We start from the raw sequence: 53,638 nt of genomic DNA on the forward strand, positions 1-53,638 counted from the left end.
GGTTGAGCGAAACAAGCGGCACTCAAACCACAAAGCCAGCCGAAAGAAAACACCCCTCACGTAAACTCGACCGCTCCACCCCAGAGAAAGCCCCCCATGTTCGGCATCGCTGACTACGGCGCCTTCGTCGCCGCCATCGTCCTGTTCCTCGCTATCCCCGGCCCGGGCAACCTCGCCCTTATCACCTCCACCGGCAAAGGCGGCATCCGGGGCGGCATGGCGGCCACCTTCGGCGTCATCGCCGGCGACCAGGTCCTGATGTGGCTGGCCGTGGCCGGCGTGGCCGCGCTGCTCGCCGCCTACCCCACGGCCTTCAGCTTCGTGCAATGGGCCGGCGCCGCCTACCTCGCCTGGCTGGGCTGGAAAATGCTCACTGCCAAACCCGGCGACGCGCCCGTGCTCAACATCCGCCCCAGCCAGTTCTTCCAGCAGGCCGTCACCATCACCCTGCTCAACCCCAAGGCCATCGTCTTCTACATGGCCTTCTTCCCGCTTTTCGTCGACCCGACGCGCCACCAGGGGCTCATCACCTTCGGTGCCATGGCCGCGACCATCGCCTTCCTGACCTTCCTCTACGGCCTGACGGTCGTGCTGCTGACCCACTTCCTGGCCGAGCGCATGCGCGCCAACCCGCGCATCACCCAGACGCTGAACAAGCTCGCCGGCGTCTTCCTCATCGGTTTCGGCGTCAAGCTGGCCATCTCCAAATAAGCACCGAGGTCCGAACAGATGGCGAAGATCTTTTGCGTGGCCAACCAGAAGGGCGGGGTCGGCAAGACCACCACCACCGTCAACCTCGCGGCTGGTCTGGCCAAGGTAGGGCAGCGCGTGCTGATGGTCGACCTCGATCCGCAGGGCAACGCCACCATGGGTTCGGGCGTGGACAAGCGCAGCATGGCGCTGTCGGTCTACGACGTGCTGCTGGAGTCGGCCTCGGTAGCCGAAGCGGCCATCCATTCCGAAAAATGCAGCTACCACGTGCTCGGCGCCAACCGCGAACTGGCCGGTGCCGAGGTCGAACTGGTCGAGCTGGAACGCCGCGACCAGCGCCTGAAAACCGCCCTGGCCGCCGTGGACGCCGACTACGACTTCGTGCTCATCGACTGCCCACCCTCGCTGTCCATGCTCACGCTCAACGGCCTGTGCTCAGCGCACGGCGTCATCGTGCCCATGCAGTGCGAGTACTTCGCGCTCGAAGGCCTGACCGACCTGGTCAACACCATCAAGCAGGTGCACGCCAATCTCAACCCCGACCTGCAGATCATCGGCCTGCTGCGCGTCATGTACGACCCGCGCATCACCCTGCAACAACAGGTCAGCGACCAGCTCAAGGCCCACTTCGGCGACAAGGTGTTCGACACCGTGATCCCGCGCAACGTGCGCCTGGCCGAGGCGCCCAGCTACGGCCTGCCCGGCGTGGTGTTCGACCCGTCGGCCCGCGGCAGCCAGGCCTTCATCACCTTTGCCAACGAGATGGTCGAGCGCATCCGCAAGATGTGATGTGAGCGCCGGCTTTCGCTGAACCCCATATGAAACCAGAGAATGTCCTGATCCTGCCCGGTTGGCAGAACAGCGGCCCCGAACACTGGCAGAGCCGCTGGGAGGCCCTGCACGGCTACCGCCGCGTGGACCAGCACGACTGGATGACGCCCAGACGCGGCGACTGGATCGCCCGGCTAGAGGACGTGGTCCTGGGTTGTGACGGCCCGGTGCTGCTGGTCGCACACAGCTTGGGCTGCATCCTCACGGCCGCCTGGGCCGAGGTCTCGCGCAGCACCGACCGCGTGCAAGGTGCGCTGCTGGTCGCGCCCGGCGACCCGGAGCGCGACGAGCTGCGTCCCCTGCTGCCCAGCTGGGCGCCCATCGTGCGCCAGCGCCTGCCGTTCCCTAGCATCCTGGTCGGCAGCCGCGACGACCCCTATTGCAGCTTCAACAAGGCGCAGTCCCTGGCCGGGAGCTGGGGCTCGCGTTTCATCGACTACGGCGAGCGCGGCCACATCAACGCGGAGTCCGGGTTGGGCGACTGGCCGGAGGGCGTGACCATGCTCCGCGAGTTGGCGCCTTTGCAAGGTCCTCAATGAGGCTGCTGCGCAGTCCGAAAAACAGCCCGGTGTCTCCGGTGGCTGAAGCAAGGCGGGACACAGGGTGGCTGGCGCGCACGAAGGTGGCTGTCCAGGGGCGTGTGCTCCTGGTGGTCGAGGCCGCGGGCGCCTTGGCGTCGGTGGTGGGTGTGCCGCTCGCCGCCCTGACCGGCAAGCTGTACCTGGCCGCGCTGGTCGCCCTGTTCGGGTTGGGTTGTTGTCTTCGGTTTGTGCGCTTGCGGCAGAGATTGCGCCAAACCCGCCAGGAAGCGGTTGCGGTCCCTCCGTCTGCGCCGGTGTGGCTGACGCCCGTGGTGGGGCTGTTGTCTGCGGTCGAGGTCGCGGTCCTGGTGGAGGCCACGCGGCTACCGGTGCGCGCAGACCAGACGGGGTTTGACACCGCCCACTGGTGGTGGGTCCTGGCGGGATTCGTGGTGCTGTTCTGGTTGCAACGAGGCTGGCTGGGCGAGCGCCTGACCAGTAGGACGGCCACGCACGGCTGAACCACCGGACGTCATTTCAAGAACAAACAGAAAGAAGGAACCAGACCATGGTCACCAAAAAACCCAAGGGCCTTGGCCGCGGACTCGAAGCCCTGCTCGGACCCAAGGTCGCCGACGCGCCCGCTGCGGCCCCCGCCGCTGAAGGCACGCCCAGCCGCCTGGCGCTGGACCAGCTGGTCGCCGGCGTCTACCAGCCGCGCACGCGCATGGACGAGGGCGCGCTCTACGAGCTGGCCGAGTCGATCAAGGCGCAGGGCATCATGCAGCCCATCCTGGTGCGCCAGCTGGCCGACGGGCCGAATGCCGGCAAGTACGAAATCATCGCGGGCGAGCGGCGCTTCCGCGCCTCGAAGCTGGCGGGTCTGGCCGAGGTGCCGGTGCTGGTGCGCGACGTGCCCGACGAGTCCGCCGCGGCGATGGCACTGATCGAGAACATCCAGCGCGAGGACCTGAACCCGCTGGAAGAGGCGCAGGGCCTGCAGCGGCTGGTGAAGGAATTCGGCCTGACGCACGAACAGGCCGCGCAGGCTGTGGGGCGCTCGCGCTCGGCCGCGTCCAACCTGTTGCGCCTGTTGCAGCTGGCCGAGCCGGTGCAGACCATGCTGATGGCCGGCGACATCGACATGGGCCATGCGCGCGCGCTGCTGTCGCTGGAGAAGGCGGCGCAGATCACGGCGGGCAACCAGATCGCGGCGAAGAAGCTGTCGGTGCGCGAGGCCGAGAACCTGGTCAAGAAGATCGGCGCCGAGTTCAACCTGGTGCCGCAGCAGCCCAAGAAGGAAAAGTCGCGCGACATCCGCCGGGTCGAGGAAGAGCTGTCCGACCTGCTGACCGCCGAGGTCGAGGTGCGCATCAAGAAGCGCGTCAAGCGCCACGGCCGCGTCGAGGAGATGGGCGAACTGGCGATCCAGTTCGGCTCGCTGGACGAGCTCAACGGTCTGATCGACAGGCTGCGCAACGAGCGCTGACTCCGGCAGGTTTCGTTTTTGTGGCGTTCTTACCACCCATGGAACATGAGGCTCCCGGGGCTGGAAAACGCCGCATTCAGGGCATGTGGCTACACTCGTGACCCTCGATTCAGAGGCATGCCGCGAGACCACACGCCTTGTGGCCCGCCGCTGGCGAGGACGACCTCGTCGGCGTTTCTCTCCCACGGGACGACCCGCAGTCTGGTACGCCTGTACCAGGGAGCCGCTCCATGACTTGGTTCTTTCTGGTTGTTGCCGGCCTTTTTGAAATTGGCTGGGCAATTGGATTGAAGTACACCGAAGGATTCACGCGATTCTGGCCAACGGCAGGAACGATCGGCGCGATGGTTGTCAGCGTCGCATTGCTCGGCCTTGCGATGCGCACCCTGCCTGTCGGCACCGCCTATGCGGTGTGGACGGGCATCGGGGCCGTGGGCACGGTCGTTTTGGGAATGCTCCTCTTCAACGAACCAGCCACCTTCGGCAGGCTGGCATGCGTGGGCCTCATCCTCGCGGGCATCGTGGGGCTGAAGCTGACGACGTAGAGCGTCGTGCACCGAGAGGCCACGGCTGCGACGGGCCTTCCCCCCTGGAAAAAGAAACGCCCCAGTCGTTGACTGGGGCGGACCTGTCGGCTCTCACCGGAGAGCCTCTATCTGGTTGCGTCGCGCGGAGGAGGGGAGATCAGTTCCCCACCTTCAGCTGGCCGCCCTTGCCCAGACCGCCCTTGACTTCCTGTGCCTTGTAGTTGCGCAGGGCGATGACCATCTGGTTGTAGGAGTCGGTGAACGCGGCCACCGTGGCCTTGCCGGCCGGCGAGCGCGAGAAGCCGCCGAGCGAACCGGCCGCGCTGGGGCCGAACGCGCTCAGGGCCGCGCCGTAGTTGGTGGCGGTGGCGTTGCCTTCGGAGATCGCGATCTGCACGCCCGAGCGGATGTCGAACATGGTCAGCGTCACGACCGAGGCCTTGCTTTCCAGACCACCGGCGATGGCGGCCAGGTTGCGGTTGCGGCCACCCAGCAGGCCACCCAGCGCGCCGACCACCTGGCCGGTCGACTCGTTGTCGATGATGATCGCGGGTTCGAGGTAGTAGTCGGCCGCGACGCGCTGGCCCTTCTGCTGCTGCGAACCGGCGCGGAACTCACCCGAGTTGCGCTGCTTGTCGGTGATGGCGGAGATCTTGCTCTCGGTCTTGTTGTTGCCGATCGAGGTGATCACGAAGCAGTTGGACTGGGCCACAGCCAGGCGGATCAGCGGCTCGATGGTGGTGACCTGGGTGGCGGCACCGAAGCTGCCCCACCATTCTTTGCCGCGGCCGTCGTCGACCGCCAGGGTGCCCAGCGGCGAAGCGCAGCGCTCCAGCGATTCGTTGGCGCCGACGCTGGTGCCGCCGGCGGCGGCGCCGGTGGCGGCGGTCGGGCTGGAGCCGGTGGTCACGCGGCCGCCGCCCGCGCCGCCGCAGGCGGTGAGCGTCAGGCCCAGGGCCAGGGCGATCGCAACGCGGGAGGGGGTGGTGTTCAGTTTCATGGATACCTTCCTGGTGTCAGTCAAAAAACATGGCTGGCCGCTTTGGATGAGCCGGCCCGCCGGGGGGGTCAATAGTAGTGCCAGCGGCCGTCGCGCCAGTAGGTGCGGTAGGCGTAGCCGCTGTACCAGCCCGCCACCCAGCCGTTCTTGCGCACGGTTTCACGCCATTCGTAGTCTGTCTGCGCCTGCTCCTTGGCCTTGCGCGCCTGGGTGAGCAGCTTCTTGGCTTCCTTGTCGCCCTTGTCGGCGGCCATCATCAGCCAGCGCTCGGCTTCAACGGGATCGGAGCCCATTTCTTCCAGGCCGAACAGGTAGAAGCGGCCCAGGGCCTGGGCGGCCTTGAAGTCGCCGCGCTCGCCGGCGTCGCGCATCCACTTGATGGCCAGGTAGCTGTCCTTCTTCACGCCATCGCCGCGGAAGAAGCGCAGACCCAGGTCGTAGGCCGCGCGGGGGTCCTTGGCGGCCATGGCCTCCAGCGCCAGCAGCTTGGGGTTCTGGGCCGGGTCGGGCTGGGCGGCCAGCTCGGCTTCGAAGGTCGCGGTGTTGCGTGGCCGGTCGGAGCAGCCGCTGGCGTCGCAGATGCGGATGGTGTCCTGGGCAAAGGCCGCCGAAGACACCAGCAGCAGGGAAAGGCAGAGTTGTTTCATGGGACCGCCTGCAGGGGTGTGACAGAAGAAAAAAGTGTACAGCGCCATTTTCTTGCTGCACAGCGGTCCGACCCTCGGGCTCCGGACCGCTGGCTCCCCTGCGTGGAGGAGGTGCCGGGCTCAGAGCGCGAAGATCTTGCCCGGGTTGAGGATGTTGTCCGGGTCCAGTGCGCGCTTGATGGTGCGCATCACGGTGATGGCGCCGTCGCCGGCCTCGCGGCGCAGGAAGTCCATCTTGTGCAGGCCCACGCCGTGCTCGCCGGTGCAGGTGCCTTCCAAGTCGAGCGCGCGCGCCACCAGCTTCTGGTTCAGCGCTTCGGCGGTGTGGTGCTCTTCGGGCTTGGCCGGGTCGATCAGGTAGCCGAAGTGGAAGTTGCCGTCGCCCACGTGGCCGACCAGGAAGTAGGGGATGCCGCTGGCGTCGGCCTCGGCCACCGAGTCGAGCAGGCAGTCGGCCAGGCGGCTGATCGGCACGCAGGTGTCGGTGCTGATGGCGCGGCAGCCGGGCCTGCTCTGGATGGCGGCGAAGTAGGCGTTGTGCCGCGCGGTCCACAGGCGCGTGCGCTCCTCGGGCGTGGTCGCCCATTCGAAGGCGTTGCCGCCGAACTCGCCGGCGATCTCCTGCACCGTCTCGGCCTGCTCCTTCACGCTCGCGGGCGAGCCGTGGAATTCCATCAGCAGCATGTGTTCCTCGCGCAGGCCCAGCTTGCTGTGCGCGTTCACCATGCGCACGGTGTTGGCGTCGATCAGCTCACAGCGCGCGATCGGCACGCCCAGCTGGATCACCTGGATCACGGTGCGCACCGCGGCCTCAATGGTGGGGAAGGAGCAGGTCGCGGCGGAGATGGCCTCGGGCAGCGGGTAGAGCTTGAGCGTGATTTCGGTGATCACGCCCAGCGTGCCTTCGCTGCCCACCATCAGGCGCGTGAGGTCGTAGCCGGCGGAGGACTTCTTGGCGCGCGTGCCGGTGCGGATGATCTCGCCCTGCGCGGTCACCACTTCCAGCGCCAGCACGTTCTCGCGCATGGTGCCGTAGCGCACGGCATTCGTGCCGCTGGCGCGGGTGGCGGTCATGCCGCCGATCGAGGCGTCCGCGCCCGGGTCGATGGGGAAGAACAGGCCTTCGCTTTTCACCGCGTTGTTCACGCCCATGCGGGTGATGCCCGGCTGCACGGTGACGGTGAGGTCTTCGGCGTTGATGGACAGCACCTGGTCCATGCGGCTGACGTCGATGCTGATGCCGCCCTGCACGGCCAGCAGGTGGCCTTCGAGCGAGGAACCGACGCCAAAGGGAATGACCGGCACCTTGTATTGCGCGGCCAGTTTCACCGCGTCGGCCACGTCCTGCGTGGACTCGGCGAACACCACGGCCGAGGGCGGCGGCACTTCGAAGATCGACTCGTCGCGGCCGTGCTGCTCGCGCACCGCCTGGGCGGTGGAGCAGCGGGCGCCAAAGCGCGACTGCAGGGCCTGGATGAGTGCGGGGGGCACCTCGCGCAGCGAAAGCTCGGGCGCGAGGTGGGAGGCGGTGGTGGGGGCGTTCATGGCGGTCTCCTGGTCGGTGCGGGCCTGTCGCGCCCGTGATCAGCCGGCAGTGTAGACCGGGCGTCCCGCCGCGAACAGCGCGCACGGGACTGCCCCCACCCGGTACATCACATCTTCATGGCCTTGCCGAATTCGGCCGCGCTGATCGTGCCGTCCTTGTCGGCGTCGGCGCTGTCGAACTTGGCGGCCAGGGCCGGCAGGGTGGTGGCTTCGTCTTTGCTGAGCTTGCCGTCGGCGTTCTTGTCGGCCTTGGTGAAGGCGGCCGTGATCTCGGTGTCGGTGGCCGCGGGCTTGGCCGGGGCGGCGGTGCTCTGCGCGTAGGCGCTGCCGGCCACCCCCAGGGTGACGCCGGCGATCAGCAGCAGGCTGCGGGCTTCGAACGAGGTGAGACGGACAAATCGTCGGGACATGGGTCACTCCTTGAATGTTGAAGGGACGCCCATTGCACCGTCGATGGCCGCACAGGGCTAGCGTTTTTGCCGCCTGTTTCCGCACGCATGCTCTGCTTGCCTCAGACACATTTGTGAGCCTTCGCTTACAGCACCATGCCCCCGTCGCCGGCTTTCACGGACAATGGTCCGGTGCGGCGCGCAACAGGTGCGCCGCGGCAGCAGGAGACCTCCATGGGCAACCGCCTATCCCAAATTGCAACCCGCACCGGCGACGCCGGCACCACCGGTCTGGGCGACAACGCCCGCGTGTCCAAGAACAGCCTGCGCGTGCACGCGATGGGCGACGTGGACGAACTCAACTCCCACATCGGCCTGCTGCTGTGCGAAGACATGCCGGCCGATGTGCGCACGCTGCTGGTCGAGATCCAGCACCAGCTGTTCAACCTTGGTGGTGAGCTGTCCATCCCCGACTACGAGCTGCTCAAGCCCGAGGCCGTGCTGGCGCTGGACGAGGCCCTGGCCACCTACAACGAACAGCTGCCGCGCCTGCAGGAGTTCATCCTGCCCGCCGGCAACCGCGCCGCCAGCCAGGCCCATGTGTGCCGCACCGTGGCGCGCCGCGCCGAGCGGCACCTGGTGGCCCTGGGCAACGAAGAGGCCATCAAGGAGGCGCCGCGCCAGTACCTCAACCGCCTGTCCGACCTGATGTTCGTGCTCGCGCGTGTGCTCAACCGCATGAACGGCGGCGACGACGTGTACTGGAAAAGCGAGCGGCTGCAGCAGGGCGGCCAGGAGTGAAACCGCTGCTGCTCATGGCACTGGCGCTGGTGCTCGCGGCGCCCGGGGTGGTCGCGGCCGCCGCCAGCCGCGTCGGCCTGGTCTGCGAGGCGGTCTACGCGCCGGCGCGGGAGATCTGGGTGCGCCGGGTCGAGATCAGCTACGACGACCAGCGTGTGAGTGCGGTCGGCATCGACGGCGTGCCGGTGCACAGCTTTGCGGTCAATGGCACGGTCATCCTCACCGCGCTGGACAACGAGCGCATCCAGATCGACGTGGCGCGGCTGTCCTGGCAGAGCGACTTCCGCGGCCTGGCCCAGTCGCAAGGCCGCTGCGAACGGGCGGTGTGAACCGCCGCCGGCCGGCGGTCAGGTATCGATGTGCAGGCCGGCCGTGTCGGGCCGCTGGCCGCTGTTCAGCCGGATGCGCAGCGAGAGGTCGGTGCGCGAGTCGGCGTGCTCCACCGCCTGCTCGGCCGTGAGTTCGCCCTGGGTGTACAGGTCGTAGAGCGACTGGTCGAAGGTGCGCATGCCCTGCTCGTTGCTCTTGGCCATCACATCCTTGATGTCGTCCACCTGCCCCTTCTGGATCAGGTCGGAGACATAGGGCGACAGCAGCATCACTTCCACCGCGGGCACCAGCTTGCCCTGCACGCCGCGGATCAGGCGCTGGCCCACCACGCCCTTGAGGTTGAGCGACAGGTCCATCAGCACCTGCCGGTGGGCCGCCTCGGGGAAGAAGTTGAGGATGCGCTGGATCGCCTGGTTGGCGTTGTTGGCGTGCAGCGTGGACAGGCACAGGTGACCGGTCTCGGCGTAGGCCAGCGCGTGCTGCATGGTGTTGAGGTCGCGGATCTCGCCGATCATGATCACGTCCGGCGCCTCGCGCATGGCGTGCCGCAGGGCCTCGTCGAAGGACTTGGTGTCCAGACCGACTTCGCGCTGGTCGACGATGGACTTGCCATGGCTGTGCTCGAACTCCATCGGGTCTTCGACGGTCAGGATGTGGCCGGCCGCATTCTGGTTGCGGTGGTCGATCAGCGATGCCAGCGTGGTCGACTTGCCCGATCCTGCGGCACCCACGATCAGCACCAGCCCGCGCTTGAGCATGGACAGGCGGCTGATCGACGCCGGCAGTTTGAGTGTCTCCAGCGAGGGAATGCGGGCGTTGACGTGCCGCACCACCACGGCCACCTCGCCGCGCTGGCGGAACACATTGATCCGGAAGCGGCCCAGGCCGTTGATGGCGACGGCCAGATCGCACTCCAGTGTGGCCTCGAACTCGCGGATCTGCGACTCGCGCATCGCGGAGTACGCCAGCCGCTTGATGCGCTCCGGGTTCAGGGGGTCTTCCTGCAGGCGCCGCATGACGCCATGCACCTTGAGGGCGGGCGGGGTGCCGGCCGAGAGAAACAGGTCGGACGCCCCGTGCGTGACCATGGCCGACAGGTAGTGGCTGAGGTCGTCTTCGGGCGAAGGGAAGAGGGGGTCCATGGTCAGGAAAAAGACGGCTTTTTATCCATATCGGCCGCCGGTGCCCTGTCTTGACCACTTCTGATCTGTGTCAGTTCCCTTCCAGCCGGACCGGGGCACACTGGTGCGCATCCACACCATGAGCAAGCGTTTTCCCGCCAACCCGCCCCATCCCGAGCGCAACTGCTGGGGCTGCGACCGCTATTGCGCGGCGAACAGCATGCTGTGTGGCAATGGCTCGGAGCGCACCCAGCACCCGGCCGAGCTGTTCGGGCCGGATTGGGCGGCGTGGGAGGCGCCCACCGAAGCGGAGGCCGGAGCCCCGCTCAGCGGGGTTGAAGAATCGCCATCGTGATGCGCGAGACGCAGGTCAGCTCGCCGGCGTCGTTCTTCAGTTCGATCTGCCAGACCTGGGTCGTGCGGCCGATGTGCACCGGCCGCGCGGTGCCCGTCACCCAGCCGCTGGTGGCGCCCTTGAGGTGGTTGGCGTTGATGTCCAGGCCCACCGCGCGGTAGCCCTCCGGCACGCTGAACGCGGCGCCGCAGGAACCCAGCGTTTCCGCCAGCACCACGCTGACGCCGCCGTGGAACAGGCCGTAGGGCTGGATGGTCCGTCGGTCGACCGGCAGGCGGGCGGTGATGAAATCGTCGCCCACCTCCAGGAATTCCATGCCCAGATGCTCGTTGGCCGTGCCGCGGCTGACGGCGGTGAGGATCTCGCAGGAGATGGGTTGCTTCCACACACGTGCCATGGTTCAGGCCTTCTTTCGTCCGATCAGCGCCCACAGCAGGATGGCGCCGAAGGTGGCGGTACCGATGCCGCCCAGTGCGAAGCCGCCGAACTTCAGCGTGTAGTCGCCCGTGCCCAGCACCAGGGTGATGGCCGCGACCAGCAGGTTGCGGTTGTCCGAGAAGTCGACCTTGTTGTCGACCCAGATCTTGGCGCCGGCGATCGCGATCAGGCCGAACACCACGATGGACACGCCGCCCATCACGGCCAGCGGAATCGCCTGGATCAGGGCGCCGAACTTGGGACTGAAACCGAGCAGGATGGCCATCAGGCCGGCCACCAGGAACACGGCGGTCGAGTAGATCTTGGTCGCGGCCATGACGCCGATGTTCTCGGCGTAGGTGGTCACGCCGGTGCCGCCGGCGCTGCCGGCCACCATGGTGGCGACGCCGTCGCCGATGAAGGCGCGGCCCATGTACTGGTCCAGGTTCTTGCCGGTCATGGCGGTCACGGCCTTGATGTGGCCCAGGTTCTCGGCCACCAGGATGATGGCCACCGGCGCGATCAGCAGCATGGCGTTGGCGCTGAACACCGGCGCGCTGAAGTTGGGCATGCCGAACCAGGCGGCGCTGGCGATGCCGCTCAGATCGAGCGGCTTGCCCAGGCCCAGGCCGTTGGTGAGCACGGCGTAGACGACGCTGGCGACGATCAGGCCGACCAGGATCAGCAGGCGCTGCACCATGCCGCTGCTGAACACGGCCACCAGCGCGACGCAGACGAAGGTGATGCCCTGCATCCACTTGTCGAAGTCGGTCGGGGCCATGTTCTTGATCGGGATGCCGGCCAGGTTCAGGCCGATCACGGCCACCACCGCGCCGGTGACCACCGGGGGCATGAAGCGCTCGATCCAGCCGGTGCCTATGGCCTGCACCACCACGCCGATCAGGGTGTAGAGCAGACCGCAGGCAATGATGCCCCCCAGCGCCACACCGATGTTGGCGTTGGGGCCGGAGCCGGCGTAGCCGGTGGCGGCGATGACAACGCCGATGAAGGCGAAGCTCGACCCCAGGTAGCTGGGCACCTTGCCGCCGGTGATGAGGAAGAAGATCAGGGTGCCAATGCCGCTCATCAGGATGGCGACGTTCGGGTCGAAGCCCATGAGGATGGGGGCGAGCACCGTGGCGCCGAACATGGCGATCAGGTGCTGCACGCCCATCACGCCCGTCTGCGGCCAGGGCAGGCGTTCATCGGGGCCGATGACGCCGCCGTTGGCGAGGGTGGTGGGGGATTTTTCGGTCCAGCTGAGCAGGCCCATGGTTTCTCCTTCTCGTGTTGTGATGGGCCGGGATTCTGCGCGCAAATCGGCCGGCGCACCCATCCGGTGGGGGACAGGCGGGCCGGGCCGCCGCTCAGCCGCCGATGGCCGGCAGCACCTCGCCCCGGCATTCGCCGAAGCCGATGCGCGCCGCGCCGGGCTTCTCGCACCAGCCGCGCAGCACCACGGTGTCGCCGTCCTCGAGGAAGGTGCGCGTCTCGCCCGTGGCGGCCAGGGGAATCTGCCGGGTGCCGCCCAGCGAGAGTTCCACGATGGCACCCGCTTCCTCGTAGGTCGGGCCGGAGATGGTGCCGGTGCCCAGCAGGTCGCCGGGCTGCAGGTTGCAGCCGTTGTTGGCGTGCTGCGTCAGCATCTGTGCGATGGTCCAGTACTGGTGGCGGAAGCTCGTGGCCGACAGCCGGTCGGGCGCCACGCTCTTGGCGCGGTGCTGCGCCGATTCCAGCAGCACCTCCAGCTGCACGTCCACACCGCCCTGCGCGCTGTTGGCGGCGCTGTCCAGGTAGGGCAGGGGCTGGGGCTCGTCGGCCGGGTGGGCGAAGGGCACGCGGTAGGGCGCCAGCGCCTCCATGGTCACGATCCAGGGCGAGACGCTGGTGCAGAAGTTCTTGCCCAAGAAGGGGCCGAGCGGCGCCATTTCCCAGAACTGGTGGTCGCGCGCCGACCAGTCGTTGAGCAGGCACATGCCGAAGATGTGCTGCTCGGCCTCGCCGATCGGAATGGGCTGGCCCAGGGCGTTGCCGGGGCCGACGTAGAAGCCCATTTCCAGCTCGTAGTCGAGCCGGCGGCAGGGGCCGTACACCGGCGCCGACGCGCCCGGGGCCATGGCCTGGCCGTGCGGGCGGTGGAAGGGCGTGCCGCTGATCACCACGCTGGACGCCCGGCCGTGGTAGGCGATGGGAATCCACTGGAAGTTGGGCGTGAGCGGGTCGTCGGGCCGGATCACACGGCCCACGTTGCGCGCGTGGTGGATCGAGGTGTAGAAGTCGGTGTAGTCGCCGATGCGCGTGGGCACGCTGTGCTCCACGGCGCTTTGCGGCACCAGGCAGGCGTGCAGGGCGCTCACCACGGTGGCGTCGGCGTCGTGGCGCAGCGCCGCAAACAGCGCGTGGCGCAGCGCGCGCCAGGCGGCTGGTCCCGTGGCCAGCAGGTCGTTGAGCGCGGGCTGTGCCGCGGCCCGGGCCGCGTCGGCGGCCAGGCCGTCCAGCACGCCAGACGCCGACACCGCCGCCAGGTCGATCACCTGGTCGCCGATGGCCACGCCACCGCGGAAGGGCTCGTCCGTGCCTCGGCGGCGGAACACGCCGAAGGGAAGGTTCTGGATCGGGAAGTCGCAGCCCGGCTCGTTGGCCGAGGCCAGCCAGCTGCGGGCAGAGGCGTCGTGGGTGTGGTTCAGTTCCATGGCGGACTCCGTTCAGGCCGAGGGCATCAGGGCGTCGTCGAAGATCGCGACCGCACGTGTCCAGCCGGCCGAGGCGCCGCGGATCTTGTGCGGGAAGCAGGAGATGTAGAAGCCGGTCGGCGGCAGGGCTTCGAGGTTGTGCAGCTTCTCCAGGTGGCAGTAGCCGATGTCGCGGCCGGCCTTGTGGCCTTCCCAGATCAGGCTGGCGTCCTTCGATTCGGCGTACTTCTGCGCGGTGTAGACGAAGGGCGCGTCCCAGCTCCAGGCGTCGGTGCCGGTCAGGCGAACGCCGCGTTCGAGCAGGTACATGGTGGCGTCGTAGCCCATGCCGCAGCCGGCGCTGACGAAGTCGTTGTGGCCGTAGCGGCTGCCGGCGCGGGTGTTGACCACCACGATCTCCAGCGGGCTCAGCGTGTGGCCGATGCGCGCCAGCTCGGCCTCGACGTCGGCGGCGGTGACCACGTAGCCGTCGGCGAAGTGGCGGAAGTCCAGCTTCACGCCGGGCTGGAAGCACCACTCCAGCGGCACCTCGTCGATGGTCCAGGCCTTCTTCTTCTCGCCCAGCGCCTTGTCCATGGTGCTGTGGAAGTGGTAGGGCGCGTCCAGGTGGGTGCCGTTGTGGGTCGAGAGCTGGATCATCTCCACCGCCCACACGTCGCCGTCGGGCAGGTCTTCCTGCTTGAGGCCGGGGAAGAACGGCGCCATCTGCTCGAACGAGTTCTTGTGGTCGAAGTACTGGATCTTGGGCGCGAAGGCCGGCGGGTCGGAGATGACGTCGTTTTCCAGGTAGATCGAGAGGTCGACGAATCGGCGGGTCATGGGGTGCTCCTTGGGTTTCTGTGTGGGGGTGCGCTCAGGTGCTCACTTGAGCAGCACCAGACTCAGCGACGGGAAGGCCATCAGCAGCAGCAGCACGCCCACCATGATCAGCGTGAACGGTCCGGTGCCGCGGAAGATGTCACCCAGCGTGATGCGCGGGTCGTTCAGCGAGCTCTTGACCACGTAGGCCGAGAGCCCGAACGGTGGCGTGAGCAGGCCGATCTCCACCGCCACCACGGTGACCACGCCGAACCAGATCAGGTCCATGCCGAACTGCTCGGCGATGGGCAGCATCAGCGGCAGCACGATCAGCAGGATCGAGGACGAGTCGATCACCGTGCCCAGCAGGACGATGATGAACACATAGACCAGCATGAAGGCGAACGGGCCGAAGCCGGCGTGGCTGATCAGCTCCATCAGGAACTGCGGCATGCCCGACATGGCCAGCATGCGGGTGTAGATGCTGGCGCAGATGATGAGGAAGCTGACCGCCACCGTGACGTGGCCGGTTTCGGTCAGCACCTCCCAGAACGCCCTGGCCGTGAGCTTGCGCCGCAGCACCGCGATCAGCAGCGCCAGCGCCGCGCCCACCGCGCCGGCCTCGGTGGCGGTGAACAGGCCGCCGTACAGGCCGCCCAGCACGCCACCGATCATCAGCACAATGGGCACCAGCTTGATCACCATGGTCAGCGGGCTCATGTCCGGCCCGTCAGGCACCGGCATCTCGCCGCCCGCGTAGACCATCGAGGGCTTGAAATACGCCGCCAGCACGATGCCGATGGCGAACGCCGCGGCCAGCAGCAGGCCGGGCACGATGCCGGCGGTGAACAGGTCGCCCACCGACTGATTGGCCAGGAAGCCGTAGAGGATCATCAGCAGGCTGGGCGGGATCAGCATGCCCAGCACCGAGGAACCGGCCACCACGCCCACGGCGAACCTGGGCTGGTAGCCGAAGCGCATCATCTGCGGCACGGCCACGCGGGTGAACACCGCGGCAGACGCGATGGAGATGCCGGTGATGGCGGCGAACACTGCGTTGGACGCGACGGTGGCCACGCCCAGGCCGCCGCGCAGGCGGCGGAACAGCTGGTTGGCGACCTCGAAGGCGTCCTTGCCGATGTCGGCCCGCGCCACCAGGAAGCCGGTCAGCACGAACAGCGGCACCACGCCGAAGATGTGGCTGGCGATGGCGTCGCTCGACGCCTGGGCCAGCAGGTTGGCCGCCACGCCGATGTCGTCGCGGATGATCCAGACCCCGACGAAGGACACCAGGCCCAGCACCACGGCCACGTGCAGGCCGCCCCAGATCAGCAGCAGCATCAGCACCAGCGAGAGCACGGCGACGGTGGTGGCGCTCATGGGCGATCCTCCCGCCCGGCCGCCAGACGTTGCCCGCGCTGCAGGTCGAGCACGGCCAGCAGCACAAAGGTCAGCGCCGTCATGGCCAGCCCGATCAGCATCATCAGCCGCACCGGCCAGACCGGCGCCATGAAATCGCCCAGCGCCCCCACGTACTCGCGCGAGGCGATGGACTCGATCAGCGAGGGCCAGGCGGCCCAGAGAATCACGGCCATCAGCAGCGCCCCCAGCCCGTGGTACAGCGCCTGCAGCCGCGCGGCCAGCACCGGCCGCTCGCGCTTGAGCCGGTCCAGCAGCATGTCGGCGCGGGTGAAGCGGCCGCAGCGCAGGGTGTCGGCCAGCTGCAGGAACACGATGCCCACGATGGACAGCGACACCAGCTCGGTCACGCCGCGCACCGGCGCGTCAAAGCCGGTGCGCCCGACGATGTCGGTGTTGATCAGCAGCATCAGGCCGATGATGAGCAGCGTGCCCAGGGCGTTGAGCGCCTGGGTGATCCGGTGCAGCCCGAAGGGCAGGGGCAGGTTGTAGGCATCCTGCGGAGGGTGGCTCATGGGGTCTCCGGGCAGGGGCTTACTTGACCGACCAGTCGCGTGGCAACTGGGCACCGCTCTTCTTCAGGCCTTCCATGTAGGCCTTGAGGATCTCGGTGCCCGGCACGCCCTTGCCCTGCAGGTCGGTGGCCCAGGTCTGCGCCACGTTGGGAATGGTGTCGGCCCAGCGCTGGCGCTCGGCGGCCGGCAGCTCGCTGACGGTGGCGCCGGCAGCGGCCATCTTCTGCAGCAGCGCGTCGGCGGTGGAGCGCTGAGCCTCGGCGAAACGCTTGTCATACTCGAGACCGACGTCGCGGAACACCTGCTGCACCTCGGGCGGCAGCGCGTCGAAGCGGCGCTTGTTCATCACGATGGCGCCCGCGTACATGGAACCGAAGTTCACCTTGGTCACATAGGGTGCCACCTCGTGCAGCTTGGCACCCCAGGCGCCGGTGCTGAAGGTGATGGCGCCGTTGGACACGCCCGACTTGATGTCCTCGTAGTAGGTCGGCAGCGAGCCGGCCACGGCGACCGCGCCGGTGTTCTTGATCCAGTTGGCCGAGGGGCCGGGCGCACTGATCTTCTTGCCCTTGAGGTCGTCGATGGACTTGACCGGGAAGTTGGTCCAGAGGTGGTAGGTGTCCAGCGCGGTGCCGCCCAGGTAGACCAGGCCGCTCTTGGTCCACGTGTCGCCCATGGCCGGGATCTTCTTCTGCATGTCGGCCACGATGGTGCCGACCGCGCCCAGGTTGTCGGTGCCGAACGGCGCCACATAGCTCACGTTCTGCATCGGGAACTTGGCCGCTTCGAACAGCGTGCCGACGAAGCCGAAGTCGGCCACGCCATCGGAAATGCCCTTGGACTCGCTGCCGATCTTGATCAGCGTGCCGCCCCAGGCCTTGGTCCATTCCACCTTGTGCTTGCCGCCGGCCGCGGCCAGGCGCTTGTCCACCTCGGGGATGTAGAACTCGTCCAGCAGCTTGACCCACAGGAACACCGGCGGGTGGCCGCCCGCGGCGGTGAGCTTGATGGTCTGCTGCGCGTGCGCGCTGTGCAGGCCACCGAGGGTGAGGGCGGAGGCCAGCAAGGTGGCCTGGAAGATGCGACGTTTCATGTGTGTCTCCTACGGGATGGGGGGCGGTTTTTGGGGGGGGCTGGGACAGGGGGAGCGGGCAGGGCGGCGCGCAGGCCGCCCACGATGAATCGCACGAGCCGGTCGGCGGCCGCCGGGTCTCCGGCCAGGCTCTGCCCTTGCGACAGGCGGTGCACCCGGTCATCGACCAGGTGGTGCAACAAGGCGCCGAGCGCGAACTGGTAGGCCCAGGCCACGTCGGCCAGGCTGGCGGTTTGAAAGACGGTGCGCAGGGCCTCGATGAAACGGTGAGCCAGCGGGTCGAAGAACTCGCGCAACACGCGGTCGGCCTCCTCGCTGCCATAGGCCAGCTCGCGCCCCACCAGCTGGGCGTAATAAAAACCCTCTTCGCTGTGCCGCAGGCGGATCACCGGCCTCACGAAGGCTTCGATGATGCGGTTCAGCGTGTCGGGGTCGCCCGGGTCGCCCGAGGCGGCGTCCAGTGCGGTCAGGCGCTCTTCGATGGTCTGGTTCCAGTGCGCGAAGATGGCGTGGAACAGTTCGTGTTTGGGGCCGTAGTAGTAGCCCACCAGCGCGAGCGGGACGCCCGCCTCCTCGGCGATCTGGCGGATCGTCACGCCGTGGTAACCGTGTTGCGCAAACAGCTTTTCTGCCGCCAGCAGGATGGCGTGCTGGCGGTCAGGCCTGGCCGCCCCGCGCGTCGTCGCGGGTTTGGAGCGGGCGGGGGTGGATCCGGTGACCATGGAGCGGTATTGAACGTTTGTACAAAAATATTGAACATCCGTACAAACCCTTGCGCACGCCGAGCTGACAACTGCGCGATAGGTGCCGCCGCCCACCCGCTGCTACCCTGCGCCGCAGGAGACAACAAATGGCCACGACACCGCCCCCGTACCTTCCCCAGATCCGCCTCTTCCGGGACTGGCTGGCCCGCGAGCGCGGCCTGCGCTTTGACAGCTACGACGCGCTCTGGCGCTGGTCCACCACCGAGCTGGACGCCTTCTGGCAGAGCATCTGGGACTACTTCGACCTGCGCTCGCCCACGCCGCACACGGCCGTGCTGGAGCGCAATGTGATGCCCGGTGCGCGCTGGTTCCCGGGCGCGCAGTTCAACTACGCGCAGCAGGTGTTCCGCCATGTCGACGCCGCGCACGCGGCGGGTTTTCCGGCGGTGATCTCCGACAACGAAAAAGGCCTGCGGCGCGAACTCGGCTGGCCCGAGCTGCGGCGCCAGGTCGCCTCGCTCGCGCTGCACCTGCAGGACCAGGGCGTGATGCCCGGCGACCGCGTGGCCGCCTACCTGCCCAACATCCCCGAGACCATGGTCGCCTTCCTGGCGGTGGTCAGCATCGGCGGCGTGTGGAGCGTGTGCGCGCCCGACATGGGGACCAACGCCGTGCTCGACCGCTTCAAGCAGATCGAGCCTGTGGCGCTGATCGCCTGCGACGGCGTGAGCTACGGCGGCAAGGACCACGACCGCCTGGCCGTGGTGGCCGAGCTGCGCGCCGCGCTGCCGACCGTGCGCCACGTGATCCTGCACACCAACCTGGCGCAGGAGCCGGCCGAGGTGGACCACGCACTGGAGACGGCGCAACCTTGTGCCGACTTCCACACCGCCACCGCGCGCGGCGACGCGGCGGTGGCCGCCTTCGAGCCGCTGTGGCTGCCCTTCGACCACCCGCTGTGGATCGTCTACAGCAGCGGCACCACGGGCCTGCCCAAACCCATCGTGCACGGCCACGGCGGCACCGTCATCGTGGCCATGGCGCTCAAGACCCTGCACAACGACGTGGGCTGCAGCTACGCGCCCAACAGCTTCGGCGAGCGTTACCACTGGTACAGCTCCACCGGCTGGGTGATGTGGAACGCGCAGGTCAGCGGCCTGCTCGCCGGCACCACCTGCGTCATCTACGACGGCAACCCCGGCGGCTCGAAAGACCGGCCCGACTGGACCGTGCTCTGGCGCTTCGCCGCGCGCGAAGGCGTGACCTTCTTTGGCGCCGGTGCGGCGTTTTTTGCGAACTGCCACAAGGCGGGCGTGGACCTCGCGCAGTGCGGCGACCTGTCTTCGATACGGGCCCTGGGCTCCACCGGCTCGCCGCTGTCGGAAGACGCGCAGCGCTGGGGCACAGCGCAGTTCGCCGCCATCGCGAAGACCGATGCACAGAAGGACATCTGGTGGTGCAACATCTCCGGCGGCACCGACTTCGCGGGCGCCTTCATCGGCGGCAATCGCGAACTGCCGCAGACCCCCGGCCGCATGCAGTGCCGCCTGCTGGGTTGCGCGGTCGAGTCCTGGGACGAACAGGGCCGGCCGGTGACCGACGCCGTGGGCGAACTGGTCTGCGCGCAACCCATCCCGTCCATGCCGCTGTACTTCGTCGGCGACACCGACCACCAGCGCCTGATCGGCAGCTACTTCGACACCTTCCCTCCTGGTCATGGGCGCAAGCCCGGTGGCGGCGATCTTGGAAAAGAGGCCGGCGCCGTCTGGCGCCACGGCGACTGGCTGCGCATCTTCCCCGACGGTTCCTGCGTCATCTATGGCCGCTCCGACGCCACCATCAACCGCCACGGCCTGCGCATGGGCACCAGCGAGCTCTACAGTGCCGTCGAGGCCCTGCCCGAGGTGCTGGACTCCATGGTGGTGGACCTGGAGTACCTGGGCCGCGAGAGCTTCATGCCGCTGTTCGTGGTGCTGCGCCCCGGGCTCACGCTGGACGAGGCGCTCAACGCGAAGATCGCTGGCGCCATCCGCACCGTGCTCTCGCCGCGCTTCGTGCCCGACCAGATCCTGCAGGTCGCCGAGATTCCGCGCACCCTCTCGGGCAAGAAGCAGGAGCTGCCGATCAAGAAGCTGCTGCTCGGCCAGCCACTGGAGAAAGTGATCAACCGCGAGGCCATGGCCAACCCGGGCTGCCTGGACTGGTACGTGGCCTACGCCCGCCAGCGGGCCGGCGCCACCCCCGCCTGAAGCCCCGCCGTGTACATGGTGAAACGCTTGGTTACTGGTCAAGCCGCCCGCTTTGTTGAACACTTTCGGGTGATCGCACTGCGCATGACCCATTCCGGCGCGCAGCCACCGATCAGATCGGAGGACGCAGATGAACCGCGGCATTTCTCCTGTACAGCCCGAGGGCCTGGTTGCGCCTCTGGACATCGACATCGACATCCTGGACCACGCGCTGATGGACCTCCTGACCAGCGACTGGCAGACCCTGGACGACGGTGCTCCCCAAGACACGGCCCTGGCCACTCCAGAGCACGTCCCCACCGCGCCCGACACCTTGAGGTGAGGGTGCCTGCAGGGGTGCGGGGTCTGGCGTAGCATGCCGGACCTCACCCACCACCCGCCTGCAAGTCCATGCCCATCACCCTCTCGTCCGTCAGCCTGCCCGTCTTCCAGACCGCCCTGTCCAACCTGCTGCACTGCCTGAAAAAGGCAGAGGCCAATGCGGCCGCGCGAAAGTTCGATCCCAACGTGTTCGTCACCATGCGGCTGGCGCCCGACATGCTGCCGTTTGCGGCGCAGATCCGCATCGCCTGCGACGCGGCCAAGAACGGCACCGCGCGCCTGGCCGGCATCGAGGCGCCGAAGTTCGAGGACAACGAAACCACCTTCGCCGAGCTGCAGGCCCGCATCGCCAGAACACTGGACTGGCTGGCCACCGTGCCCGCCGCATCCATCGATGGCCGCGAAGAGGCACAGATCACCTTCCCGGTCGGCCGCGACAAGACCCGCACCATGACCGGCGAGGCGTACCTGAAACACTGGGCGCTGCCCAACCTGTTCTTCCACGTCACCACCGCCTACGCCCTGCTGCGGCACGCGGGGGTGGATGTGGGCAAGACGGACTACCTGGCGGGGGCGCAGGCGGGCGCCTGAACCCGGTTCCCCGTGGGCGCCGGACTCCTCCGCCGAAGGGCATGACCGCTTCCCGGTTCGACGACCTGCTGCACCGCGTCCATGCGTGCAGCGTCTGCGCCGAGCACCTGCCCCATGGGCCGCGCCCGGTGCTCCAGGCGCACCCCTCGGCGCGGCTGCTGATTGCCGGGCAGGCGCCTGGCCGCAAGGTGCACGCCAGTGGGGTGCCGTTCGACGACGCCAGCGGCGAACGCCTGCGCGACTGGGTGGGCGTGTCGCGCGCGATCTTCTACGACCGGCACCAGGTCGCCATTCTTCCGATGGGCTTCTGCTACCCAGGCGCCGGACGCGCGGGCGACCTGCCGCCGCGCCCGGAATGCGCGCCCACCTGGCGCGCGGCGCTGCTCGCGGGCATGCCGCACATCCGCCTCACCCTGGTCATCGGGCAATACGCCCTGGCGCATCATCTGCCGGCAGACCCCCGTGCCCTCACCGATGTGGTGAAGGCCTGGCGCGATCTGCCCCCCGCGCTCATGGTGCTGCCCCACCCCAGTCCGCGCAACAACCCCTGGCTCAAGAAGCACCCGTGGTTCGAAACGGAATGCGTTCCGCAGCTGCGCCAGCGGGTGGCGGCGGCACTCTCGATGTGAGTGTATGAAGCACATTCTCAAGGCCGGGAAGGCGACGATCGAGCGGCTGGGGCTGGCGGCGGGATGCCCGGTGCAGTCCGTCACCTTCTGCTGTTTTTCAGCGGCCGACCTGGCGGTTTACCAGGCGGCACTGGCCTGAGCTGCCGCCCCATGTCCCGCTTCGCCGTCCTTCTCCGTGGTGTCAACGTCGGCAAGGCCAACCGCGTGCCGATGGCCGAGTTCCGGGCCATGCTCGAAGCGCTGGGTCACACCGAGGTGAAGACGCTGCTCAACAGCGGCAACGCGGTGTTCACGTCGACCCGCCGCAGCGCGGACAAGCTGGCCGACGAAATCGGTGCCGGCCTTGCGGAGCGCTTCGGCGTCACCACGCCCGTGATCGTCAAGTCGGCCAGCGAGCTCCAGGCGATCGTGAACGGCAACCCCATCGTTCCCCCTGAAGCGGAACACGCGCGCTTCCTCGTAGCCTTCGCGATGGGGCCGGACCGGCTGACGGCACTGGAGGACCTGCGGCCCCTGCTGCTCCCGGGCGAACGCCTCGCCATCACCGCGCACGCCGCCTACCTGCACTGCGCGAATGGCCTGCTGGAGAGCCAGGCCGGGGAGGCGCTGCTGGGCAAGGTGGGCAAGGGCGTCACCAGCCGCAACTGGGGCACGACGCTCAAGCTGGCCGCGCTGGTTTGACGCCAGAATGCGGCGATCCCACCCAACACCGCCGCCCATGCTTCCATTCACTGTTGAACGCATCGATCACGTCGTGTTCCGCGTGCGGGACCTCGCCGCCAGCGTGGCGTTCTACGGGCGCGTGCTGGGCTGCCACCTTGTGCGCGAGCGGCCCGACCTCGGGCTCATGCACCTTCGGGCGGGCGCGTCCATGGTGGACCTCGTGTCCATCGACGGCCGGCTGGGCCGGGTGGGCGGGGAAGGGCCGAAGGCGGAAGGACGCAACGTCGACCACCTCTGCCTGCGGGTGGAGCCCTTCGACGAGCAGCGCATCGTGGCGCACCTCGCTGAGCACGGCGTCGTTCCCAAAGGTCCGGCGAGCACCAACTTCGGCGCAGAGGGGGAAGGGCTCTCCCTGTACTTGTGCGATCCGGACGGCAACGTCATCGAACTCAAAGGGCCGGCCCATGGCGTCGACGGGTGATGTATGAAACAAATACAATCCGTATATGTTTCATATGGAGTCCACACATGGGCATCGTCAAGATTTCCGACCAGATGCATGAGAACCTGCGGGTCGCCGGCACGGCGCTGAGCCGGTCCATCAACGCGCAGGCCGAGCACTGGATGCGCGTCGGCATGCTCACCGAGATGCATCCCGACCTCGACTACCGCGCCATCTGCCAGCTGCTGATCCAGGCCGAACTCAACGGCGGGCTGGACCTCACCAACGCCGCCACCCTCGGCACGGCCGCGTCACCCAAGACCGCCGCTGCAGTCGCCACCAAAGGCCGCCACTGATGGCGCGCGGCGTCCCCATCCGCAGCGCCGACGAACTGGTCATGGCGCGGCGCGCCGCCCAGCTGGCGGCCGAGGTGCTGGACATGATCGGGCCGCACGTCGTGCCCGGCGTCAGCACCGACGCGCTCGACCGCCTCTGCCACGACCACATCGTGAACGTGCAGGGCGCCATCCCCGCCAACCTCGGTTACCACGGCTACCCCAAGACCATCCTCACCTCGGTCAACCACGTGGTCTGCCACGGCATTCCCGCGCCCGACAAGATCCTCAAGGCCGGCGACATCGTCAACATCGACGTGGCCGTGCTCAAGGACGGCTGGTTCGGCGACACCAGCCGCATGTTCTGCGTCGGCACGCCCAGCACCCTGGCGCGGCGGCTGGTGGACACCACCTACGAAGCCCTGCTGGCCGGCATCCGGCAGGTGCGGCCCGGCGCCACGCTCGGCGACGTGGGCCACGCCATCCAGAGCGTCGCGCACCGCGAGCACTTCAGCGTGGTGCGCGAGTACTGCGGCCACGGCATCGGCCAGATCTACCACGACGAACCCAACGTGCTGCACTACGGCCAGCGCGGCCAGGGCCTGCGGCTGGAAGCCGGCATGGTCTTCACCATCGAACCCATGCTCAACGCCGGCAAACGCGAGACCCGCCAACTGGCCGACGGCTGGACGGTGGTGACCAAGGACCGCTCGCTCTCGGCGCAGTGGGAGCACATGGTGGCGGTGACGGAGCAGGGGTTTGAGGTGCTGACGGCGTGGCCGGGCGGGACGGGGGCTTATCCGTCGGGGTGATGGAGTGCTGGGTTTACAGATTCCGTTAAACGGGCCGTGGCGGCTCTGTTGACGCTATACAGCCTTGATATAAAAGAGCTCTTACGAAAGGGGGACGGCTTTGCTTATCGGCAACGACCCGGGTTAGGCCCCACAGTTCATGACGTCTGACCACATCTCTTATCTCGCGCTGCTTGCATCTGTTGTCTCGCTCGTTATCTCGTTCCTCACGCTCTTCCGAGATCGACACGTTGTCAAAGTCCGAGCAGTTCCTATCAAAGAAGCCAGCGGCTTGGTGCTGTTAAGCGTCACGGTCTCTAACGCAGGGAAGCGTCCCATCGGAATTACGCATGTCTTGCTTAAGCCAAATGACCACCCTGGCCTGTACGTTGACTTTGCGCCTGCAGGCCATAACAAAGTGGACGTAGGCGAAAGCCGGTCTTGTCAAATCGGACCGCGAGGTCTGCCGGTCACTTGGTCGTCGGTTCGTCAACTCCGAAGTATGAGCATCTACGTTCAAGACGCACTCGGAAAGACTCACAAGGCACGGTGGCAAGGCAAGATGCCGCAATGAGGTCTACCCCTTCGCCCAAGCGCGCTGTCGGCGCACTCAGCCTAAAAGTTATGTCCCTCAGTCGTTAGGTCCCCGATTCACTTCCTCGTATGGCCACAGAGTCACAAAACACAATCCCGACTTGGGCGCTGCCAGCCTTCTCATGGCTAGTGTCGTTCTACTTCTTGTTCGGCTTCTGCGCGAACGTCGGATTTCCTCCAGCTCGGACACTGCTTCTGGGGGACGCGCTCTACGTTGCTCTCTGGCTGTTTTTTCTGTTTCTGCCCTTTTTCAGCAAAGTCAAGGTTGGCTCGTTCCTTGAATTGGAACGTCAGGTGCAGCAAGCGAAGGATGAGTTGCGTGAGTTCAAGGCGGAAGTTCGGAATAGCGTCTCTGTGCTTTCCACCAACGTAAACACAATCGGTGGCATGACCAATCAAGTGACGGTGAATCTCCCCGGTCTTGCCGAACTACGCGAGGCAAGGCAGATGGTGGATGACAAAGCCCCTCCAGACACCAAACAGTCAGCCGAAAGTGTTGAGGCTCGCCTCGTTCTGCAGAGTGAGGATCCAACACTCGCTCTCGCAAAGACTCGGATCGACATCGAAAGACTGCTTCGCGAATCACTTGGGAAGCGCATCATGGTTCCCACAGTTGATGAGTCTATGAAGTTTGCGAGCATTAACCAGCTGTTCCAGATCTTCCTCGCACGGTACGAAGAGTTCTCTTATTTGCGGCAGCCGTTCAAGTACGTCATTCAAGTCTGCAACGCGGCAATCCATGCCCAGCGTGTTCCTGAAGCGGAAGCGCAAGAGGCTCTTGCCCTCGGAGCGCAGATCATCGCAGTTCTCGAGAAGTACGCTGGCTTACCTGAGTGAGGTCCAGCCCGCTCGCTCAACTACCGATTCGCTACACCGCCATTCCTTGATCGTGGGATTCGGCTCGTACGTCGGGCCACACAGTGACTCACGAGTACCCGGCGTGCCCAATCTCCAGTGCTTGGGGCAGAAAAGGGTGATCATGGGGCAACAGCTGGGAGGATGGGCCGTGTGCCTTCGCGCTGCATCACAGACCTGCACCTAGTCCACACAATCATTTCCCCGGGTAAACCCTCCATTGACACCACCCCGCGCTGATCCGAAGGTGCAAGGCTTTCCGCAGCCTGCCAGCCTTCACCCCGGAGACGCGCCATGCAACACGCCACCACCAGCCCGCACCAGCACATCGCCACCGTGATGCAGGTGGCCGCGGACGGCGTGGGTGCGCAGGCGGCGGCGCGGCATGAGCAGGTGATCCGCGATTCGTGGCTGCGCTGTGTGCAGCAGCACCGGCTGGACCCGACGCGCATGCAGGAGGCCGTCATCCTGCCGCAGGCGCGCCTGCGCGAGCACCAGGACCAGATGGAGGCGCTGCTGCAGATCGCGCGCCACGGGCTGGAGTCGCTCTACAGCAAGGTCGCGGGGCTGGGCTATGTCGTGCTGCTGACCGACGCGCGCGGTGTGACGGTGGACTTTCTTGGCGACCTGGTGTTCGAGCCCAGCCTGCGCAAGGCAGGCCTGTACCTCGGCGCGGACTGGAGCGAGCACCACGCCGGCACCTGCGGCGTGGGCACTTGCATCAGCACCGGTCAGGCGCTGACAGTTCACCTGGACGACCACTTCGACGCGACCCACATTCCGCTGACCTGCACCACCGCGCCGGTGTACGACAGCGCGGGGCAGCTGAGCGCGGTGCTGGACATTTCGCAGCTCAGTTCCAACCAGCCCAAGGAGAGCCAGCACCTGGCGCTGCAGCTGGTGAAGATGTACGCGCACGACATCGAGAACGCGGCCTTCCTGCACCGCCACCGGCACGACTGGGTGCTGCGCCTGTCGCAGGCGCCGCAGTTCCTGGACGTGCAGCCGGACTACCTGCTGGCGCTGGACGCCAACGGCCGCGTGGTGGGCCACAACCGGCGGGCACAACTGGCGTTGCAGAACGGCGAGCCGCTGCTGGGCATGGGCTTCGAGCAGCTGTTCGGGCTGCCGTTTGGCCAGATCGGCCGCTTCGTGATGACCCAGCCGTCGGACCAGCGCGCGGTGATGCTGGCGGGCGGCAAACAGCTGGTGTTTCTCTCGGCGGTGCCGCCGCCGGCGCGGCCGGTGGCGAGCGCGCCGCGCGAGGAACGCCGCGTGCCCGCGCCGCTGGCCGCGCTGTCGGCCGGTGACGCTGCGCTGGACCGGCAGGTGGAGCGCGTGGCCCGGCTGGTGAACACCCCCATCAGCCTGCTGATCACCGGCGAGACCGGCTCGGGCAAGGAGTATTTCGCCAAGGCGGTGCACAGCGCGAGCGAGCGGCGCAGCCGGCCGTTCGTGGCCGTGAATTGCGCGGCGATTCCGGAGCACCTGATCGAGAGCGAGCTGTTCGGCCACCTGCCGGGCAGCTTTTCGGGTGCCTCACCCAAGGGCAAGCGCGGCCTGATCGCCGAGGCCGACGGCGGCACGCTGTTCCTCGACGAGATCGGCGATATGCCGCTGGCGCTGCAGGCGCGGTTGCTGCGCGTGTTGTCCGAACGCGAGGTCCTGCCGGTGGGCGCAACCAAGCCGGTGCCGGTGAACATCCGCGTGATCGCGGCGACGCACGCGCCGCTGGAGCAGCTGGTGCTGGCGGGCCGTTTCCGCGACGACCTGTACTACCGCCTCAAGGGCGCGCACATCCAGCTCCCGCCGCTGCGCGAGCGCAGCGACCTGGGCGCGATGATCACGCGCCTGCTGGGCGGCCGCGCCATCACGCCCGCCGCGCTGCAGCGCCTGCTGGCGCACCGCTGGCCGGGCAACCTGCGCGAGCTGCGCAACGTGCTCGACTATGCGGCCAGTCTGTGCGCGGACGGGGCCATCGACCTGGACGACCTGCCGGAGCTGCAGGTGGCGCGCTTGCCCCTGCGGGCCGATGCGGGTGAGGCCGCGCACGACGACGGACCGGAAGCGCTGCTGCAGGCGCTGCGCGCCGCGCACTGGAACGTGAGCGCGGTGGCGCGGGCGATGGGGCTTTCGCGCATGACGCTCTACCGCCGGATGAAGCGCGCCGGCATCGTGCCGCCCAACCGCATGGAGTGAACGCGTGGGGCGTGACAGCTGTCACTCTGGGTGGGTGACAGGTGCACGGGGTGTGACACCCGCCGCCGCTGTCAAACGGTAAACAGATCAAGCACTTGCGCGCGCCGCCCGCATGGCACGCGTCTTGTGATGCAGAAGGCACCGGCCCGCACCGAGGCCGGCATCACAGGAGACAAACCCATGACTGCAAACACGCCCTCCCAGCGGGCCCAGCGCTGGCTGGACGCTTTCGGAGCCGCCCTGGCCTCCGGCAACCCCGACAACGTGCTGCCCCTCTTCGACGCCGACTGCTACTGGCGCGACCTCGTGTCCTTCACCTGGAACATCCGCACGCAGGAAGGCCACGACGCGGTGCGCGACATGCTCGCCGCGCGCCAGGCCGACGCGGGCGCGTCGAACTTCCAGCTTGAAGGCGAGGCCACCGAGGCCGATGGTGTCACCGAGGCCTGGTTCACCTTCGAGACCCGTGTCTCGCGCGGCCGGGGCCACCTTCGTCTGAAGGGTGACAAGGCCTGGACCCTGCTGACCACCATGGTCGAGCTCAAGGGCTTTGAAGAGAAGAAGGGCGCCAACCGCATCAAGGGCGCCGAGCACGGCGTGCACAAGGGCCGCAAGAGCTGGCTCGAACTGCGGCAGGACGAGCAGGCGCGCCTGGGCTACGAGGAGCAGCCCTATGTGCTGATCATCGGCGGCGGGCAGGGCGGCATCATCCTGGCCGCGCGGCTGCGCCGCCTGGGCGTGCCCACCATCGTGGTGGAGAAGAACCCGCGGCCCGGCGACAGCTGGCGCAACCGCTACAAGAGCCTGTGCCTGCACGACCCGGTCTGGTACGACCACCTGCCCTACATGCCGTTCCCGGACGACTGGCCGGTGTTCGCGCCCAAGGACAAGGTGGGCGACTGGCTGGAGATGTACACCAAGGTCATGGAGATCAACTACTGGGGCTCTACCACCGCGAAGAAGGCCAGCTACGACGAGGCCAAGGGCGAGTGGACCGTGGTGGTGGACCGCAACGGTGAAGAGGTGACGCTGCGGCCGAAACAGCTGGTGTTCGCGCTCGGCGTGTCGGGCTACCCCAACGTGCCCAAGATTGCGGGCGCCGAGACCTTCGAGGGCGACCAGCACCACTCCAGCAAGCACCCCGGCCCCGAGAAGTACGCGGGCAAGAAGGCGGTGGTGCTGGGCTCCAACAACTCGGCGCACGACATCTGCGCGGCGCTCTGGGAACACGGCGCGGACGTGACCATGATCCAGCGCAGCAGCACGCACATCGCGCCGTCGAACTCGCTGATGGAACTGGCGCTGGGCGGGCTCTACAGCGAAGAGGCGGTGAAGAACGGCATCGACCACCACAAGGCCGACCTGATCTTCGCCAGCGTGCCCTACAAGATCATGCACACCTTCCACATCCCCGTGTACGAGGAGATGAAGAAGCGCGACGCCGACCTCTACAGCCGGCTGGAGAAGGCGGGCTTCCTGCTCGATTTCGGCGACGACGGCTCGGGCCTGTTCATGAAGTACCTGCGCCGCGGTTCGGGCTACTACATCGACGTCGGCGCGAGCGAGCTGGTGGCCAACGGCAGCATCAAGCTCAAGAGCGGCGTGAACATCGAGCGCATCAACCCGAAGAGCGTCACGCTCTCCGACGGCACCGAGCTGCCGGCCGACCTCATCGTCTACGCCACCGGCTATGGCTCGATGAACCACTGGCTGGCCGATCTGGTGTCGCCCGAGGTGGCCGACCGCGTTGGCAAGGTCTGGGGCCTGGGGTCGAGTACGACGAAGGACCCCGGGCCGTGGGAAGGCGAGCTGCGCAACATGTGGAAGCCGACCAACCAGAAGCAGCTCTGGATTCACGGTGGCAACCTGCACCAGAGCCGCCACTATTCGCAGTTCCTGTCGCTGCAACTGAAGGCGCGCTACGAAGGGCTGGACACGCCGGTCTACGGGCAGGCGGCGGTGCACCACCTGCGGTGATCGTCTGAAGGGACGTGCTGGTCAGCCCTTGCGGCTCACCAGCACGATCCCCGCCGCCACGCCCAGCAGTGCCAGCACCAGCTGCAGGGTCAGCGGCTCGCCCAGCAGCACCACGCCGAACACCAGCGCGAACAGCGGGGTGAGGAAGGTGAATGTGGCCATCTGCGTCGCGGGGTAGTGGCGCAGCATCCACATCCAGGCCAGGTAGCTGGCGAAGGCGCCCACGGCGGTCTGCAGGAAGACCGAGCCCCAGGCCAGCGCGGAGTAGTCGAAGCTCCAGGTTTCGCCCAGCGCCAGCGACAGCACCGGGCAGACCACGGCGGTCACGCTCAGCTGGTAGAACAGCGACTTCTCGGCCTGGATAGAGGCCACCTTGGTGGTGCGGATGGCGATGGTGGTCAGGCCCCAGAACATGCCCGCTGCCAGGCCCATGGCGTCGCCTTTCCACTGCCCTGGCGCGGAGCCGTGCAGGAAGGCTTCGCTGAAGGCGATGCCCACCGCGCCGAAGGCGATCACCAGGCCGATCCACTGGATCGTGCGCAGCTTCTCCGACGGCACGAAGCGCGGCAGCAGCACCGCCACCCAGAACGGGCTGGTGTAGAGGAACACCGTCAGGCGCGAGGCACTGGTGTGCTGCAGCCCGAGATAGATCAGGCAGAACTCGGCCGCGAACAGCAGGCCCACGATCAGGCCGCCCTGGAGCGAGCCATCGCTGTTGAACAGCTTCACGCCCCGGAACTGGCACCAGAGCCAGAGCAGGGCGGTGGCGCCGGCCATGCGCACGGAGGCCTGCCACAGCGGCGGGATTTCACGGCCCGCGAACTTGATCAGGATCTGCTGGAAGCCCCAGAAGGCGCAGCAGGCCACCAGCACGGTGATGGCGAAGGTGTCGAGGTGGTCTTTGCGTTGGACGGCGGTCATGGGGGCAGGAGGGTAGCGCAGGCGCGACGCGACGGGTGTCGCGCGCGGCGCGTCATTGGCCGGAGGCGAGGCGTTGCAGATGGCGCTTGAGCGTGTCCGCCTCGTGCGCCGACCAGCGCGAGAGCAGATGGCTTTCCTGCGCGCGGGCCTGTTCGATCAGCGCGGCGGCGATGCGCCGGCCTTCGGCGGTGGCGGCCACCAGGGTGCGGCGCTGGTCGGCCGGGTCGGCCAGCAGTGCCAGCAGGCCGTCCTCGGCCATGCGCTGCACGAGCTTGGTGACGGTGGGCTGTTTGGCCAGCACGTCGTGCGCCAGCTGGCCGACGGCGATGGCGCCCTGGTTCTCGGGGTGGCTGAGCGCGGCGTCGTGCAGCACGGCCAGCACGCGCCAGGCGATGTGGGTCAGGCCCTGGGCGGCGATGGCGTTCTCGAAGTCCCGGTAGACCGCATGGCTGGCCTGGCCGAGCAGGTAGCCCAGGTAGCTGCCGACGAAGCGGCCGTCGGGCGGCCGCGGCGCGCTCGCGTCGGCCGGTGCGCCGTGCAGCGGGTGCTCGGTGTAGAAGCGGCCGCCGTGGTAGAGCAGGGGCGAGGCGTCGGCGCGGCGCGCGCAGCGCTCGACCTCGCCGACGAAGATCACGTGGTCGCCCTCGGTGTACTGGCTGCGGTTGAAGCACTCGAAGGTGGCGACGCTGCCTTCGAGCAGCGGCGCGCCGCCCGCGCCGTCGGTGTAGGCGACCCCGGCCCAGCGGTCGACGCCGCGCGCGGCAAAGCGCTCGGCCAGCGCCTGCTGGTCGGCGGCCAGCACATTGATCGCGTAGTGCCGGCCGTTGCTGAACACCGCCATCGAGCCGGCCGCCTTGCCCAGGCTCCACAGCACCAGCGGCGGGTCCAGCGAGACGGAATTGAACGAGCTGGCCGTCAGGCCGACGGGCTCACCCTGGTCGTTGCGCGCCGTGACGATGGTGACGCCGGTCGCGAACATGCCCAGCGTCGCGCGGAAGTCGCGCGGCGAAAAATCGGGCGGTTGGGCGGCGTGGCCGGCGGCACGGGACGGGGACATGGCTGCAATTTATATGAAAATTCATGAATAATGGGCCCGCGACCGCCATTTCCCCGATGGCAGGCCCCCCAAACAGGAGACAACCCATGTTGCAGGAGCGGATCGAACCCGCCTGGATCGACGCGTTTGAAGCGGTGCTGCGGCGCTGTGCGCTGCAGCCGGGCGACACGGTGGCGATTCTCAACGAAAGCCAGAGCCGTCCGGTGCTGGTCGAGCTGGCGCGCCTGGCGGCGGCGCGGCTCGGGGCCCCGGCCTTCGTGCTGACCCTGCCCTCCGTGTTCGGCGCCGCGGGCGAACCCGTGACGCGCTCCACCGGGGCATCACCGGCCATTCAACAGCAGTTGCCGGTGATCGCGGCATTGCAGGCCTGCACCTTGGTGATCGATTGCACGGTCGAGGGCCTGATGCATGCGCCCGAGCTGCCCGCCATCCTGCAGGGCAACGGCATCACGCAGCCGCGCGTCGTCTACGTCAGCAACGAGCACCCCGAAGCGCTGGCGCGCCTGCTGCCCGACGACGCGACCGAGGCGCGGGTGAAGGAACACGTCAAGCGCCTGCGCGGCGCGAAGGCCATGCGCGTGACCTCGCCCGCCGGCACCGAGCTCACGGTCTCGCTGCAGGGTGCGGTGGTGGGCGGCAACTGGGGCAGCACCACACGTCCCGGCACGCTGACCCACTGGCCCGGCGGCCTGGTGCTGGCCTTCCCGGCGGCGGGCAGCGTCAGCGGCCGGCTGGTGCTGGCCGAGGGCGACGTGAACCTGACCTTCAAGCGCTACATCGAACGCCCGATCACGCTGACCATCGAACACGACTACGTGACCCACATCGACGGCGGCGGCGTGGACGCCGAACTGCTGCGCAGCTACTTCGCGGCCTGGGGGGAGAAGGAGGCGTATGCCGTGAGCCACGTGGGCTACGGCCTGTGCGAGGCCGCGCGCTGGGACAGCATGGCGCTTTACGACAAACGCGACTTCAACGGCACCGAGCTGCGCGCCTTCGCCGGCAACTTCCTCTACAGCACCGGCGCCAACGAAACCGCCGGCCGCTACACGCGCGGCCACTTCGACTGGCCGATGCGCGACTGCACCGTGGCGCTCGACGGCACGCTCGTCGTCGACGCAGGAAAGGTTGTGTCTTGAACAGCCTACCTACCTTCACGACGCTGGGCGACGGCGAGACCACCGTGCTCATGCTGCACGGCATCGGCGGCGGGCACCTGGCCTTTGCGCCGCAGGTCGAGACCCTGGCCAGTGTGGGCTACCGCGCGGTGGCCTGGGACATGCCCGGCTACGGCCACAGCGCGCCCATCGAGCCCTACACCTTCAAGGGGCTGGCGCAGAGCTGCATCAACCTCATCGACGCGCTGCAGTGCGACAGCGTGGTTCTTGTAGGACACAGCATGGGTGGCATGGTGGCGCAGGAAGTCGTGGCCAGGCGCCCAGAGAAAGTGTGCAAGCTCATGCTCTGCGGCACCTCGGCCGCCTTCGGCAAGCGCAGCGACGGCAAGTCGGCCGAGGTCTGGGCGCAGCAGTTCATCGCGCAACGCACCGCGCCGCTGGACGCGGGCCAGAGCATGGCCGACATGGCCGCGAAGCTGGTGCCGCAGATGGTCGGCCCGGGCTCGCTGCCCGAAGGCGTGCGCCTGGCCGAGCAGTGCATGGGCCGCGTGCCGGCCGCCACCTACCGCCGCGCGCTGGACTGCATCGTCACCTTCGACCGGCAGGCCGCGCTGGCCCACATCGGCGTGCCCACGCTGCTGGTGGGCGGCGAGTTCGACCGTGTGGCCTCGCCCGCGGTGATGAAGCAGATGGCGCAGCAGATCCCGAACGCGCGCTACACCGAGATGGCCGGCGTGGGCCACCTGATGAACCTGGAAGCGCCCGACGAGTTCGACCGCATCCTGCTGGATTTCCTCCGCGAGTCCGCGCCGAGGGCGCGCCCGGACCTGCACTGAATCCGACACCCCCACCAGAGGAGACAACCCCGATGAGCACCCGCCCCGTCAACCCGGTCACCGGCCTGGACTTCACCCCCGCCGTGGGCGACATGCCCTTCACGCCGCTGCAGCGCGAGTGGCTGGCCAGGGCGCACGCGCTGGGCCGCGACAAGTTCGCGGCGCGCGCGGCCCAGTGGGACCAGGAAGCGAGCTTCCCCTTCGCCAACTACGACGACCTGCGCGAACAGGGCTTCCTCAGGCTCTGCGTGCCGGTCGAGTTCGGCGGCGCGGGGGCGGACTTCCCGACCTACATGATGGTGGCGGCCGAGATCGGGCGCTTCTGCGGTGCCACCGCGCTGACCTGGAACATGCACATCTGCTCGACCATGTGGACCGGCGTGCTGGCCGACGGCATCGCGATGAGCGAGGAGCAGCGCGCCGAACACGCGGCGCGGCGCAAGCTGCACTTCGCGCGCATCGTGAACGAGGGCAAGCTCTACGCCCAGCCCTTCAGCGAGGGCACGGCGGCGGCGGCGGGCCGTGCGCCCTTTGGCACCACGGCGAAAAAAGTCGAGGGCGGCTGGCTCATCAACGGCCGCAAGATCTGGGCGAGCCTCTCGGGCGCGGCCGACTACTACGGCGTGCTCTGCACCGAAGACAAGGGCGACCACCACCCCGACGCGCGCGACACGCTCTACATCAGCGTGCCCGCCACGGCCGAGGGCTTCTCCATCAGCGGCGACTGGGACCCGCTGGGCATGCGCGGCACCGTCAGCCGCAACCTCACGTTCAAGGACGTGTTCGTGAGCGACGACGAGCAGCTCATGCCGCGCGGCATCTACTTCAAGGGCGCGCAGACCTGGCCGGCCATGTTCTTCACGCTCTCGCCCACTTACCTGGGCGTGGCGAACGCGGCCTACGACTTCACGGTGCAGTACCTGCGCGGCGAGGTGCCGGGCGAGCCACCGATCAAGCGCCGCCAGTTCCCCACCAAGCAGATCACGGTGGCGCAGATGCGGCTGCAGCTCGAAGCCATGAAGAGCCTGTTCACCCGCGCCATCTTCGAGGCCAAACCCAACCCGAGCAAGGACGAGAAGCTGCGCCTCTACGCCGCGCACCACGCGGTGATGGAAGGCGCCAACGACCTCGCGCGGCTGGCCATCCGCACCTGCGGCGGCCAGAGCATGCTCAAGCACCTGCCGCTGGAGCGCCTGTACCGCGACAGCCGCTGCGGCGCGCTGATGCTGCCTTGGACGGCCGAGCTGATCCTCGACCGCATGGGCCGCGAGACCTTGTACGAGCCTGGCGAAAAGGACGAGTGAGCGGGGCGGGTCCCTAGAATTGCGGGGATGACCCGACGCCCCGCTGCCGCTTCTTCTGAACGCCCACCTCGCCCTTGGTGCCGCCTGCCGGTGGCGCTGGCGCTGCTGGCGGCCTTGGGTGGGACTTCCCTGGCGGCGCTGGCGCAGCCGTTCGCGAAGGCGCCGGTCGACCCCTGCATCGAGTTCGTCGCGCGCCTGCCCAACGTGAAGGCAGCGCTGTGCCGCGCGGCCAAGCTCAAGCCCACCAGCGGTGGCGTGTCGGTGCAGGGCCGCACGCTGTACCAGCGCGACGTGATGGCCCCCGACGCCAAGGTGCGGGTGCTGGTGGTGGGCGCGATGCACGGCGACGAGCTGTCCTCGGCCGCCGTGGCCCTGCACTGGATCCAGCGCGCCGTGGAGACACCGTCCAACGTGCACTGGCGCTTCATCCCGGCGCTCAACCCCGACGGCCTGATGGCGCGACCGGCCAAGCGGGTCAACGCCCGCGGCGTCGACCTCAACCGCAATTTCCCGACGCCCAACTGGACGCGCGACGCCAAGATCTACTGGGAACAACGGACGCAGAAAGACCCGCGCCGCTGGCCCGGCCCCAAGCCGCTGTCCGAGCCCGAGTCGAAGTTCTTCCACGAAGAGATGGAGCGCTTCCAGCCGGACCTGATCGTGAGCATCCACGCGCCCTACGGCGTGCTCGACTTCGACGGCCCCACCGTGCCGCCGGCGCGCCTGGGCCGCCTCTACCTCGACCAGGTCGGCATCTTCCCCGGCAGCCTGGGCAACTACGGCGGCGTGCACAAGGGCATGCCGGTGGTGACCATCGAGCTGCCCAGCGCCATCCGCACCCCGCTGGACGCCGAGATGCGCCAGATGTGGCTGGACCTGCTGCGCTGGATGAGCGAGCGCGTCATCCCCGCCGAAGGCGACACCAAGGTGCTGCCGGTCAAGGTGAAGAAGACCGGCTGACCACCCCACGCGCGGAGAACGCATGAGCACTTTTGATCCCGACGCCCTGGAGTGTCTGGCCGCCATCATCGAAGAGGGCGGATTTGAGCGCGCGGCGCAGCGCCTGTCGATCACGCAGTCGGCGGTGTCGCAGCGCCTGCGCGCGCTGGAGGCGCAGGTGGGCACCGTGCTCATCGTGCGCAGCCGGCCGCTCAAGCCCACACCCGCGGGGCAACTCATGCTCAAGCACGCCAAGATGATGCGGCTGCTGCGGGCCGATCTGGAGACCGAACTCAGGGAGCTGGCGCCCGGCGCCGGCGGGGCGGGGCGGGACGAGGAGCGCATCTCGATCGCGATCAATGCCGACAGCATCGCCACCTGGGCGATGCCGGCGCTGGACGCACTGGTGCGTCAGGGCCTGCCGGTGGAAATCATCACCGACAACGAGGAATTCACCCAGGAGTGGTTGCGCGAGGGCCAGGTGCTGGGTTGCGTCACCTCGCTGGGGCAGGCGCTGCGCGGCTGCAGGATGGTGCCACTGGGCTGCATGGACTATGTGGCCGTGGCGCAGGCGGATTTCGCCCGCAACCGTTGCCCCAAGGGCCTCAGCGCCCACAACTTCCATCAGCTGCCTTTTGTCGCGTTCAATCGCAAGGACTATCAGCAGCACGGTTTCGTGGAGCAGGCCTTCGGCCTGCCGCGAGTGGGGCTCAAGCAGTTGTATGTGCCGTCCAGCGTCGGGCAGCTGCGAGCGGTTCAGGCCGGCTGGGGCGTGAGCGTGCTGCCCGAGCTGCTGGTGCGCGACCAGCTCGCCACTGGCGAGCTGGTGAACCTGGCGCCGCGGCACCGGCTGAGCGTGACGCTGTACTGGCACTGCTGGAACCTGAGTTCGGGCGTGCTGGACGCACTGACTGCGGCGCTGACCGGGGCGGCCAAGCACAACCTGCTGCCCACCGGCACACAAAAAACCCCGCCGGGGCGGGGTTCGAAGCGCAGGGGTGCGGGCGTCACTTCGGCATGATGACGCTGTCGATGACGTGGATCACGCCGTTGTCGGCGACGATGTCCGTCTTCACCACATTGGCGGCATCCACCTTCACGCCGCCGGTGGTGGCCACGGTGATCTCGCTGCCCTGAACCGTCTTGACCTTGCCGGCCTTGACGTCGGCGGCCATCACCTTGCCCGGGACCACGTGGTAGGTCAGCACGGCGGTCAGCTTGGCCTTGTCCGCCAGCAAGGCATCCAGATCGGCCTTGGGCACCTTGGCGAAGGCTTCGTCGGTGGGCGCAAACACGGTGAACGGGCCCTTGCCCTTGAGCGTGTCGACCAGACCGGCGGCCTGCAGAGCCGTGGCCAGGGTCTTGAACGAGCCTGCCGCAACGGCGGTGTCGACGATGTCCTTGGCGTGGGCGGAACCCAGGGTGGCCAGGGCGATGACGGAGGCGATCAGGGACTTCTTCATGGGTAACTCCTAGGAGGGGTTGATGACAGGGGACGGGAAAAAAAGAACAGGGGATCAGGCCGGCGGCAGGATCACCCGGTCGATCAGGTGCACCACGCCGTTGCTGCACAGGATGTCGGTGGCGACGATGGCCGCCTGGCGGCCGCGGCCGTCGGTGATGCGCAGGTCGCCGCCGACGGTGAAAGTCGCGCCCTGCAGGGTCGCGATGGGGGTGTTGACCGGCACCTGGTCCTTCAGCACCCGGCCGGACACCACGTGGTAGGTGAGCACGGCGGTCAGCAGCGGCTTGTCGGCCAGCAGCGCTTCCTTGGTGACGCCCAGCTCGGCCAGCAGGGCGGCGAACGCGGCGTTGGTGGGCGCGAACACGGTCAATGGCCCGGGCGCGCTGAGGGCGTCGACCAGGCCGGCCGCAACCACGGCCTCCACCAGGATGCTCAGGTTGGGCGTGGCCTGGGCGGTGGCCACGATGTTGGGTGGTGCGTGGTCGTCGTCACCGCCGCCGCAGGCGGTCAGCAGGCCCGCCGCGGCACCGGCCAGCAACAGGGAACGTCTCGGAATCGGCATCTCGGTCTCCTTCAGGCGTGGGGTGGATAGAGACAGCCGGCGCCGGGGCGGGGTGCTCCGGATTCAGGGTCCGCTGCTGTCCGGGCGGGATGTTAGTCGCATAAGATCAAAAAGTGACCAATCAGTATAAAAAATATACTTCTCAGTATGGTTATCTACCTTGGCGTCCATTTGGGGCACAATGCGAGTGCTGCCCAAAGATTGACCATGACCACCGCCGTCTCCTCTCCGACTCCCCGTTCTTCCCCCAAGCGCAGTTTTCGCGAACAGATGCATCTGGCGCGCGAGGACGCGATCGTCTCGGTGGTCAATCGGCTGCTGGCCGAAAAGGGGTTCGAGTCGATGACGGTGGACGAGGTCGCCGCCGAGGTGGGCATCGCCAAGGCCAGCCTCTACAAGCACTTCCCGAGCAAGGAAGACCTGGCGGCCGCTGCGATGGTCAAGGTGATGAACCGGGCGCGGGCCTTCCTGGACACGCTGGACCCGAAGGCGCCGCCGCTGGACCTGCTGCGCCAGGTGGCGCGCTGGACCATGGAGGTGCAGCTGGCCGGTGAAATGCCCTCGCTGCCCAGCGAGAACTCCAGCCTGCGCGCGTCACTGACGACCAACAAGGCCTATGTGGACGGCTTGATGGATGTGAGCGACCGGCTGGGTGCCTGGATCGAGGCGGCCCAGCAGCAGGGCAGCGTCAACCCGGCCCTGCCGCCGATCGCGGTGCTGTACACCCTCTATGCCCGGGCCTGCGACCCGGTCCTGGGGTTTCTCAAAGGGTCTGGCCTGTACAGCGACGGCCAGATCATCGACATGGTGCTCAGCACCTGTTTCGACGGATTGCGCCAGCGCTGAGGCTGGCGCGGTGCGTCAGCGCACCAGCATCACCGGCACGCCGCAGTGCGCCAGCACCTGCGTGGCGACCGAGCCCATCACCAGGTTGCCCAGGGCGCTGTGGCCGTGCGAGCCCATCATGACCAGGTCGTACTTGCCGGTGTCGGCCTGCTTGGCGATCTGTTCGCCGGGGGAGCCGGTCTTGTGCACGACCTTGGGCTCGATGCCGTGGCGCTTCAGGAACTTCACCACAGGCGCGGTGACCTTCTCGGCTTCCTCGGCGTAGTAGCTGTTGGCGACCTCGGCACCGACGGCGGCGCGCGCGCGCGGAGGCAGGGGCATCTGCACGGTGAAGATGGTGAACTCGTTGTTGGCGCTGAACACCTCGAGGTGGGTGGTCAGGTAGGCCAGCATCTTCTTGGTGTATGCGCTGCCGTCCACAGCGAGCAGGATCTTCATGTTCTCTCTCCGGTTGTGTGCCCCTGAGGCGGGCGAATTGCACCAGTGTACGCGCGGGGTGCAGGGTTTTTCCTATGGGATTTCCACATGCACCGTCAGTGTGGGTCTGAAATCGGCCTGCTCACCCTTGCGCGCGTAGCCCAGCGGATTGGCCACGATGCGGCAGCGGCCAACCTGCGCGTCGGTCGCGCAATGCAGGTGTCCGTGCAGCCAGAGATCGGCCAGGGGCAGCAGGTCGTCCAGCGCATTGCAGAAGCCGGCCGTGCCGGGGGCCAGGCCGTAGCGCGGGTCAGCGCTGTGCAGGGTAGGCGCGAAGTGCGTCACCACGACCGTGGGTCCGTCGTGTGGCTGCGCCAGTGCCTCGCGCAGCCAGTCCTGGCACTCCAGTCCGAGCTCGCGCATGGCGGCCGCGTCGAACAGTGCGCCGCTGCGCAGACCGGCCATCTTGTGCAGGTAGAAATTGGCGGCGCGAAAGGCCTTCTCGCGCAGGCGCAGTCGCTCGGTCTCGGTGGCGTCTGCCGGGGCCAGCGCGTCGTAGTCGCTCCAGAGCGTGGTGCCGATGAAGCGCACCCCGTCGATCTGCAGCGTCTCGCGCTCCAGCCAGGCGATGCCGAGCCGGTCGCAGGCGCGGCGCAGGCCCGCGTGCGCCTCGTCCCAGTCGAGGCCGTCGTATTCGTGGTTGCCCGGCACGAACAGCACCGGGGTCGGCCAGCCGCCGTGCTGGGGCAGGGGCGAGAAGCGTCGCAGGCCCCAGTCGGGCTCGTCCATCACCGTGCCGTCTCGCCGTTTCTGGTAGGAGCCGATGTCGCCTGCCAGCACCAGCAGGTCGGCGTCTGCCGCGGGTGTGGCGGCAAAGCTGGCGTCGGTTTCGAGGTGCAGGTCGCTGAGCAGTTGGAGCTTCATGGCGCGATTGTCGGTGCAGCGTCTGCCGCGGCATCCGCAAAGCCCCGCCGCGCCGCGCGCTCGACCGCCTGCCGCAGCCAGCGGTGCGCGCCGTTGTGCGCCGACTGCCGGTGCCACAGGGCGTCGACGTGCACCGCCGGTACCGGCAGCGGCAGCTCGCGCAGCGTCAGCGCCGACTCGATCCCGGTGACCTCGACGAAGTGCCGCGGCAGCACGGTCAGCAGGTCGGTGCTGGCCACCACCCGACCGGCGGTGAAGAACTGGTTGACGGTGATCACCACCCGGCGCTGGCGCGACATCGCCGACAGCGCCTCGTCGACAAAGCCAAAGGGCCGCCCAGAGAAGCTCACCAGCAGGTGGCGCGCGGCGCAGTAGGCGTCGATGGTGAGCGGTTGTCCCGCCAGCGGATGGTCGCGGCGCATCACCACCACGTACTCGCCGTCGTAGAGCCGCTGGTGCAGGAAGCGCGGGGTGTGTTCCTGCAGGTGGATCGCGGTCAGTTCGGCGATCACGCCGGGGAAATGCCCGACCGCCAGGTCCGCTGAACCGGATTCCAGCAGCTCGCGCGGGTCGCGTGTGGTCAGCGGCACGACGCGCAGGTTCACGCCCGGCGCTTCCTTTTCCAGCAGGTCCACCAGTCCGGGCACCAGCTTGGCGGCCGTGGCGTCGGCCATGGCCAGCACGAAGGCCTTGCCTGCGGTCGACGGGTCGAAGTCGGCCGGCGACAGGGACTCGCGCAGCTGCGCCAGCGCGTCCCGCACCGTGGGCCACAGGGCCTGTGCCACCGGCGTCGCCTCCACACCGTAGCCGGAACGCCGCACCAGTTCGTCGCCCAGGTGTTCCCGCAAACGCTTGAGCGCGTTGCTCACCGCCGGCTGCGTCATCGCGAGGTTGTGTGCGGCGCGGGTGAGGTTGCGCTCGGCCATGACCTCGTCGAACACCCTCAGCAGGTTGAGGTCCAGCGTGCGGAAGTTGAGCTCATTCATCATCTTCGTGAATGTAATTCATCACAAAAATAAAGTGGCGTGACATCAGGGTTCACCCTAGTATTCGCCTGTCCAAAAGACAAATTTTTCAAAGGAGTTCGCCATGAGCACCGTCTTCTCTCCCTCTTCCGCCCCCGTCGGCATGGGCACCGCTGCCGACCGGGGTATCGGTCGCACCAGCCGCTTCGACGGCTCGCGCAGCCTGGCCACCATGCTTCTCGCCGCCGCCGTGGCCGCCCTTGTCGTGCTGGCCGACCAGATGATCGGCTCCTGGGCCGATGGCCACCTGTTCCTGGGGTGGGTCGCCCTGTGGGTCGTGATCTTCGCGGGCTCCGCCCTGTTCGCCGGCACCGCCCGCCGCGCGGCGAAGGCCACGCTGCGCTCGCTCGACAGCTGGTCGCGTTCGCTGGCCGAGGCCCGCGCCGAAGCCCGCCTCTGGGACCTGGCCCGCACCGATCCGCGCCTCAAGGCCGAGCTGATGCAGGCCCGTGCCCGCGAAGCCGAACTGGCCGAAGAACTGAACCCTTCGCCCGTTGCGGCGAAGAACGACTATGCGGACGCGCTGGCGCCGATGGGTCTGGACACGGGCTTCTCCGCACCGCTGCGCCGCTGGGCCCAGATGGAAGTGCGCCGCCAGACGGGCTACCTGCCCTACCTGTAAGCCTCCGCTTTCGCCCATGAAAAAAGCCCCCCGGCAGGCGCCGGGGGGCTTTTTGTTTTGGTCGGCCCGTACGGGCCGGGATCAGGCGGCGGTCAGGCGCTGTTCCAGGGCGTTCTTGGTGTCGATCAGGGCCTGGGGCATGTGGTAGGCCAGCTGCTCGAAGTGCGCGTCGTGCAGCTTGAACTCCTCGGCCCAGGCGGCCTTGTCGATGCTCGTGACCTGCGCGAACTGCTCGGCGCTGAAGTCCAGGCCGGTCCAGTTGATCTCGGCGTATTGCGGGGCCACGCCGAACATGGTTTCCTTGCCTTGCGCCTGGCCTTCGATGCGGTCGATCATCCACTTGAGGACGCGCATGTTGTCGCCATAGCCGGGCCACACGAACTTGCCCGCCTCGTCCTTGCGGAACCAGTTCACGCAGAAGATCTTGGGCAGGGTGTGGCCGGATTCTTCCAGCTTGTGCTCCATGTCCAGCCAGTGCTGGAAGTAGTCGCTCATGTTGTAGCCGCAGAACGGCAGCATGGCGAACGGGTCGCGGCGCACCACGCCCTGGGCGCCAAAGGCGGCGGCGGTGGTTTCGGAGCCCATCGTGGCGGCCATGTAGACGCCTTCCATCCAGGTACGTGCCTCGGTCACCAGGGGCACGGTGGTGGAGCGGCGGCCGCCGAAGATGAACGCGTCGATCGCCACGCCGTCGGCGTCGTCCCACTGCGGGTCCAGTGCGGGGTTGTTGGTGGCGGCCACGGTGAAGCGCGAGTTGGGGTGCGCGGCCTTGGTGCCCTTTTCCTTGGCAATCGCCGGGGTCCAGTCCTTGCCCTGCCAGTCGATCAGGTGCTCGGGCAGCGTGCCGGTGTCCTTCTCCATGCCTTCCCACCACACGTCGCCGTCGTCCGTCAGGGCCACGTTGGTGAAGATGACGTTCTTGTCCAGCGAACGCATGCAGTTCGGGTTGGTGTGCATGTTGGTGCCGGGGGCCACGCCGAAGTAGCCGGCCTCGGGGTTGATGGCGTACATCTTTCCGTCGGCATGGGGCTTGATCCAGGCGATGTCGTCACCGATGGTGGTGACCTTCCAGCCTGCAAAGCCCGCCTCGGGCGGCACCAGCATGGAGAAGTTGGTCTTGCCGCAGGCGCTGGGGAAGGCGGCGGCGACGTGGTACTTCTTGCCCTGGGGGTTGGTCACGCCCAGGATCAGCATGTGCTCGGCCAGCCAGCCCTGGTCGCGGCCCATGTTGGAGGCGATGCGCAGCGCGAAGCACTTCTTGCCCAGCAGCGCGTTGCCACCGTAGCCCGAGCCGTAGGACCAGATCTCGCGCGTTTCGGGGAAATGCACGATGTACTTGGTGGTCGGGTTGCAGGGCCAGGTGGTGCTGTCCTTCTGGCCTTCGGCCAGCGGCGCGCCCACGGTGTGCATGCAGGGCACGAAGTCGCCGCTGTCGCCCAGCACGTCGTACACGGCCTTGCCCATGCGGGTCATCAGCTTCTGGTTCACCACCACGTAGGCGCTGTCGGTCAGCTCGATGCCGATGTGGGCGATGTGCGAGCCCAGTGGGCCCATGGAGAACGGCACCACGTACATGGTGCGGCCCTTCATGCAGCCGTCGAACAGCGGGTTCAGGGTGGCGCGCATCTCGGCCGGGGCCATCCAGTTGTTGGTCGGGCCGGCGTCTTCCTTCTTCTCGGAGCAGATGTAGGTGCGGTCTTCCACGCGGGCCACGTCGGACGGGTCGGTCCAGGCCAGGAAGGAGCCCGGGCGCTTGGCCGGGTTGAGCTTCTTGAAGGTGCCGGCGTCGACCAGTTCCTGGCACAGGCGGTCGTATTCTTCCTGGCTGCCGTCGCACCAGACCACGTTGTCGGGCTTGCACAGGGCCACCATGTCGGCCACCCAGGCGATCAGGCGGGCGTGCTTGACGTAGGCGGGGGTGTTGAGGTTGAGGCCCTGCATCACGGGAGAGTTCATCGAAAAGGCTCCGGTAGTTTGAAAGCGGCGGCCAAGAGACACCAACAGCCGCTGGCCACGGAACGGTGGCGGGCGGCTCTGCAAGATCCCTTGGACAAAAAGGGCGGTCGGCGCTCGGGGCTGCAGGGCGGTTGCGGTGCAGCGCGACAGCCAGAAAGGGGGCGGATGATCCCGGGTTCTGGTCCGCGTGTCGGCCTAACCCATCAATTTTAAAAAAGAAGGTCGGTCAGTTACCGGCAAGTTACATGCAAGACATGCATAACCTGATGCATGAATGCCGGCGGGGGTACGGTGTCGTGCAACCGCTAGAGTGGGGCCATGGAACCCGAACTCATCCTGGAACCCGGTCTGGCGTCCTTGCTGGACGAACTCAGAACCCTTGAAGACCTCTACCACGCGGCCTTCCCGGACGCGACCCTGGCCGACTTCGACCGGCTGGTGGCGCCCGGCTTCTGGGAGACCGGTGCCACCGGCCGCCGCTACAGCCGGGTCTTCGCCCGCCAGGTGCTGGCGCAGCGCCCGGGGCGTCCCGACCCCGGGACATGGCAGACCGACCAGCACCACCTGCAGCGGGTGAGTGAAGACGTCTGGTTGCTGACCTACCGCCTGCGCCAGCCGGGCCGGGTCACGCGGCGCATGACGCTGTGGCGTCGGGAGGCCGGGCGCTGGCAGGCGGTGTACCACCAGGGCACGGTGGTCGCCGGCTGAGCGACGTTCAAAACAAAAGCCGCCCGGTGGGCGGCTTCTCTTCGCTGGCCGTGCCGGGTTTCAGGCCATGAACACGGCAATGAAGGCCAGCAGGAAGATCAGCACGCCGCCGGCCACGGGCAGCACGATGGGCATGAGCGGAACGATGGACTCGACCACGTCCTGGGGTTCATCGGCGTGGCTGTCGTGGGGGGCGTGGGCCATGGGGCGTCTCCGGAATTGAGAAAAATCAACGCGGATTCTAAAGCCGACGGCCCCGGACCGCACCCGGCCCAACCCTCACAGCAGCGCGTAGGTGGTGCTGGCGCGGCACACGCTCTTGCCGTCGTCGGCGCCGGCGATGTCGATTTCCCCGAACACCAGGTTCTTGCCGGCCCGCACCACGCGGGCGGTCACCAGCGCGTCCTGGTTGGATAGCGGCTTGAGGAAACTGCTGTTCTGCTGCACCGTGGTCATGGGCCGGCGCGTGCCCAGCCGAGTCACGATGGCCAGCACCATCGCCGTGTCGGCGGCGGCCATCATGGCCTGGCCGCAGACCATGCCGCCGATGCGCGCCAGCTGGTCGTTCTGCGGCAGGCGCAGCACCACTTCGTCCGTCTGGAAGGACTCGACGCGCAGGCCCAGGGCCTGGACCCAGGGCGCGAACCAGTCGGACAGGCAGGCCTGCAGGGTGTCGGTGCTGAGGGGGGCGTCGGGTGCGGTCATGGGGTGGTCACATCCGTTGGGTGTCGAAACCGGCGGCCTGCAGCGCGTCGATCACCTGTTGCACATGCTCCCGGCCGCGCGTCTGCAGCACCAGCTCGACCGCCACGTTCTGCGCCGCCAGCAGGGTGAAGGCGCGCTGGTGGTGGACCTCGTCGATGTTGGCGCCGGCCTCGGCGACGATGGCCGTGATGCGCGCCAGGTTGCCGGGCACGTCGCGCGCGCTCACCTGGATGCGCGCCAGCCGGCCCGCCCGCACCATGCCGCGCTCGATGATCGAGGCGAGCAGCATCGGGTCGATGTTGCCGCCGCAGAGCACCAGGCCCACCTGGCGGCCAGCGAAACGCTCGGGGTGCTTGAGTACCGCGGCCAGCCCGGCGGCACCGGCGCCTTCGACCAGGGTCTTCTCGATCTCCAGCAGCATCACGATGGCCTGCTCGATGTCGCCTTCGTCGACCAGCAGCAGGTCGTCGACCTTGTCGCGGATGATCGCCTGCGGGATCACACCCGGCGTGCCGACGGCGATGCCTTCGGCGATCGTGCTGCTGCCCTGCGGCAGGTGGGTGCCCTTGATGGCGTTGTACATCGCCGGAAAGCGCTCGGTCTGCACACCGATGATCTGGATGTCGGGGCGCATGGCGCGTGCCGCGGTCGCCATGCCGGCGATCAGACCGCCGCCGCCGATGGCGATCACGAGGGTGTCGATGTCGGGTTGCGCGCGCAGCATCTCCAGGGCCACCGTGCCCTGGCCTGCGACGATGGCCTCGTCGTCGTAGGGGTGCACGAACACCAGGCCCTGCTGCTCGGCCAGCGCGTAGGCGTGGGCGCGGGCTTCTTCCAGCGTGTCGCCGTGCAGCACCACCTCGGCGCCGAAACCGCGCGTGCGTTCCACCTTCACGCCCGGCGTGAAGCGCGGCATCACGATCACCGCGCGGATGCCCAGGCGCTGTGCGTGGTAGGCCACGCCCTGGGCGTGGTTGCCGGCGCTCATGGCGATCACGCCGCGTGCCCGTTCGTCGGCCGACAACTGGGAGAGCTTGTTGCAGGCGCCGCGCTCCTTGAAGGACGCGGTGTACTGCAGGTTCTCGAATTTGAGAAACACCTGGCAGCCCGTGAGCTGCGAAAGCGTGCGTGATTCCACGCACGGGGTGTCCAGCACCTGGCCGTTCAGGCGCTCAGCGGCGGCATCGATGTCTCTTTTTTCAAGCATCGGCCGATTGTGCCGCCGGACGATTGTCACAAGTGAGCGGGAAAGGCCCCACAACTCGTCGGACCGCGCTGGATCATGCTCTTCCATGATGGATCAAGCTGGGTTATGGTCCGCTCCAATTCGCATTGCGGACTGCGTGCCCCGTTGTCAAGACTGGAGGTGTCCTCATGAGCAAACGCCTGTTGCAGCGCGCCACGCCGGCGACGCCGCGTCCGGCCGAAGCGCGCCCGAGCCCCGAGCCCCGGCACAGCCCGGCCTTGGACGCGCGCGTGTTCGTGCCGTCCGGGCTGCGCCAGGCGCCGGTGCTGGACCTGATGTGCTCGCACTTCGTGCTCACGCTCGCCGCCCGCCAGGGTCAGCGCTTCAATGTGCGCCGCGATCTCAACACCCTGCTGGCGCTGGCCGGCCGCCACCTGGTGTGGCCCATGACCGTGCTGGCGCGCCTGCGCGAGTTCCTGGCCCGCCGCTGCAAGGACAACGAACTCTGGACCGGCAACGAACAGCTCTCGACCGCCGCCTTCATGGAGCGCTACGGCGTGTGGCGTGGCCCCTATGAAGAAGGTACGCTGTTCTTCTATCTCGACGAGTACGCCAAGGAATCACCCAAGGACCTGCTGTCGGTGCTGGCCGTGACGGGCGATTGGCTCAACCAGGCGCTCAAGAAGCAGAGCACCTTGGTGGAAAAGAACATCGACGCGCTGGCCAACCTGCTGCAGCTCAACCGCGCCGAGCGCGCGCTGCTGCTCTATGGCACGCTGGCGCGCTACCAGCGCGACCTGCGCTCCATCCTGGTCGAGTTCAAGGTCAACAACGCACCAGAGGCCTACGCGGCCATCGCCGACGTGGCCGGCGTCAAGGCCAGCGAGGTGGGTGAGGCGCTGCGCGCCGGCTCGCGGCTCGAACGCATCGGCATGGTGGAGAACCTGATCTCCGAGCACAACATCACCGACCTGGCCGACCTGATGAAGGTCAGCGAAAAGCTGCCGCCGGTGCTGATGCGCGAGTACCGCAGCGAGAGCGAGCTGATGGCGGTGTTCACGCGCCCCGCCGCGCGCTCGGCGCTGACGTCCAAGGACTTCGAGTACGTGGCCGATGACGTGCGCCTGCTCAGCGGCCTGCTGCGCGAAGCGGTGGCGCGCAAGGAGCCGGGCGTGAACATCCTGCTCTACGGCCCGCCCGGCACCGGCAAGACCGAACTGGCGCGGGTGGTGGCACAGGCCGCCGGATTGGAGCTGTTCGAGGTGGAATACGCCGACCGCGACGGCAACGCGCTCAGCGGCCGCGACCGCTACCGCTCGCTGCAGATCGCGCAGGTGTTCCTCAAGGGCACGGCCCACTCGGCGCTGCTGTTTGACGAGGTGGAGGACGTGTTCCCGCCCATCAGCAGCGAGGCGGCGCAGTTCATGGCGCGCGCCGAGCAGGTGTCGGCGCCGCACAGCAACAGCGTCAGCGGCAAGGCCTGGGTGAACCAGATTCTCGAATCCAATGCGGTGCCGACGGTCTGGGTCACCAACCGCATCGAGCAGATCGACCCGGCCTTCCGCCGCCGCTTTGCCTACCACCTCGAACTCAAGAGCCCGCCACCCGGCGCGCGCGAGCAGCTGGTGCGCAAGACGCTGGAAGGTGAGCCGGTGTCCGACGGTCTCGTGGCGCGGCTGACCGCGCGCAAGGGGCTGACGCCGGCGCAGATCCGCACCGCGGTGCGCTTTGCGCATCTGGCGGCCGCGCCCGCGAAGACGCCCGGGCGCCGCAAGAAGGTGGCGGCCGACACCGGCCCCACGCTGGACGAGCTGATCGAGCGCCAGCTGCGCAACGCCGACCTGGCCCTGGGCCGCCAGCCCGACGCCGGCCAGCGACCGGAAGTGACGCAGTACAGCCTGGACATGCTGAACGTCGAGTCGCGCTACGAGATCGGCCGCATCGTGGCCGCGCTCAAGGCGCGCGGCCACGGCTGCCTGTGCTTCCACGGCGCGCCCGGCACCGGCAAGACCGCGCTGGCCGAGCACATCGCCAAACAGCTCGAGCGGCCGCTGATGATCCGCCGCGCCAGCGACCTGGTGAGCAAGTTCGTGGGCGAGACCGAGCAGCAGATGGCGGCGATGTTCCGCGAGGCCGAGGCCGAGAAGGCGGTGCTGCTGCTGGACGAGGCCGACAGCTTCCTGCAGGACCGGCGCGGCGCGCAGCGCACCTACGAGGTGACCGAGGTCAACGAGATGCTGCAGGGCATGGAGCGTTTCAACGGCATCTTCGTCTGCACCACCAACCTGATGGACGCGATCGACCAGGCGGCGCTGCGGCGCTTCACCTTCAAGATCAGGTTCAAGCCGCTGCGCAGCGAGCAGCGCGAACGCATGTTCGTGGTCGAGGCGCTGGGCGGTGACGAGGCCGGCCTGACCGAGCCGATCCGTTCACGGCTGGCGAAGCTGGAGCAGCTGTGCCCGGGTGACTTCGCTGCGGTCAAGCGCCAGGTGGAGATCCTGGCCGAGACCCTGCCGCCGGAGGAGTTCCTGGCCCAGCTCGAGGCCGAGCACCGCATCAAGCCCGAGGTCCGCGAAGCGCGCGGCATGGGCTTCGTCCACTAGATCAGCCCAACGCCAGCCGCGCAAACCGAGGCAGCACCGACGCCGCTTCGGGTGTCGGCCTGAGCGCGTCGGCGATCTGCGCCGCATCCAGCCCCTCTTGGGCCAGCGTCGGGCCCAGGCCTTCCAGGTAGGCGCGCAGCGCCTCGTCGGAAAACTCCGGGTGGAACTGCACGCCCCAGGCGCGTTCGCCGACGCGGAAGGCGTGGTGCGCCTCGTGCGCGCTGCCGGCGAGCAGCACCGCGTCTGCGGGCAGGCGGCGCACCGACTGCCAGTGCACCGCCTGGGCGGGAAAGTGCTCGGGCAGGTCGCCCAGCAGCGGGTCTGCTTCGGAGGCGGCGTGGCGCGCCACCGTCACCGTGCCGATCTCGACGCCATCGGGGTGGTGGGCCACCTCGCCGCCCAGCGCGTGGGCCAGCAGCTGGTGACCGTAGCAGATGCCCAGCAGCGGGGTGCCGGCCTCGACGGCGGCCTGCAGCCAGGGCACCAGCGCCTCGCTCCAGGGCTCGCGCTCGCTGACCATGTGGTGCGAGCCGGTGAGCACCACGCCCGAGAACCGCTGCGGCGCTTCCGGCAACCCGTCAACCTGTGCGTCGTGGGTCGCCAGCACGGTGGCACCGCCAGCGCGCAGCCCGGCGGCGATCCAGTCGTCGAAATCACCCAGGCGGTCGCGGATGTGGGCGTGGGTGGAGCCGGTCTTGAGGATGAGGAGGGGCGCGTGGGACATGCGCCCGATTCTAGGAAGCCCCCGATGGCCTTGCCTTGTCAGGGGCGCCGGTCAGTGCAACAGGGCCATGGGACCCGACGGCAGTTCCTCGGGCGTGTGGTCCGGGTGGTGGTTCACGAAGAACATCAGCTTCTGGTCCAGCCGGGATACGCGCTGGTGGGCCACACCCTCGCAGTGGTGCTTGGAGATCAGGTTGAACAGCTTGCCGCGCAGGAACCACAGGTCCTGCGGGTTGCGGCAGGCCAGCAGCGCGGCGTGCAGCCGTGTGCGCAGCGGGTCCTGGATATCAGAGACGGCGTCCTCGAACTCGCTCACCAGGAAGTCCATCTCCAGGACCTGGGTGTCGTGGAAGCTGGGTTCTTTCCGTCCGAACCAGGGCAGCTTGAAAAACATGAACGGTCTCCGCTGAAGTCGTGGTGCCGGCACTTCACCGGCTTCCCACGTTTTTTCGGCGCAGGGGGCGGGGTCTTGAGAAAAATGGGCGGTGAAACACCCCCATTTCCGACGGGCGGTCGGGTGGTCAGACGATGGTTGACAGCCGTATCGGCGCAAGGCCGGCAGGCTTTAATCGAAAGCACTCACCACGCGCAGCACCTCGGCGCCGTAGGCCTCGCGCTTTTTCTGGCCGATGCCGGAAATGCCGTCCAGATCGGCCATGGAGCGCGGTTTCTCGGCGGCGATCGCGCGCAGGGTCGCGTCGTGAAAGATCACGAAGGCCGGCAGGTTGTGCTCGCGCGCCACCTCGGCGCGCCAGGCCTTGAGCGCGTCCAGGCACTCGCGTTCGGACAGCGACAGCGGCTGGCCGTCAGGCGCCAACGCGTCACGGGCGGACTTGCGGCTGCTGCGCCGGCTGCCTTTGGATTCGGTGACCTCGCGCAACCAGACCTGGGCTTCGCCCTTGAGGATGGGGCGGGCGCCATCGGTCAGGTGCAGGGTGTTGTACGGGGCGTCGTCCACCCGCACCGCTTCGCGCGCGATCAGCTGGCGCAGCAGGGCGCGCCACTGGCTCTCGCTGAGGTCGGCGCCGATGCCGAAGGTGCTGAGCTTGTCGTGCCCGTATTGCGCGACCTTGTCGGTGGCCTTGCCGCGCAGGATGTCCATCAGGTGGCCGGCGCCGAAGGCCGTGCCGCTGGCCTGCTGCACGCGGTAGATGCAGGACAGCAGCTTGCGCGCCGCCTCGGTGGCGTCGTGCAGGGCCGGGGGCGAGATGCAGTTGTCGCAGTTGCCGCAGGGCTGGCTGGCTTCGCCGAAGTACGACAGCAGGCGCACCCGCCGGCAGTCGCTGGCTTCGGCCAGGGCCAGCAGCGCGTCCAGCTTGCCGCGCAGCACCTGCTTGAACTCGTCGCCCGCCGGGCTCTCGTCGATCATGCGGCGCTGGTTCACCACGTCCTGCAGGCCGTAGACCATCCAGGCGTCGGCCGCCTCACCGTCACGGCCGGCGCGGCCGGTCTCCTGGTAGTAGCCCTCGATATTCTTGGGCATGTCCAGGTGGGCGACGAAGCGCACGTCCGGCTTGTCGATGCCCATGCCGAAGGCGATGGTGGCGACCATGATCAGGCCCTCTTCGCGCAGGAAACGGTCCTGGTGCTTCTGGCGCACCGCCGAGTCGAGGCCCGCGTGGTAGGGCAGGGCGTTCAGCCCGTGGTCCACCAGCAGCGCCGCCACTTCTTCCACCCGCTTGCGCGACTGGCAGTAGACGATGCCGGCGTCGTGACCCCGGCCGTTCATGTGCTCGTCTCGGATGAAGCGCAGCAGCTGCTGCGTGCCGTCCTTCTTCTCGACGATGGTGTAGCGGATGTTGGGGCGGTCGAAGCTGCTGACGAAGCGCCGCGCGTCCTGCAGCTGCAGGTGCGTCACGATGTCCTCGCGCGTCAGGTCGTCGGCCGTGGCCGTGAGCGCGATGCGCGGCACGCCGGCGTAGCGCTCGTGCAGCACTGCCAGCTCGCGGTACTCGGGCCGGAAGTCGTGGCCCCACTGGCTCACGCAGTGCGCCTCGTCGATGGCGAACAAGCCCAGCAGCCCGCGCTCGTGCAGCGAGTCGAGCAGCGCCAGGAAGCGCGGCGTGGTCAGTCGCTCGGGCGCGGCGTAGAGCATGGTGATCTCGCCCTTGAGCAGGCGGCGTTCGATCTGCTGCGCTTCGTCCTGCGTCAGGCTGGAGTTCAAAAACGCAGCGTCCACGCCCGCTTCGAGCAGGGCGCCGACCTGGTCGTGCATCAGCGCGATCAGCGGCGAGACCACGATGGACACGCCGTGGCCGGCGCGCTGGCGCACGATGGCCGGGATCTGGTAACACAGGCTTTTGCCGCCGCCCGTGGGCATGAGCACCAGGGCGTCGCCGCCGTCGCTGACGTGGGTGACGATGCCCGCCTGCGGGCCGCGGAAGGCCTCGTAGCCGAAGACCGCCTGCAGCACCTCGGCGCAGGCTTCCAGCGTCTCGCCTTCAGAGGAGATGTCGATCACATCTGTTCCCAGGGCAGGCCGTCGAAGCGCCAGCCGTTGAGCGTGCTGCGCTTGAACCGGTCGTCCAGATCGCCTTCGAAGCCATGCACCACGTGCGCCACCTCGGCGAAGCCTGCAGCCTCCAGCGCGGCGGCGGCGTCCTGCGTGCGTTTGCCGCTGCGGCAGATCAGCAGCACTGGGCGGTCCTTGTCACCCGCCTCGGCCTCCACCGCGGCGGCGAAGGCCTGCGGATCGGCGGTCAGGTCCGGGTACTCGTACCAGGCGATGTGCACCACGCCGGGCGGCCGGCCGACGTAGAGCGACTCGATTTCCATGCGCACGTCGACGAACAGCGGGGGCTCCAGGCCCTGGGCGGCGCGCTGCGCGGTCTGGTCTTGCAGCCAGGTCCAGGCTTCGGTCGGGAGCAGGTGTTTCATGGGGGCGTATTGTCGTTGAGGCCGGGACGCCCCTGCGCCTGCCCGGCGGGCGGTTCAGCGCGCGGCCCGGGGCGTCAGCGTGATCGTGAACAGCTGGTTCTGGAACTCGGGGCGGAACACCTGGCGGTCCGGCTCCCCGAGCGCGCGGGTGATGATCGCCCCCGGCATGCGCGGGTAGGTGCCGCGCCAGTAGTACAGCACCACCGGCTTTTCCCGGGCCAGTTGCCCCGCCGTCAGGCGGGCCTCGAAGACCTCGTCGCCCTCGGCGGCGGTGGCCGCAAAGCGGGTCGAGGTCGACACCAGCCGCCAGCGGCACCGGTCCTGTCCCGTGCCCGCCGCCGGGCGGCCGGGGACGGTGGTCTCGTAGTGGTGCCCGCCCTGGTGGGTGACCGGCAGCGCCACGCTCAGCTCGCCGCCCCCGGGTGGCGCACCCGCCGGGCAATCCTCGGCGCGGTAGTCCGCGTGCCAGCTCACCTGGCCAAACGGGCCGGGCGCGCGCTCGATCACCGCCGACACGGTGTGGCTGCGCTCGGCGCTCCACGGGCCGATCCGGTCGCAGCCCGCCAGCAGGGCGCAGAGGCCCCAGGCGAATACCCAGCGGCCGGGGCCAGCGGCCCATGGGCCCACACGCAGTTGCACGACACACCTCCTGGAAGCGGCGCAGTATAGAAAACAGGCGCTGCGCCGAAGCCCCTGACCACGGCTGGCCGGGGGGCGTTTCCTACAATCGCGGGATCATGAAAACGCCCGTCTACACCCGCGCCCAGGCGCTGCCCCAGATCCTGTCCCAACGCATCGCCATCCTCGACGGCGCCATGGGCACCATGATCCAGCGCTTCAAGCTCGGCGAGGCGCAGTACCGCGGCGAGCGTTTCAAGGACTTCCACAAGGACGTCAAGGGCAACAACGAACTGCTGAGCCTGACCCGCCCGGACGTGATCCGCGACATCCACGAGGGCTACCTCGCGGCCGGCGCCGACCTGATCGAGACCAACACCTTCGGCGCCACGACGATTGCGCAGGAGGACTACGACATGGCCTACCTGGCGCGCGAGATGAACCTGGCCTCGGCCCGCATCGCCCGCGAGGCCTGCGACAAATTCAGCACGCCCGACAAGCCGCGCTTCGTGGCCGGCGCGCTCGGCCCCACGCCCAAGACCGCCAGCATCAGCCCCGACGTGAACGACGCCGGTGCCCGCAACATCACCTTCGAGCAGCTGCGCGCCGCCTACCTGGAGCAGGTGGAGGCGCTGGTGGAAGGCGGCGCCGACGTGCTGCTGGTCGAGACCATC

59 protein-coding genes and 1 pseudogene (1 of these 60 cut by a window edge) are annotated in these 53,638 nt (G+C 68.0%); 31 read left to right on the top strand and 29 right to left on the bottom strand.

All coding sequences use genetic code 11. The features are described 5' to 3' along the window. The first annotated feature begins 96 nt into the window (after positions 1–96). The 6 genes from HPS01S_RS05585 (at position 97) to sugE (ending at position 4,097) form a co-directional block, all read left to right on the top strand. Positions 97–711: a LysE family translocator gene (locus HPS01S_RS05585; RefSeq protein ID WP_066152190.1), complete on the top strand. Its 615-nt coding sequence runs from the start codon at positions 97–99 to the stop codon at positions 709–711. Between the two features lie 18 nt (positions 712–729). Beyond that, entirely contained in the window at positions 730–1,500 is a 771-nt protein-coding gene (locus HPS01S_RS05590) for a ParA family protein (protein WP_066152192.1), read from the top strand. 29 nt (positions 1,501–1,529) lie between these two features. Continuing rightward, positions 1,530–2,081: an RBBP9/YdeN family alpha/beta hydrolase gene (locus tag HPS01S_RS05595; protein ID WP_066152195.1), complete on the top strand. Its 552-nt coding sequence runs from the start codon at positions 1,530–1,532 to the stop codon at positions 2,079–2,081. Next, positions 2,078–2,584 carry a hypothetical protein gene (locus HPS01S_RS05600; protein ID WP_066152198.1) on the top strand — a complete coding sequence of 169 codons (507 nt, stop codon included), beginning with the start codon at positions 2,078–2,080 and terminating at the stop codon, positions 2,582–2,584. Before HPS01S_RS05595 ends, HPS01S_RS05600 begins: the two co-directional genes overlap by 4 nt. Before the next feature lie 47 nt (positions 2,585–2,631). Further along, complete coding sequence (locus HPS01S_RS05605) at positions 2,632–3,552, top strand: ParB/RepB/Spo0J family partition protein (RefSeq protein ID WP_066152201.1); 921 nt, start codon at positions 2,632–2,634, stop codon at positions 3,550–3,552. Between the two features lie 230 nt (positions 3,553–3,782). Beyond that, positions 3,783–4,097: a quaternary ammonium compound efflux SMR transporter SugE gene (sugE, locus tag HPS01S_RS05610; protein ID WP_066152204.1), complete on the top strand. Its 315-nt coding sequence runs from the start codon at positions 3,783–3,785 to the stop codon at positions 4,095–4,097. Between the two features lie 139 nt (positions 4,098–4,236). On the opposite strand, the gene HPS01S_RS21940 is transcribed toward sugE, so the two are convergent. From HPS01S_RS21940 to HPS01S_RS05630, 4 genes are all read right to left on the bottom strand, one after another. Then, positions 4,237–5,079 carry a hypothetical protein gene (locus HPS01S_RS21940; RefSeq protein ID WP_066152209.1) on the bottom strand — a complete coding sequence of 281 codons (843 nt, stop codon included), beginning with the start codon at positions 5,077–5,079 and terminating at the stop codon, positions 4,237–4,239. Positions 5,080–5,147: 68 nt separating this feature from the next. Then, positions 5,148–5,726, bottom strand: a complete 579-nt coding sequence (locus tag HPS01S_RS05620; RefSeq protein ID WP_066152566.1) for a tetratricopeptide repeat protein — start codon at positions 5,724–5,726, stop codon at positions 5,148–5,150. A gap of 120 nt (positions 5,727–5,846) precedes the next feature. Then, positions 5,847–7,271, bottom strand: coding sequence for an FAD-binding oxidoreductase (locus HPS01S_RS05625; protein WP_066152212.1), 1,425 nt, complete (start codon positions 7,269–7,271; stop codon positions 5,847–5,849). A 107-nt stretch (positions 7,272–7,378) separates the two neighbouring features. Continuing rightward, the gene (locus HPS01S_RS05630; RefSeq protein ID WP_066152215.1) at positions 7,379–7,681 is read right to left on the bottom strand and encodes an EF-hand domain-containing protein; all 303 of its coding nucleotides are present in this window, start codon (positions 7,679–7,681) and stop codon (positions 7,379–7,381) included. A 213-nt stretch (positions 7,682–7,894) separates the two neighbouring features. Here HPS01S_RS05630 and HPS01S_RS05635 point away from each other — a divergent pair, with 213 nt between their 5' ends. Together HPS01S_RS05635 and HPS01S_RS05640 are read left to right on the top strand one after the other, a co-directional pair. After that, positions 7,895–8,461: a cob(I)yrinic acid a,c-diamide adenosyltransferase gene (locus HPS01S_RS05635; protein ID WP_066152218.1), complete on the top strand. Its 567-nt coding sequence runs from the start codon at positions 7,895–7,897 to the stop codon at positions 8,459–8,461. Further along, positions 8,458–8,790 (top strand): hypothetical protein, encoded by a 333-nt coding sequence (locus tag HPS01S_RS05640; RefSeq protein ID WP_066152221.1) that lies wholly within the window; start codon positions 8,458–8,460, stop codon positions 8,788–8,790. Before HPS01S_RS05635 ends, HPS01S_RS05640 begins: the two co-directional genes overlap by 4 nt. Before the next feature lie 18 nt (positions 8,791–8,808). On the opposite strand, the gene HPS01S_RS05645 is transcribed toward HPS01S_RS05640, so the two are convergent. Further along, complete coding sequence (locus HPS01S_RS05645) at positions 8,809–9,933, bottom strand: PilT/PilU family type 4a pilus ATPase (RefSeq protein WP_066152224.1); 1,125 nt, start codon at positions 9,931–9,933, stop codon at positions 8,809–8,811. Between the two features lie 118 nt (positions 9,934–10,051). Between HPS01S_RS05645 and HPS01S_RS21455 the strand changes: the two genes are divergently transcribed. Next, positions 10,052–10,267: a DUF3079 domain-containing protein gene (locus HPS01S_RS21455; protein WP_079366563.1), complete on the top strand. Its 216-nt coding sequence runs from the start codon at positions 10,052–10,054 to the stop codon at positions 10,265–10,267. Here the strand turns inward: HPS01S_RS21455 and HPS01S_RS05650 are convergent. The 8 genes from HPS01S_RS05650 to HPS01S_RS05685 all read right to left on the bottom strand — a co-directional run bounded on the left by HPS01S_RS05650 (position 10,239) and on the right by HPS01S_RS05685 (position 17,924). Further along, a complete protein-coding gene (locus tag HPS01S_RS05650; protein WP_066152227.1) occupies positions 10,239–10,664 on the bottom strand; it encodes a hotdog fold thioesterase in 426 nt (141 codons plus the stop codon). The two genes, HPS01S_RS21455 and HPS01S_RS05650, sit on opposite strands and share 29 nt — an antisense overlap. A 3-nt stretch (positions 10,665–10,667) precedes the next feature. Further along, complete coding sequence (locus tag HPS01S_RS05655) at positions 10,668–11,957, bottom strand: solute carrier family 23 protein (RefSeq protein ID WP_066152230.1); 1,290 nt, start codon at positions 11,955–11,957, stop codon at positions 10,668–10,670. 94 nt (positions 11,958–12,051) lie between these two features. Continuing rightward, the gene (fahA, locus tag HPS01S_RS05660) at positions 12,052–13,377 is read right to left on the bottom strand and encodes a fumarylacetoacetase (RefSeq protein ID WP_066152233.1); all 1,326 of its coding nucleotides are present in this window, start codon (positions 13,375–13,377) and stop codon (positions 12,052–12,054) included. 12 nt (positions 13,378–13,389) lie between these two features. Continuing rightward, the gene (locus HPS01S_RS05665) at positions 13,390–14,196 is read right to left on the bottom strand and encodes a cyclase family protein (RefSeq protein WP_066152237.1); all 807 of its coding nucleotides are present in this window, start codon (positions 14,194–14,196) and stop codon (positions 13,390–13,392) included. A 42-nt stretch (positions 14,197–14,238) separates the two neighbouring features. Then, on the bottom strand, positions 14,239–15,555 hold the full coding sequence (locus HPS01S_RS05670; protein ID WP_066152242.1) for a TRAP transporter large permease: 1,317 nt from the start codon (positions 15,553–15,555) through the stop codon (positions 14,239–14,241). Further along, on the bottom strand, positions 15,552–16,109 hold the full coding sequence (locus tag HPS01S_RS05675; RefSeq protein WP_066152245.1) for a TRAP transporter small permease subunit: 558 nt from the start codon (positions 16,107–16,109) through the stop codon (positions 15,552–15,554). The genes HPS01S_RS05670 and HPS01S_RS05675 overlap by 4 nt, the downstream gene beginning before the upstream one ends. Positions 16,110–16,128: 19 nt before the next feature. Beyond that, a complete protein-coding gene (locus HPS01S_RS05680; protein WP_066152248.1) occupies positions 16,129–17,202 on the bottom strand; it encodes a C4-dicarboxylate TRAP transporter substrate-binding protein in 1,074 nt (357 codons plus the stop codon). After that, positions 17,199–17,924, bottom strand: a complete 726-nt coding sequence (locus HPS01S_RS05685) for a TetR/AcrR family transcriptional regulator (protein WP_066152251.1) — start codon at positions 17,922–17,924, stop codon at positions 17,199–17,201. The genes HPS01S_RS05680 and HPS01S_RS05685 overlap by 4 nt, the downstream gene beginning before the upstream one ends. Positions 17,925–18,052: 128 nt before the next feature. On the opposite strand from HPS01S_RS05685, the gene HPS01S_RS05690 reads away from it, so the two are divergent. The 12 genes from HPS01S_RS05690 (at position 18,053) to HPS01S_RS05740 (ending at position 29,552) form a co-directional block, all read left to right on the top strand. Continuing rightward, complete coding sequence (locus HPS01S_RS05690) at positions 18,053–20,155, top strand: acetoacetate--CoA ligase (RefSeq protein WP_066152253.1); 2,103 nt, start codon at positions 18,053–18,055, stop codon at positions 20,153–20,155. A 130-nt stretch (positions 20,156–20,285) separates the two neighbouring features. Beyond that, positions 20,286–20,477 carry a hypothetical protein gene (locus HPS01S_RS05695; protein ID WP_066152256.1) on the top strand — a complete coding sequence of 64 codons (192 nt, stop codon included), beginning with the start codon at positions 20,286–20,288 and terminating at the stop codon, positions 20,475–20,477. Between the two features lie 68 nt (positions 20,478–20,545). Continuing rightward, positions 20,546–21,067: a DUF1993 domain-containing protein gene (locus HPS01S_RS05700; RefSeq protein ID WP_066152259.1), complete on the top strand. Its 522-nt coding sequence runs from the start codon at positions 20,546–20,548 to the stop codon at positions 21,065–21,067. Positions 21,068–21,108: 41 nt separating this feature from the next. Continuing rightward, positions 21,109–21,696, top strand: a complete 588-nt coding sequence (locus HPS01S_RS05705; RefSeq protein WP_066152264.1) for a uracil-DNA glycosylase family protein — start codon at positions 21,109–21,111, stop codon at positions 21,694–21,696. A 4-nt stretch (positions 21,697–21,700) separates the two neighbouring features. Beyond that, the gene (locus HPS01S_RS22145; protein WP_255284164.1) at positions 21,701–21,835 is read left to right on the top strand and encodes a hypothetical protein; all 135 of its coding nucleotides are present in this window, start codon (positions 21,701–21,703) and stop codon (positions 21,833–21,835) included. 11 nt (positions 21,836–21,846) lie between these two features. Continuing rightward, positions 21,847–22,377 carry a DUF1697 domain-containing protein gene (locus tag HPS01S_RS05710; protein WP_066152267.1) on the top strand — a complete coding sequence of 177 codons (531 nt, stop codon included), beginning with the start codon at positions 21,847–21,849 and terminating at the stop codon, positions 22,375–22,377. Between the two features lie 37 nt (positions 22,378–22,414). After that, positions 22,415–22,840 (top strand): VOC family protein, encoded by a 426-nt coding sequence (locus HPS01S_RS05715; protein ID WP_066152270.1) that lies wholly within the window; start codon positions 22,415–22,417, stop codon positions 22,838–22,840. A 47-nt stretch (positions 22,841–22,887) separates the two neighbouring features. Beyond that, positions 22,888–23,157 carry a ParD-like family protein gene (locus HPS01S_RS05720; protein ID WP_066152273.1) on the top strand — a complete coding sequence of 90 codons (270 nt, stop codon included), beginning with the start codon at positions 22,888–22,890 and terminating at the stop codon, positions 23,155–23,157. After that, on the top strand, positions 23,157–23,948 hold the full coding sequence (gene map, locus HPS01S_RS05725) for a type I methionyl aminopeptidase (RefSeq protein WP_066152276.1): 792 nt from the start codon (positions 23,157–23,159) through the stop codon (positions 23,946–23,948). The genes HPS01S_RS05720 and map overlap by 1 nt, the downstream gene beginning before the upstream one ends. Before the next feature lie 702 nt (positions 23,949–24,650). Then, complete coding sequence (locus tag HPS01S_RS05730) at positions 24,651–25,358, top strand: hypothetical protein (protein ID WP_066152278.1); 708 nt, start codon at positions 24,651–24,653, stop codon at positions 25,356–25,358. A gap of 312 nt (positions 25,359–25,670) precedes the next feature. Next, a complete protein-coding gene (locus HPS01S_RS05735) occupies positions 25,671–27,575 on the top strand; it encodes a sigma-54-dependent Fis family transcriptional regulator (RefSeq protein ID WP_066152281.1) in 1,905 nt (634 codons plus the stop codon). A gap of 180 nt (positions 27,576–27,755) precedes the next feature. Further along, positions 27,756–29,552, top strand: coding sequence for an NAD(P)/FAD-dependent oxidoreductase (locus HPS01S_RS05740; protein WP_066152569.1), 1,797 nt, complete (start codon positions 27,756–27,758; stop codon positions 29,550–29,552). A gap of 21 nt (positions 29,553–29,573) precedes the next feature. On the opposite strand, the gene HPS01S_RS05745 is transcribed toward HPS01S_RS05740, so the two are convergent. After that, a complete protein-coding gene (locus HPS01S_RS05745) occupies positions 29,574–30,473 on the bottom strand; it encodes a DMT family transporter (protein ID WP_066152284.1) in 900 nt (299 codons plus the stop codon). A 538-nt stretch (positions 30,474–31,011) separates the two neighbouring features. Next, positions 31,012–31,530, bottom strand: a pseudogene (locus tag HPS01S_RS22150) (flavin reductase family protein); the annotation flags it as partial. An 86-nt stretch (positions 31,531–31,616) separates the two neighbouring features. Here HPS01S_RS22150 and HPS01S_RS05755 point away from each other — a divergent pair. Genes HPS01S_RS05755 through HPS01S_RS05775 form a run of 5 tightly spaced genes read left to right on the top strand, consistent with a single transcriptional unit; the run spans position 31,617 to position 36,748 of the window. Next, positions 31,617–32,669 (top strand): 2,5-dihydroxypyridine 5,6-dioxygenase NicX family protein, encoded by a 1,053-nt coding sequence (locus HPS01S_RS05755; RefSeq protein ID WP_066152287.1) that lies wholly within the window; start codon positions 31,617–31,619, stop codon positions 32,667–32,669. Further along, positions 32,666–33,484 carry an alpha/beta fold hydrolase gene (locus HPS01S_RS05760; RefSeq protein WP_066152290.1) on the top strand — a complete coding sequence of 273 codons (819 nt, stop codon included), beginning with the start codon at positions 32,666–32,668 and terminating at the stop codon, positions 33,482–33,484. The genes HPS01S_RS05755 and HPS01S_RS05760 overlap by 4 nt, the downstream gene beginning before the upstream one ends. Positions 33,485–33,516: 32 nt before the next feature. Beyond that, the gene (locus HPS01S_RS05765) at positions 33,517–34,788 is read left to right on the top strand and encodes an acyl-CoA dehydrogenase family protein (RefSeq protein WP_066152293.1); all 1,272 of its coding nucleotides are present in this window, start codon (positions 33,517–33,519) and stop codon (positions 34,786–34,788) included. A gap of 27 nt (positions 34,789–34,815) precedes the next feature. Then, a complete protein-coding gene (locus HPS01S_RS05770; RefSeq protein WP_084397089.1) occupies positions 34,816–35,748 on the top strand; it encodes a M14 family zinc carboxypeptidase in 933 nt (310 codons plus the stop codon). Between the two features lie 22 nt (positions 35,749–35,770). After that, a complete protein-coding gene (locus HPS01S_RS05775) occupies positions 35,771–36,748 on the top strand; it encodes a LysR family transcriptional regulator ArgP (protein WP_084397091.1) in 978 nt (325 codons plus the stop codon). Here HPS01S_RS05775 and HPS01S_RS22155 read toward each other — a convergent pair. Beyond that, positions 36,735–37,190: a fasciclin domain-containing protein gene (locus tag HPS01S_RS22155; RefSeq protein WP_066152297.1), complete on the bottom strand. Its 456-nt coding sequence runs from the start codon at positions 37,188–37,190 to the stop codon at positions 36,735–36,737. The genes HPS01S_RS05775 and HPS01S_RS22155 overlap by 14 nt on opposite strands. 54 nt (positions 37,191–37,244) lie before the next feature. Beyond that, positions 37,245–37,754 carry a fasciclin domain-containing protein gene (locus HPS01S_RS22160; protein ID WP_255284165.1) on the bottom strand — a complete coding sequence of 170 codons (510 nt, stop codon included), beginning with the start codon at positions 37,752–37,754 and terminating at the stop codon, positions 37,245–37,247. 207 nt (positions 37,755–37,961) lie between these two features. Here HPS01S_RS22160 and HPS01S_RS05790 point away from each other — a divergent pair, with 207 nt between their 5' ends. Continuing rightward, positions 37,962–38,600: a TetR/AcrR family transcriptional regulator gene (locus HPS01S_RS05790; RefSeq protein WP_066152300.1), complete on the top strand. Its 639-nt coding sequence runs from the start codon at positions 37,962–37,964 to the stop codon at positions 38,598–38,600. A gap of 15 nt (positions 38,601–38,615) precedes the next feature. Here the strand turns inward: HPS01S_RS05790 and HPS01S_RS05795 are convergent, their stop codons facing one another. The 3 genes from HPS01S_RS05795 to HPS01S_RS05805 all read right to left on the bottom strand — a co-directional run bounded on the left by HPS01S_RS05795 (position 38,616) and on the right by HPS01S_RS05805 (position 40,927). Then, positions 38,616–39,038 (bottom strand): universal stress protein, encoded by a 423-nt coding sequence (locus HPS01S_RS05795; RefSeq protein WP_066152303.1) that lies wholly within the window; start codon positions 39,036–39,038, stop codon positions 38,616–38,618. 72 nt (positions 39,039–39,110) lie between these two features. Next, positions 39,111–39,941, bottom strand: coding sequence for a metallophosphoesterase (locus HPS01S_RS05800; protein ID WP_066152306.1), 831 nt, complete (start codon positions 39,939–39,941; stop codon positions 39,111–39,113). Continuing rightward, entirely contained in the window at positions 39,938–40,927 is a 990-nt protein-coding gene (locus HPS01S_RS05805; protein ID WP_066152582.1) for a LysR family transcriptional regulator, read from the bottom strand. Before HPS01S_RS05805 ends, HPS01S_RS05800 begins: the two co-directional genes overlap by 4 nt. Before the next feature lie 103 nt (positions 40,928–41,030). Here HPS01S_RS05805 and HPS01S_RS05810 point away from each other — a divergent pair, with 103 nt between their 5' ends. Then, positions 41,031–41,588 (top strand): hypothetical protein, encoded by a 558-nt coding sequence (locus HPS01S_RS05810; protein ID WP_066152309.1) that lies wholly within the window; start codon positions 41,031–41,033, stop codon positions 41,586–41,588. An 81-nt stretch (positions 41,589–41,669) separates the two neighbouring features. Here the strand turns inward: HPS01S_RS05810 and HPS01S_RS05815 are convergent, their stop codons facing one another. Beyond that, the gene (locus HPS01S_RS05815; RefSeq protein ID WP_066152312.1) at positions 41,670–43,544 is read right to left on the bottom strand and encodes a phosphoenolpyruvate carboxykinase (GTP); all 1,875 of its coding nucleotides are present in this window, start codon (positions 43,542–43,544) and stop codon (positions 41,670–41,672) included. Between the two features lie 318 nt (positions 43,545–43,862). Between HPS01S_RS05815 and HPS01S_RS05820 the strand changes: the two genes are divergently transcribed. Beyond that, positions 43,863–44,252, top strand: coding sequence for a nuclear transport factor 2 family protein (locus HPS01S_RS05820; protein ID WP_066152316.1), 390 nt, complete (start codon positions 43,863–43,865; stop codon positions 44,250–44,252). Between the two features lie 60 nt (positions 44,253–44,312). Here HPS01S_RS05820 and HPS01S_RS21945 read toward each other — a convergent pair whose 3' ends face one another. The 3 genes from HPS01S_RS21945 to HPS01S_RS05830 all read right to left on the bottom strand — a co-directional run bounded on the left by HPS01S_RS21945 (position 44,313) and on the right by HPS01S_RS05830 (position 46,164). Beyond that, positions 44,313–44,456, bottom strand: a complete 144-nt coding sequence (locus tag HPS01S_RS21945; RefSeq protein ID WP_164868389.1) for a hypothetical protein — start codon at positions 44,454–44,456, stop codon at positions 44,313–44,315. 75 nt (positions 44,457–44,531) lie between these two features. Beyond that, entirely contained in the window at positions 44,532–44,957 is a 426-nt protein-coding gene (locus HPS01S_RS05825) for a PaaI family thioesterase (RefSeq protein ID WP_066152319.1), read from the bottom strand. Between the two features lie 7 nt (positions 44,958–44,964). Beyond that, on the bottom strand, positions 44,965–46,164 hold the full coding sequence (locus HPS01S_RS05830) for a threonine ammonia-lyase (RefSeq protein WP_066152322.1): 1,200 nt from the start codon (positions 46,162–46,164) through the stop codon (positions 44,965–44,967). A gap of 314 nt (positions 46,165–46,478) precedes the next feature. On the opposite strand from HPS01S_RS05830, the gene HPS01S_RS05835 reads away from it, so the two are divergent. After that, positions 46,479–48,746, top strand: a complete 2,268-nt coding sequence (locus tag HPS01S_RS05835; protein ID WP_371836590.1) for an ATP-binding protein — start codon at positions 46,479–46,481, stop codon at positions 48,744–48,746. Position 48,747: 1 nt separating this feature from the next. Here the strand turns inward: HPS01S_RS05835 and HPS01S_RS05840 are convergent, their stop codons facing one another. The 5 genes from HPS01S_RS05840 to HPS01S_RS05860 form a co-directional block, all read right to left on the bottom strand. Continuing rightward, complete coding sequence (locus HPS01S_RS05840) at positions 48,748–49,470, bottom strand: glutamine amidotransferase (RefSeq protein ID WP_066152325.1); 723 nt, start codon at positions 49,468–49,470, stop codon at positions 48,748–48,750. A 51-nt stretch (positions 49,471–49,521) separates the two neighbouring features. Continuing rightward, a complete protein-coding gene (locus HPS01S_RS05845) occupies positions 49,522–49,863 on the bottom strand; it encodes a hypothetical protein (RefSeq protein WP_066152330.1) in 342 nt (113 codons plus the stop codon). Positions 49,864–50,034: 171 nt separating this feature from the next. Continuing rightward, positions 50,035–51,930: a DNA helicase RecQ gene (gene recQ / locus HPS01S_RS05850; RefSeq protein ID WP_066152336.1), complete on the bottom strand. Its 1,896-nt coding sequence runs from the start codon at positions 51,928–51,930 to the stop codon at positions 50,035–50,037. Further along, positions 51,927–52,346 (bottom strand): rhodanese-like domain-containing protein, encoded by a 420-nt coding sequence (locus HPS01S_RS05855; protein ID WP_066152339.1) that lies wholly within the window; start codon positions 52,344–52,346, stop codon positions 51,927–51,929. The genes recQ and HPS01S_RS05855 overlap by 4 nt, the downstream gene beginning before the upstream one ends. Before the next feature lie 54 nt (positions 52,347–52,400). Continuing rightward, a complete protein-coding gene (locus tag HPS01S_RS05860) occupies positions 52,401–52,985 on the bottom strand; it encodes a hypothetical protein (RefSeq protein WP_066152342.1) in 585 nt (194 codons plus the stop codon). Between the two features lie 98 nt (positions 52,986–53,083). On the opposite strand from HPS01S_RS05860, the gene HPS01S_RS05865 reads away from it, so the two are divergent. After that, on the top strand, positions 53,084–53,638 hold the 5' portion of the coding sequence (locus HPS01S_RS05865) for a homocysteine S-methyltransferase family protein (RefSeq protein ID WP_066152345.1). Its footprint extends 492 nt past the window's final position; the window shows 555 of its 1,047 coding nt (coding positions 1–555); its start codon is at positions 53,084–53,086; its stop codon lies beyond the right edge, outside the window.

Origin of the sequence: Hydrogenophaga pseudoflava NBRC 102511, assembly GCF_001592285.1 — a bacterium.
Taxonomy (GTDB): Bacteria; Pseudomonadota; Gammaproteobacteria; order Burkholderiales; family Burkholderiaceae_C; genus Hydrogenophaga; species Hydrogenophaga pseudoflava.

Bases quoted from the DNA above. Each gene is read 5' to 3' on its own strand.
- HPS01S_RS05585 (WP_066152190.1), top strand. From the start codon at position 97: ATGTTCGGCATCGCTGACTACGGCGCCTTCGTCGCCGCCATCGTCCTG.
- HPS01S_RS05590 (WP_066152192.1), top strand. From the start codon at position 730: ATGGCGAAGATCTTTTGCGTGGCCAACCAGAAGGGCGGGGTCGGCAAG.
- HPS01S_RS05595 (WP_066152195.1), top strand. From the start codon at position 1,530: ATGAAACCAGAGAATGTCCTGATCCTGCCCGGTTGGCAGAACAGCGGC.
- HPS01S_RS05600 (WP_066152198.1), top strand. From the start codon at position 2,078: ATGAGGCTGCTGCGCAGTCCGAAAAACAGCCCGGTGTCTCCGGTGGCT.
- HPS01S_RS05605 (WP_066152201.1), top strand. From the start codon at position 2,632: ATGGTCACCAAAAAACCCAAGGGCCTTGGCCGCGGACTCGAAGCCCTG.
- sugE (WP_066152204.1), top strand. From the start codon at position 3,783: ATGACTTGGTTCTTTCTGGTTGTTGCCGGCCTTTTTGAAATTGGCTGG.
- HPS01S_RS21940 (WP_066152209.1), bottom strand. From the start codon at position 5,079: ATGAAACTGAACACCACCCCCTCCCGCGTTGCGATCGCCCTGGCCCTG.
- HPS01S_RS05620 (WP_066152566.1), bottom strand. From the start codon at position 5,726: ATGAAACAACTCTGCCTTTCCCTGCTGCTGGTGTCTTCGGCGGCCTTT.
- HPS01S_RS05625 (WP_066152212.1), bottom strand. From the start codon at position 7,271: ATGAACGCCCCCACCACCGCCTCCCACCTCGCGCCCGAGCTTTCGCTG.
- HPS01S_RS05630 (WP_066152215.1), bottom strand. From the start codon at position 7,681: ATGTCCCGACGATTTGTCCGTCTCACCTCGTTCGAAGCCCGCAGCCTG.
- HPS01S_RS05635 (WP_066152218.1), top strand. From the start codon at position 7,895: ATGGGCAACCGCCTATCCCAAATTGCAACCCGCACCGGCGACGCCGGC.
- HPS01S_RS05645 (WP_066152224.1), bottom strand. From the start codon at position 9,933: ATGGACCCCCTCTTCCCTTCGCCCGAAGACGACCTCAGCCACTACCTG.
- HPS01S_RS21455 (WP_079366563.1), top strand. From the start codon at position 10,052: ATGAGCAAGCGTTTTCCCGCCAACCCGCCCCATCCCGAGCGCAACTGC.
- HPS01S_RS05650 (WP_066152227.1), bottom strand. From the start codon at position 10,664: ATGGCACGTGTGTGGAAGCAACCCATCTCCTGCGAGATCCTCACCGCC.
- HPS01S_RS05655 (WP_066152230.1), bottom strand. From the start codon at position 11,957: ATGGGCCTGCTCAGCTGGACCGAAAAATCCCCCACCACCCTCGCCAAC.
- fahA (WP_066152233.1), bottom strand. From the start codon at position 13,377: ATGGAACTGAACCACACCCACGACGCCTCTGCCCGCAGCTGGCTGGCC.
- HPS01S_RS05665 (WP_066152237.1), bottom strand. From the start codon at position 14,196: ATGACCCGCCGATTCGTCGACCTCTCGATCTACCTGGAAAACGACGTC.
- HPS01S_RS05670 (WP_066152242.1), bottom strand. From the start codon at position 15,555: ATGAGCGCCACCACCGTCGCCGTGCTCTCGCTGGTGCTGATGCTGCTG.
- HPS01S_RS05675 (WP_066152245.1), bottom strand. From the start codon at position 16,109: ATGAGCCACCCTCCGCAGGATGCCTACAACCTGCCCCTGCCCTTCGGG.
- HPS01S_RS05680 (WP_066152248.1), bottom strand. From the start codon at position 17,202: ATGAAACGTCGCATCTTCCAGGCCACCTTGCTGGCCTCCGCCCTCACC.
- HPS01S_RS05685 (WP_066152251.1), bottom strand. From the start codon at position 17,924: ATGGTCACCGGATCCACCCCCGCCCGCTCCAAACCCGCGACGACGCGC.
- HPS01S_RS05690 (WP_066152253.1), top strand. From the start codon at position 18,053: ATGGCCACGACACCGCCCCCGTACCTTCCCCAGATCCGCCTCTTCCGG.
- HPS01S_RS05695 (WP_066152256.1), top strand. From the start codon at position 20,286: ATGAACCGCGGCATTTCTCCTGTACAGCCCGAGGGCCTGGTTGCGCCT.
- HPS01S_RS05700 (WP_066152259.1), top strand. From the start codon at position 20,546: ATGCCCATCACCCTCTCGTCCGTCAGCCTGCCCGTCTTCCAGACCGCC.
- HPS01S_RS05705 (WP_066152264.1), top strand. From the start codon at position 21,109: ATGACCGCTTCCCGGTTCGACGACCTGCTGCACCGCGTCCATGCGTGC.
- HPS01S_RS22145 (WP_255284164.1), top strand. From the start codon at position 21,701: ATGAAGCACATTCTCAAGGCCGGGAAGGCGACGATCGAGCGGCTGGGG.
- HPS01S_RS05710 (WP_066152267.1), top strand. From the start codon at position 21,847: ATGTCCCGCTTCGCCGTCCTTCTCCGTGGTGTCAACGTCGGCAAGGCC.
- HPS01S_RS05715 (WP_066152270.1), top strand. From the start codon at position 22,415: ATGCTTCCATTCACTGTTGAACGCATCGATCACGTCGTGTTCCGCGTG.
- HPS01S_RS05720 (WP_066152273.1), top strand. From the start codon at position 22,888: ATGGGCATCGTCAAGATTTCCGACCAGATGCATGAGAACCTGCGGGTC.
- map (WP_066152276.1), top strand. From the start codon at position 23,157: ATGGCGCGCGGCGTCCCCATCCGCAGCGCCGACGAACTGGTCATGGCG.
- HPS01S_RS05735 (WP_066152281.1), top strand. From the start codon at position 25,671: ATGCAACACGCCACCACCAGCCCGCACCAGCACATCGCCACCGTGATG.
- HPS01S_RS05740 (WP_066152569.1), top strand. From the start codon at position 27,756: ATGACTGCAAACACGCCCTCCCAGCGGGCCCAGCGCTGGCTGGACGCT.
- HPS01S_RS05745 (WP_066152284.1), bottom strand. From the start codon at position 30,473: ATGACCGCCGTCCAACGCAAAGACCACCTCGACACCTTCGCCATCACC.
- HPS01S_RS05755 (WP_066152287.1), top strand. From the start codon at position 31,617: ATGTTGCAGGAGCGGATCGAACCCGCCTGGATCGACGCGTTTGAAGCG.
- HPS01S_RS05765 (WP_066152293.1), top strand. From the start codon at position 33,517: ATGAGCACCCGCCCCGTCAACCCGGTCACCGGCCTGGACTTCACCCCC.
- HPS01S_RS05770 (WP_084397089.1), top strand. From the start codon at position 34,816: ATGACCCGACGCCCCGCTGCCGCTTCTTCTGAACGCCCACCTCGCCCT.
- HPS01S_RS05775 (WP_084397091.1), top strand. From the start codon at position 35,771: ATGAGCACTTTTGATCCCGACGCCCTGGAGTGTCTGGCCGCCATCATC.
- HPS01S_RS22155 (WP_066152297.1), bottom strand. From the start codon at position 37,190: ATGAAGAAGTCCCTGATCGCCTCCGTCATCGCCCTGGCCACCCTGGGT.
- HPS01S_RS22160 (WP_255284165.1), bottom strand. From the start codon at position 37,754: ATGCCGATTCCGAGACGTTCCCTGTTGCTGGCCGGTGCCGCGGCGGGC.
- HPS01S_RS05790 (WP_066152300.1), top strand. From the start codon at position 37,962: ATGACCACCGCCGTCTCCTCTCCGACTCCCCGTTCTTCCCCCAAGCGC.
- HPS01S_RS05795 (WP_066152303.1), bottom strand. From the start codon at position 39,038: ATGAAGATCCTGCTCGCTGTGGACGGCAGCGCATACACCAAGAAGATG.
- HPS01S_RS05800 (WP_066152306.1), bottom strand. From the start codon at position 39,941: ATGAAGCTCCAACTGCTCAGCGACCTGCACCTCGAAACCGACGCCAGC.
- HPS01S_RS05805 (WP_066152582.1), bottom strand. From the start codon at position 40,927: ATGAATGAGCTCAACTTCCGCACGCTGGACCTCAACCTGCTGAGGGTG.
- HPS01S_RS05810 (WP_066152309.1), top strand. From the start codon at position 41,031: ATGAGCACCGTCTTCTCTCCCTCTTCCGCCCCCGTCGGCATGGGCACC.
- HPS01S_RS05815 (WP_066152312.1), bottom strand. From the start codon at position 43,544: ATGAACTCTCCCGTGATGCAGGGCCTCAACCTCAACACCCCCGCCTAC.
- HPS01S_RS05820 (WP_066152316.1), top strand. From the start codon at position 43,863: ATGGAACCCGAACTCATCCTGGAACCCGGTCTGGCGTCCTTGCTGGAC.
- HPS01S_RS21945 (WP_164868389.1), bottom strand. From the start codon at position 44,456: ATGGCCCACGCCCCCCACGACAGCCACGCCGATGAACCCCAGGACGTG.
- HPS01S_RS05825 (WP_066152319.1), bottom strand. From the start codon at position 44,957: ATGACCGCACCCGACGCCCCCCTCAGCACCGACACCCTGCAGGCCTGC.
- HPS01S_RS05830 (WP_066152322.1), bottom strand. From the start codon at position 46,164: ATGCTTGAAAAAAGAGACATCGATGCCGCCGCTGAGCGCCTGAACGGC.
- HPS01S_RS05835 (WP_371836590.1), top strand. From the start codon at position 46,479: ATGTGCTCGCACTTCGTGCTCACGCTCGCCGCCCGCCAGGGTCAGCGC.
- HPS01S_RS05840 (WP_066152325.1), bottom strand. From the start codon at position 49,470: ATGTCCCACGCGCCCCTCCTCATCCTCAAGACCGGCTCCACCCACGCC.
- HPS01S_RS05845 (WP_066152330.1), bottom strand. From the start codon at position 49,863: ATGTTTTTCAAGCTGCCCTGGTTCGGACGGAAAGAACCCAGCTTCCAC.
- HPS01S_RS05855 (WP_066152339.1), bottom strand. From the start codon at position 52,346: ATGAAACACCTGCTCCCGACCGAAGCCTGGACCTGGCTGCAAGACCAG.